Source organism: Paenibacillus naphthalenovorans (genome assembly GCF_900099895.1).
Lineage (GTDB): Bacteria > Bacillota > Bacilli > Paenibacillales > NBRC-103111 > Paenibacillus_G > Paenibacillus_G naphthalenovorans.
In genome coordinates, this window is the sequence record NZ_FNDY01000003.1 from 57672 (window position 1) to 115342 (window position 57671).

The following is a 57671-nucleotide window of genomic DNA, read 5'->3' on the forward strand; positions in this document are numbered from 1 at the left end:
GTGCATGCCCATCCTCCATTCGCCACCTCATTTGCCGTTGCAGGCATACCCTTAGACCGATATATTCTGGCCGAAGCGGTATTTGAGCTGGGGAAGGTTCCGATTGCTCCCTATGCTACGCCTTCCACGGATGAATTAACGGACTCTTTCGTCGATTTGCTTTCAGAGCATGATTGCTTTCTATTGAAAAATCATGGAGCGACAACGATGGGGATCGATCTGATGACGGCTTATTATAAGATGGAATCGTTAGAACATTTGGCAAAAATCATGAACTATGCATCGAGCCTGGGGAAGATGGATGAAATCCCGCAGGACAAGGTCCGGGTGCTTGAAGGGATGAGACAGAAGTACGGCATTCATGGCAGACAGCCCAAGTCAACCGTATAATTCGGAAATCAAACCGGGAACAGCGAAAAGCATCTTCCTTCAGCTTGACGAGGGAAGATGCTTATTGCTGTCAATGCCGTCTCAGTCACGAACCGCAGCCAAGCCGGAGATTTCCCGCAAAATTTCATCCTTGATCTGATCTATCCGGCGGAAATCCGTGGACTGGGCATAGATTTGCTCCAGTTCATCCTGAAGCGATTTGGCCTGCGCCAGGTGCTGTATGGATGCTTTCATTTGTACGGCGTACCGCGCTTTGATGCCGCTTAACGCATCCGCATGGGCTTCGTCCGTACCCGGTTGGATGCAGCGCTTATACATATCCACGATCTCGTCGGAAGCGCGGTCGGGATCATACTCATGCGGCGCCGTGCTGTCAAAAATGGCGAAGCCCAACTCCCGCACGATGACCATATCCAGACTGTTCGGGTCGAAGCCGCAGTGGTAGATTTCCACATCGAAGCCGCGTTCCATCCCTGCGGCCGCGAGCTTTTTCAGCAGGGTGGACTTACCTGAACCGGCCCGGCCTTTAATGAAGTACCTTTTCAGATTTTCGGTCAGATTCGGAACAAAATCGACCGCGCCTTTCGGAGTGGCCGCTCCCAAAAAACGGTGGTCTACCCGGCTCCGCTTCTCCAATCTCCGATCGCCGTAGAGGAGCTGTATATACTCATTCGTCAGTTCATCGGCTGCTTGAAAATTCATGTTGGCGATATAAACCGTTTCCCATTCATCATGAATGCGCAGCGCTTCCGCAAACCCGGCATATGCGCGTTCATGGGCCTGCTGAATGGTCTCATGCAGGAGTTCGATCTCCGTTTGCCGGGCGGTAAGCCGTGCCGCATCCACGGTCTCTTCCAAGTTCACGTATCGCACAACCGTCCCCGGCTCCAGGGGTTCTATTTCACGCAGGGCCGTCCCATCGATGACTCCCGCCTTTAGAGCGGGGATAATCAAACCGTCCAGCGCGTCATTGTCCGAAGGGCTATGAATCAGCCAGATATCATAGCACTCCTCAGCCAAGCGGCTTCCTATCGTCCGAATCAAACTCGATTTTCCTGTCACCGGCCCCCCTTTTAAAATAAAAAGCCGCTCCAGACCTTGTATGGATGAATCGAACAGGTTGGCAAAGCCGCGAGCGGTATTTCCGCTCGCATAGAAGTTTTCGACGATTCCACTCATCACCGTCACACCTTTCCGGGCTAATGTCATGGCGCATAGTTTATCGTATGACAACCCTGTCAAAAGGGTGCAGGAGAACTCAGCGTTATCCATGGAGCCTGAGTATCCTTTTTCAACCGGGGGAGATATAATGATAATAGAGTGATAGATTTCCAATACTACATAATACAGGAGTGGTCTAGCGTATGTATAGCGGTTTTTTGAGAGGCTTTATGCACCGGCACGAATCTCCGGTTCAATATATATTGCGGCTGGATGAAAACGAAGTTCAACTGAATGACTGGATTGGAGAGCAGCTTGAAATCCGGTTTTTACATGAAATCCGATGCATTCATTGCAGCAGAAAAATAAAAAAAACATATAATTCCGGCTACTGCTATCCATGCTTTATCGCTTTAGCCGAAAATGACCTGTGCATCGTAAAACCGCATGAATGCCACTTTGATCAAGGAACATGCAGGGATGAAGCTTTCGCCCAAACCCATTGCATGGTTCCGCACTATGTTTATCTGGCGGTAAGCAGCGGTCTCAAGGTGGGTCTGACCCGAAAGGGCAACCAAATGAAGCGCTGGACGGATCAAGGAGCCGTACAGGCGATTCCGATTGCCGAGCTGCCGACAAGAAAGCTTGCGGGAGAGCTGGAATTTGAGCTCAGCAAGCATGTGATGGACAAAACGGACTGGCGCAAAATGCTGAAGGGCGAAGTCAGCGAGATTGAACTGCTTCAAAGCAGAGATGAAATTCTCGCTCACGTTCCGGAAGCCTTTAAGCCGTATCTGCTCGACGACACGAAGGTATTTGAATTCCTCTATCCGCAATTGGAGCCGGTTCAGAAAATCAAGACGTATGACCTGGACAAATCACCGGTCATTACGGATCGTCTGATCGGCATCAAGGGCAGCTACCTCATGTTCGGGCAGGCGGTCATGAATGTAAAAAAGTTCAGCGGATACAGAGTATCCATATCGCGCGGCGTTGAGCAGGCGGCGCAGTAATGTTCCGGATACTCCCGAAAGCCAAAAGCACGATACACCTGAACCTGGTTGTATCGTGCTTTTCATTATCCTTCCTGCGCCCATTCCTTGAGGATGCGGTCACGCGGAAGGAAGAAGGTCAGCAGGCCGATCAGCGGAAGGCAGCTGACCATCTGCATGACCGCGGGAAGGTGCAGGATGTCGATCAGTCCGCCGAGCGCCACGGCTCCCAGTGCCCCGAGACCGAAGGCCAAACCCGTGATGAGTCCGGATACGGTGCCAATCTTGCCCGGGATCAGTTCCTGAGCGTAAACTACTGTGACGGAGAAGCTCGACAAGAGGATAAACCCATTGATGAGCAGAATGACGTACGCCCAGAATGCATTGGCATAAGGCAAAAGCACAGCCAGCGGCGCGGAGCCTACCATGGAGAAGAAGATCAGGTTGCGCCGTCCGAATCTATCGGACAGCGGACCGCCCATGAAGGTGCCGAGCGCGCCCGCCGCGGCGAACAGGAAGATGTAGATTTGGGCCTTTTCCAAAGGAATGCCGAACTTTTCCATCAAGTAAAACGGATAATAAATGGTCACGCCCGCATGATACCAAGACCGGGCGAACACGAGAAAAATCAATGTCACGACGGCGAAAGTGATTTGTTTTTTGCGCAGAGGACTCATCACCCGTACGCCGTTCTTTTTTGCGGCGGGCCGATGAGCCGCGATATACCCGCTGTACCAGCGGGAAATGAAGAGCTGGACAAGAATGGCCATTCCGGCTACGGCTGTGAACCAGATCGCTCCGAATTGTCCGAGCGGTACGAAGATAAGGGCAGTCATGATCGGAGCCAAGGATTGGCCTGAGTTGCCGCCGACCTGAAAGATCGATTGCGCTAGTCCGCGCCTAGAGCCCCCGGCCATGTATGCCACGCGCGAGCCTTCCGGGTGGAAAACGGCGGAGCCGAGTCCGACGAGCAGCACGGACAGCAGAACCATCCAATACGTCGGCGCCAGAGCCAATCCCAATACCCCGATGAAGGTGAACCCCATTCCCAGGGGCAGCATGTAGGGAGAAGGGCGGCGATCCGAATAAAGGCCGATGACCGGCTGCATGACCGAAGCGGTCATGTTTAACGCAAACACAATAAGACCAGACTGCATGTAGGTCAAATTCATGGAATCCTTCAAAATAGGCAGAATCGCCGGTATAATCGATTGAATCGAATCGTTGAACAAATGAACTAAACTGATGGCAAGCAGTATGCGGAATACGGTTGGTTTCACGTTGGACTCCGGGGCCTTCTGAAAGACCGGTCCTGAAGCCGCTGCTCCGGTTTGTACCTGCATGGCAGGAAGCTCCTTTCCCGATTAGGCGCTAACGGCCTAATCCTTCCGTTTCGTTGTTCCGAGCGCTTCTCCCATGGCAACCCTGCTGCCGACCTTCAAATCCTGGCGCGGGTTAAAGGTGCCCGATTCGGTCAGCAGCACGACGGTGGATCCAAATTCGAAGTAGGCTAACTCGTCGCCGCGGTTTAGCTCTGCCGGAAGCGGGGTAACGTATTGGATGCTGCTCACATTCAGCGCCCCTACCTTCACGACGGCGACTTCCCCGGTTTCATGCTGAATATACGTAATCAACCGCTCATTGCGGCTGAGAACCCGGCGCATATGCTTGAGTCCGAAATCGTTCACCGGATATACCTTGCCTGCGACATGCTCCTTCTCCAGAATCGTCCCTGTTACGGGCGAATGGATCCGGTGATAGTCGGTAGGACTCAAATACAAGACAAAATAGAATCCGTGTTTGTAATTGATCGTGCGGGGACTTTGATTAAGCAGCTCATCAATCGTATAGTCCTGGCCTTTGACATTGACGATCAACCCCTCCTGAACGCCGCCCATTCCTGTAATCAGGGCATCGACGGGACTGACCACCGTATCCGGCGTTTCATCGATCGGACGCAATCCGCTTTTTAACCTGCGGGTAAAAAAATCATTTAAAGAAGCATACTCATGAACCGCTTTTTCCGCATCCTGTTCGCGAATGCCATAAGTACGAATAAAGCGTGGAATCAATGCTTTGCTGGCTCTGGATTTGGCGAATGCTCCTGTCAGCTTTGATACGGTCTTGCGCGAAGAAAGCTCGGTCAGAAGCCGGAATAGCGAAATCTTCATAATCGAAAGGTTCACCTGTTTTCTCTTCATAATGTTAAGTAAGCGAATCTAACGCTTATCTTGACACAGAACGAAGCACAAAGCAAACATAAATCGACCCTTAAAAAGGAAGAAAAGCTCCTAAAGGAGCTCCCTTGTCAACTTATAACTACAGATTAAGCCTAATAGGCGTTTTTTTGTATTCTCCGCAGGTGAGGCAAGCGGCCAGGTTCACCTGAATCGGTTGGCATGAACCGGAGTATTTGGTGCAGTACACGGGTGTTTTGTACAGAGGGTCGGGAGAAACCATGGTGCAGTAAGAGCAGTCGGATACCATCTCTGCAGTGATCAAGCTTTCTGCTTCCCGTTCCATTGAAATCATTTCATCCATTCCTTCTCACCCTTCCGTAAAGATAGCGCTTCCAATAAAAGGCGTCTCCGAATAAAAATTTAAAACGCTAGGCAAGGATTATTGTAGCAGAAGAGGTAAGTATTGGCTATAGAGTTTTTGCGATATCTCGGTATTGACAAATATTTCAATCGTGATAATATGATGTATATCACTAGGGGAGCCGAATAGGCTGAGATTGGATCAATAGATCCTAGACCCTCTGAACCTGATCTGGGTTATACCAGCGTAGGAAAGTGGAGATCATTGGCGCACACGCCTTTATTTGTGCCTATATGGCCGCTTCCTTCATTGGGGAGCGGCCTTTTTGGCGTCATTCTCCCCAAGGCTCCCGTGAAATAATAGAAAAGGAGAGGGGATACCATGTCCAAACGATTGAAGCTGACGGATATTTTGGTCACGGTCGTCATTGCGGTTGTGTTCAGCATCATTTATCGGGTATGGACCGACATCTACAATCTGGCCAAGCTTCCGGGTATTCAGCTTGATCAATTGATGTACGGTATGTGGTTTATGGCGGCGACCGTTGCGTTCCTGATCATCCGCAAGCCCGGGGTGGCATTTCTGGCGGAAGTGGCCGCAGCCTCTGGCGAGCTGATCACCGGTTCGCCATACGGAGTCGAACTGCTTACCTACGGAGTGCTGCAGGGGATCGGCGCCGAGCTGATTTTCGCTGCATTCCTGTATCAACGCTACTCCGCGGCCGCAGCCGGTCTGGCCGGGGTTGCGGCTGGCGCAGGCGCGCTGGCGCTCGATTTTTTCAAAGGCTATCTCATCGAATTGCAAACCTGGAATCTTATTCTTTACATCGTTATGCGGTTTATCGGCGGCTATCTCTTCTGCGGGCCTCTGGCCTACCTGCTGGTGAAGGCATTGGAGAAAACCGGAGTCACCCAGCTTGTGCGCCCGGCAACCGCCGAAGATTATCAGGCTCTGGACAGGAAGAACGTGCATTGAACGGGGCGGACTGCGCTGTCGCCTGGGTTTCGCGGCTTAGGCTGAAATTTCCCGGCAGTTCCTCGCTTTTGTTCGACGATTTGACGGCGGGCGTGCCCGCAGGGCAAAAGGTGCTGCTGCTTGGCCCAAGCGGCTGCGGCAAATCCACGCTTCTGCAGGTTTGGAGCGGGCTGATCCCGGATGCGCTGGAGGTGCCGCTCAAATATGAAGACATCGGTATTCCGCATTCGTGGGGATATTTGTTCCAGGACCCCGACGCCCAGTTCTGCATGCCCTATGCAGATGAAGAGATTGCATTTGTGCTTGAGAATATCGGGGTGCCTCACGAACGGATGCCGGAGACAATCAGGCGATGCCTGGAGCAGGTCGGGCTGGTGCTGGATGATCCGCATGTGCCGATTGCTTCGCTTTCCGGGGGAATGAAGCAGCGGCTGGCTATCGCTTCGCTGCTGGCGCTCGAGCCGGACGTCTGGTTTCTCGACGAGCCAACGTCGCTGCTCGACCCGGAAGGGACGGCGGAGGTATGGCAAGCCGTGAAACAAGTCGCTCATGATAAGACGGTCATTATCGTAGAGCACAAAATTGACGAGATTGTAGATTTCGTCGACCGGGTGATCCTCTTTGACGCTCACGCGCGCATTGCGGCAGACGGAAGGCCGGAGCAGGTTTTCCGGGATTTTAAGCCGAAGCTCAAGGAATACGGAATTTGGTATCCTGGCGTGTGGGAAGACGAAGAGGACCGGTTCCCAAAAGATAACGACCGATTCATAAGCGGTACACCCGGGGAGATGGAGCCGCTGGTCCGGCTCCGCGGATTTACCGGTTACCACGGGAAGGCGCCGAAAATCGAAGCGGCCTCGGCAGCCCTGTATCCCGGGGATTGGGTTGCCGTGGTGGGGGAGAACGGCGCGGGCAAAAGCACACTGCTTCAGTCCCTAATGCAGTTGATTCCAACGCGCGGCGACTATGTGCTTGCAGGAGGGCCGGTTCGAGGCTTCGACGATGTCTCCGACATGGCGGCTTATGTTTTTCAAGACCCGGAGATGCAGTTTGTGACCCACAGCGTTTATGATGAGTTGGCCTTTAATTTCAGGCGTGACAGGGATTCCGAAGAAACGATCCGGGTGAAAACGGAGGAGCTTCTACAGCGGTTCGGCCTCGATCAGCACCGCAATCTGCATCCGTATCAGCTGTCGCTCGGGCAGAAGCGCCGACTCAGTGTAGCGGCGGCGACGGTGAAAGCCCAGCGGCTTGTCCTGCTTGACGAGCCCACCTTCGGCCAGGATGCCGCAAATACGTTCGCGCTGCTGGAGATGCTGGAATCATGGCGCCGGGAAGGGATCGCCATCGTCATGGTCACGCATGATCTGGAAATTGTAAGAAGGCTTGCCACCCGGGTATGGGAGGTACGGCAGGGTCGTCTTGCCGCCGAGCTCAGTCCCAAGGAATATGCAAGCCGATTCGCTGCGGCATGCCCGCCGCTCACCGCAGAACTAAGGAGTTGAGGGGCTTTGTCATGGTCTTACAGGGAAACGTGGCTGCACCGCGTCAACCCCGCCTTTAAGCTGATCGTCTCCGTCGGCATGTTTATGGTCGTACTGCTGACACATCATTTGAATGTTCTGATCCATGTGACCTGGATGCTTGCGCTTTTGTTCTTTGCTGCAGCCGGCCACCCGGTGCGCCGGCTGCTGCTTTTGACGCTGCCCTTCGCACTGATGTTCGTCTCCTCCGCGACGTCCATGGTATTTTTTGGCAAAGGAGAAACGACCTGGCTGCGCTGGGGTCTCATCCATATTACGGAGGAAAGCTTTTATCGCGGCATGCACATCGGGCTGAAATCAGTTAATATGGCGCTGATCGGCCTGTTGTTCGGACTGACGACAAGCCCTGTCCGGTTGTTTTATTCCCTTATGCAGCAGGTGCGGCTGCCGGCCAAGTATGCTTACAGCTTTATGGCCGCAATGCGGCTTTTGCCGATGGTGGCCAGCGAGTACCGGACGCTTCAGATGGCGCTCAAGGTCCGCGGTGTGAAGAGAGCCAAAGGGATCCGGGGCTGGATGGAATCACTGAACAGGTATGCCATACCGCTGTTGGCTCAAAGCATTCGCCGGGCCCAGAGAATCGCGGTGGCTATGGAGGCCAAGCGTTTCTCCTCGGCCAAGCGGCGGTCCTATTATTACCTGATCGGATGGTCGGCGCGGGACGGGCTTCTGGCCGGTGTAATGCTGCTGATCTGCCTCGCGGCGTTCTGGCTCGGACGGGATTTCCCGTATTTCAACATAGGGGATGTTAGAACGGGATAGGTAAGGCGGTTAACGAATCTTACGGGAGAAATGGAGAGGATTACTTATGAAATTTTCCGAACACCTTCGCCAGGCGGCAGATGCCAGCTGGCAGGCCAGCTTCGAGCATCCGTTCATTCGCGGAATCGGCGACGGTACGCTGCCGTTGGACTGCTTTCGTCATTATGTTCTGAACGACGCCTATTATTTGTCCCAGTTTGCAAGGATTCAGGCCTTAGGGGCTGCCAAGGCAAACGATTTATACACGGTGAACCGCATGGCTGTACATGCACAGGGTACATATAGTGCAGAGCTGGCGCTGCATGAAAAGTTTGCGAAGCTTCTCGGAATCACCGAAGAGGAACAAAAAGCGTTCGAGCCGGCGCCGACGTCTTATGCGTATACGTCGCATATGCTCCGGGCGGCGTACACCGGACAGCTGGGCGATATTATTGCCGCCATTCTGCCGTGCTACTGGCTCTATTACGAGATTGGAGAGAGACTTGCAGGCTGCACGCCGGAGGAGCCGATTTACCGGGAATGGATCGCCGCGTACGGCGGTGAATGGTTCCGCGAGCTGGTGGAGGAGCAAATCGCAAGAATTGATGACATCGCGGAGCAGGTGACGCCGCAGGATCGGGAGCGGATGCGCAACCATTTTGTGATCAGCAGCCGGTATGAATATATGTTCTGGGATATGGCTTACCGTAAAGAAGCCTGGCCGGTATAATACGAAACCGCAGCGGTTAGCGCTGCGGTTTTTTATCGTTTTGTCTAAACGCCCGGCTGCTGTCCGCCATCGATAACGATTTCCGTACCCGTTATCGACGGGACGCGATCGGACACCAGCAGCAGCGCCATTGCCGCGATTTCTGCGGGATTTACGACATGGCCCAGCGGAATGTTGGCGTTCTGCTCCGCGATTTGAGCATCTACCGTGATTCCCTTGGCCTTCGCATGCTGCTCCGCCATCCTGTGCATGCGTTCCGTAGCCGTGATGCCGGGCGAAATCGCGTTAATTCTGACATTGGATCGGGCCAGTTCCTTGGAGATCCCTCTTGTAAAGTTCAGCAGAGCCGCGTTGGCGGTACTGCCGGCAAGAAACGTAGGGCCCGGTGTACGTCCCGCTGCTCCGACAATGTTGACGATGCGCCCGTCACCTTGACGGATCATGTGCGGGGCGGTTTCTTTGACCATGCGGATGTAGCCGAGCAGCTTCAAATTCCACGCTTCCAGGAAGGCTTCCTCAGGCATCTCAAAAAACGATCCGGCCTTAGCCGATCCGGCATTGTTGATCAAAATATCGATGCGGCCAAAACGCTCCATCGCGGCGGACACCGTTTGCTTCACGGTCTCCGGCTCGCGTAAATCTCCCTTTACTGTGACGATGCGCGAAGCGTCCTTCTCCGGATAACCTTCAAGAATTGCGGCAACGGCTTGCTCCATGCGCTCCGGGTCCCTCGCGACCATGACAATGGAAGCGCCCTCATCAAACAACGCTTTAGAGCAGGCCCATCCGATTCCGGCGCTTGCTCCCGTAACAATGGCTATTTTCCCGCCAAGTCCTAATTCCATCCCATTCTCCTCCTTTATTGGCTGGGGCTTCTTGCTTCCTTCTATTTTACAACATATGCCTGCTTCCGGCAGTTGAAAATTTGAAAGTATGATACATCCAAAGGGCGGGGCCAGTTCTTCGCCTTATTAATCGTTCACGAATGCTTAACATCTAATGTGACTTAAATCATAGTTGGGGATGAAAAGCAAATTTTACAATGTATACATCAAATATTTCCGGGAAGAAGGAGGAAAAGACGATGACAAAGCCGCAAAACGTGACGAAGCATGAACATTACCAAATGACGCCATCTCAAGGGAAGCATAGTGAAGAATCGTTAAAAGGCACCTTTGTATCCGTGATGTTGCTCGGATTGTTCTTGGTGCTGTCTTGGGTCGGTGTGTTTCTGTTGTTCATGGCAAGACACTAGAGGAGAAGGAGTCGAACTTACATGCACATTCATCGATTGGAAAAAATTTGGCTGATATTCGGCATATCCATGCTTGGCCTGTTTTTGACCGTTGTGGGGGTTGGCGCTTTCGCGCTGGGGATGGAGCCTCCCGGCGATCATCGTCATACCGTAGATCCGGAGAAGCTCAGCACGACCGCACCGTTCGACAAGCCGGGTATAAAGCAAATCGGGGATCAGGAGTACGAAGCCAATCTCGTGGCGTTTGCCTTCGGATACTCGCCTGATCAAATGGAAATACCGCTCGGGGCGAAGGTTCATTTTCAAATCACCAGCCAGGACGTCGTACACGGATTTCAAGTCAATGGAACGAACATCAACATGATGGTGGTGCCCGGGGAAGTGAACCGGCTAACCTACACGTTCACCAAGCCCGGGGAATATTTGGTGCTTTGCAATGAATACTGCGGGGCGGCGCATGAAGTGATGATGATGAAAATCGTTGTTAAATAAGACAGCCGGCCGACATGAAGGAGTGTATACGATGATTAACGATATCAAGCGTTTTGACAGCCGGGATTCCGCGCTGGTGCTTGCTCATATTTTGTTCGCCTTTTTCGCCCTGTTTCTGGGCGGTGTAGCGGGCGTGCTTCAAGGACTGGTGCGCGGGGGAATGATCCATCTTCCGATGGAGATCGGCTACTATCAACTGCTTACGGCGCATGGTCTACTGATGGCGTTAGTGTTCACCACCTATTTCATTATCGGCTTTATGCTTGCAGGGATTGCACGGACGCTGGGAGGGCACCTGCTGCCGATTGCCCGTAAGCTGGGCTGGCTGGGCTACGGACTGATGACGTTCGGCACGATCCTGGCCACCATTCTGATTTTGTTGAATAAGGCGACCGTGCTTTACACCTTTTACGCCCCGATGAAAGCATCGCCCTGGTTCTACATCGCGCTGGTTTTCGTTGTGGTCGGCAGCTGGATGAGCGGCCTCGGCATTTTTATCAACTACCGCTATTGGAAAAAGACGCATCGCGGCCAAACGACGCCGCTGTTCGCTTATATGGCCGTCATCACGATGCTCTTGTGGATTATCGCTACGCTGGGGGTTGCCGTTGAGGTGCTGTTCCAGCTCATTCCGTGGTCGTTCGGATGGGTGGACACCGTCAATGTGGTGCTCAGCCGTACATTGTTCTGGTATTTCGGCCACCCGCTTGTTTACTTCTGGCTGCTGCCGGCATATATGTGCTGGTATTGCGTCATCCCCAAGGTCATCGGCGGCAAAATATTCAGCGATGCCTTGGCCAGACTATCCTTCATTATGTTTTTGATATTCTCTATTCCGGTCGGGTTCCACCATCAGCTGATGGAACCGGGGGTTTCTAACATCTGGAAGTTTGTGCAGGTGATTCTGACGTTTATGGTGGTTATTCCTTCCTTGATGACGGCGTTCTCGCTGTTTGCCACCTTCGAATTGCACGGACGCTCCGTCGGCGCCAAAGGGCTGTTCGGCTGGTTTAAGAAGCTGCCATGGAAGGACGTGCGCTTTTTCGCCCCGTTCATGGGCATGCTGATCTTTATTCCGGCGGGGGCCGGCGGCTTGATTAATGCAAGCCATCAGCTGAATGCGGTCATCCACAACACGCTCTGGGTTACAGGACACTTTCATTTGACGGTAGCTTCCAGCGTCGCATTGACCTTCTTCGGCATTACTTATTGGTTGATACCGGCGATTCTTGGCCGCCAGATGACACCGCTCATGCATCGTCTCGGCATCATTCAAACCGTGATTTGGGCAGTAGGCATGTTCTTCATGTCAGGCTCGATGCACTCCGTCGGTTTGCTCGGATCGCCCCGGCGTACGGCATTCACTACCTATCAGGATCATCCGGATGCCATCATGTGGATTCCTTATCATGTGGTGATGGCGATTGGTGGAACGATTTTGTTCGTCGGCGTCGTGTTGATGATCATCAACATCGTCATGCTGCTCAGCGCGCCGAAGGGGGAGACCGAATTTCCGATTGCCGAGGTCAGCGAGCAGGCGGAAAAAACACCGGCCGTCTTCGAACGCTGGGGCGTGTGGATCGGCGTGCTGGTCGTCTTGATTCTCGTGGCTTACGCGATTCCGGTAACAGAGATGATCACCAATCCCGGAGTCGGCGCCAAAGGCTTCGTCACCTGGTGATGTTCGGTATACCGAATAGCATTACTTCTAAAGCTTTCGCCCATGGCTTTTGCCCCGGCGGAGGCTTTTTTTCTGTTGAGCGGAATTAATAAAATCTTTATATCGCTTTTACACTCCGCTAATCCAATTCGATTATGATAATGATGTCTAGACACCCGCTGACCACAGCTGACGCTTCCAAGCGTTGGCTATATTAGGGGAGGATGGGATTGGTATGGGAAAGAAAAGGATCCGAAGCTGGCTGTTGGCCCTCGTCATCACGCTGGGAGTGGCGGGAAGCGCATGGCCTCCGGCCGTACAGGCGGCTTCCGCCGCCGAGCTCGCTGCACATTGGGCGCCGGAGTTTTATCAGGATGTAAACGCAACCTACGGCTATGAAGCGGACTACATCACCAATTTTAATTATGACGGGGATTGGAAGGGCAATAACAACTGGGAAAATCTTTATTCATATCCGTTGAAAGCCTATGCCTACTATTCCGTGGTGGAAACCGTAACGCATTATTTTATCGGCTACTATGTGTACCATCCCCGCGATGACGGACCGTTGACGCTGGACCGGCATGAAAACGATCTGGAAGGCGTGCTGCTGGTCATTCGCAAGGATGGCTCATCCTACGGTGCGTTTCAATTGATGGAAACCTGCGCGCACAACCAGTTTTATCAGTACACCAACGATCCTTCCATTACGACGGGTACGGATAATGTGGACGGAGGCGTGCTGTTTAACGGCTCGCATCCGAAAGTGTTTATTCAATCCAACGGGCAAAGCCCATTGGGCGGACACGGGGTTTATGCCTACGACGGGAGCTCTGCGCCCGGAGGCGACGGCATCGTATATCAACCCGGCACGACAGCGGATGTAGTAACGGATGCAACAGGCAATTATACCAACAAATACGAATATGCTCTGCTGTCCTTTAATGATTTCTGGGACCGGCGCACCGACATTGGCGACGGGAAAACGTTCGGCGCGTGGGGGAAACTGGACGGGGATACATACGGCACGGACGCCGCCGCCATGCCGTGGGTGTGGGATGATGCAGACGACGGTCCGACATTCAAAGGCGATTTTTTAAGCGACCCGGCTCATATGGTCGATACGCATGTAAACGGATTGGGGGATTTCTCCCATCAATATGTGAATCATTCTTATTATACGCACAGGCTTCAGGTCTCCAGCGTAACCAGTCAGGCTGACCGGGACCCGTTTGGGGGCAAAAGCGATATCTATGTGAAGTGGCAAGCAAACGGCAACAGTGTAAGCGATGACCGGCTATGGAAAAAGAACGATGCACCGATTGGCTCGGTTTATCAAGTGCTTTGGGGAACGGTGGATGCCGTACTCGGCGGCCAGTATAGTTCCGCTTATAACGACCGCTATGTCACCGAGCCGGCAGGTACGGAGATGAAACTGCTCGTCAACGACTCGGACGGTACGAGCGGAGACGACGAAATGGGGTTCCTGAGCGCTTTGCCCGGTGTGGGTCAAACCGTCAACTGGAACAACGCCGATACTTCAAACGGCCAGGCGAGAGTAACGGCAGAGATACAAGCGGTAAGATAAATCCAGGGAGGCCGAAAGGCTTCCTTTTTTCGTTACGGTTTGTTACGATTTAAAAAAACGAAAGCGAAGAGAAACGATATGGCACACGAGTATATCCGAATAAAGGAAGAATTGGAGAGACAAATGGAGTCCGGTGAGCTTGTCGCAGGAGAGAAACTGCCTTCGGAGCCGGAAATGGCCCGCAGATTCGGTGTAAGCCGTGAAACGTTCCGTTCCGCAGTAAAGCAGTTGGAACGGGAAGGGAAGCTTCGCGTCAGCAAGGGGATCGGCCGCTTCGTCACGCGGCCGCAGGATTCGATCCCCAGCAGCTTGGACCGTTTGAGCTCCACATCGGAGATGATCCGTTCTTCCGGTTTAGGGGAAGGCGAGTATCAGGAATCGATTCGAACGGTTCCATGCGAACCGGAGTGGGCCGGCTTTCTTCATATCGAGTCCGGCGACCCGGTTGTCGTCAGCGAGAGAATACGGACGGCCGGTGGAGAGCCGGTATCGTTCAATATCAATATTTTGCCTTACGCCATTTCAGGGGAGGCATTCAAGCGAAGGCGATTGCACGGCTCCTTAATGCGTTTTCTCGAAGAGGAGTGCGGCATTCGTATTGTCAGCGCCAATACCGAGCTGATCGTACCGGCGCCATCCGACGTCCATGCGGCCAAGCTCAGGCTAACGGAAGAAACGCCCGTACTTCTGCTGAAGCAAACGCACTACGACGAGGATTTTCTGCCTGTCTTGTTTTCGTACGATTATTTCCGCAACGACGTGTTCAAGTTTTGGATCAAGCGCACCCGGTAAGGGGCGCTTTTTTTGGTTGCGTCACAAAAGCCGTACGGTTTGGGTACTTTTACTAATTCTTCACATCCATTTGACACTCTGCTAATAATCTCTGAGCATAATGTGATTAGTGGGTGTCTAGACAACAATCCATTAAAAAAGGTCTAAGGATGGGGAAAATGAGAAAAATTCGAAGCCTATCAGTTGTATGCTTGCTCACTGCGGCCATGCTGTCCGGCTGCGGACAAACGGCGCCTGCGGCGTCGATAACCACTTCCGGTACGGAAACGAAACCGGCGGATACGCCCAAACAGGCGGAAAACAAACCGCTTCAAGTCAGCTTGGCGGTTGCGGGCGACACCGTTATGACGGATCTGATGGAAAAAGCTGTCGCCCCCGATTTCAAAAAGAAATATGAGGGAGCCGAAGTGGCGGTGGTCGGAACAGGTCCCGGAGATGCGGGATCGCAAAAAATTGTGGAAAAGCTGAAGGCGCAAAAAGACGCAGGCAAAAAAGAATGGGATATCGATGTAGCCATCGTACACCAAAACCTGATGAAGCAAATGATAGATAATGATTTGCTGGACAAATGGGTGCCGCAATCCGCCAATAAGCAGTACGTGACCTCTTCGGACAGCAAAAACAGCCTCGGTACGAATGTGGAGGGATATGTGATCCCGATGTTCCACAGCCAAGTGGCGATCGCTTACAATCCGGACAAGGTGAAGCAGCCTCCGGCCAGTTTTGAGGAATTGGCCGCATGGATCCAGGCGAATCCCAAGCGCTTCGGCTACAACGGTATCAAGAACGGCATGAGCGGAGTAGCGTTCACGACCGCTTACGTCTACTGGAAAACAGGCGATTACAAAACGTTATCCGAGGGTCCTTACAATGCGGAGCTGGAGAAAAAATGGCCGGATATCATGAAGGAGCTCAAATCGCTGCCCGCGACCATCACCAACGGCAATAACGGTACGCTGGATATGCTGAACCGGGGCGAAATCGATATGGGCCCGGTTTGGGTCGACATGTTCTATACCTGGATAGACGAAGGACGTTTGAATCCGAACCTGAGGCTTAAGGTGATTGAACCGGGTCTGCCTGGCCAGCCGATGTACGTTGTGATCACGAAGAACGCCAAAAACAAGGAAGCGGCATTGGCCTTCGCCGATTTCCTTACATCTCCCGAAATTCAGGCAAAATATATTGTGGATAAAAACAGCTGGTACCCCGGTATCGACGCGAATGCCGTCATGGCCAACGTGAGCGAGCAGGGAAAGCAAAAGCTGTTTAAAGACGTCACGGCGGAGGATCTCAGCAAACGAGGCCAATCGTTTCCGATCTCGCAGTTCTTTACGAACTTGCAGTCGGCTTACGAAAAGAATTGAGACGGAAATCAGGGGTGCAATGGATGAAACTTGAAAGCAGCACGCCATCTTGGTTTAGCCCTGCTATCATTCACCGGTTGGCGGGGGCGGCGCTTGCCGCTCCTGCCGTCGGTCTTGTAGCTGTGCTGTTCGTCTATCCTTTTGTTCTCTCCGTGGCGGCGAGCCTGAGGACGGACCAGGGGGAATGGACGACAGCCCATTATCGGGAAGCCTTCGCTTTATACACAGGAGATTTGTGGTATACGTTATGGGTCTGTGCGGTCAGCTTGCTTTTGCTCCTGCTGGTATCCGTACTTCTCGGAGGCGTATTGCGTTTGCATGCCAGTCCGTTTATCGAGTTTTTGTTCAAAATTCCGCTGTTTGTTCCCTTTGTGGTGGTGGGCCATGCAATGCGCGTTTTTCTGGCTCCGCACGGAACGCTGAATTCGATGTTCATGTCGCTCGGGTTGTTCAATCCGGATTCCCTTCCTTCCATCGCTTTCAATACCGCCGGCTTAATTCTGGCCTTAGTCTGGAAAAATATCGGGTTCTCTCTGCTGCTCGTCATGGGTGCGTTCCGTGCCGTAAATCCGAGCTATTTGGAAGCGGCCCGCAATGTAGGGGCGGGGGGCCTTCGATTGATAAAAGATATTCTGGTGCCTATGAGCACGGGCTCGATCGGCGTCGTTGCCGTTCTGACGTTCACCTCGATGATGGGCAGCTTCTCCATTCCGGCGATGATGGGCAGCGGCAGCGGCAGCCAAATGCTCATGATCGATCTTTATTATCAAATGGTATATCAGCACAACAACGGAGTAGCGAATGCGCTCGGCGTGCTGTCTTATCTTGTTTCCATGGGTGCCGCCATCTATTACGTCAGGAGAGTGGCCAAAGTATGAATTCGACTGTTCAACCCGGAGCTCTGCCGTCGTCTTCCGGCGCTTCCCGGCTCGTTTCCGGCTATGGTCTGCTGCAAATCTCTCTCAGGCTGGTCGCCTATGCAGCCGCATTGTTCGTGATATTGGGGCCGCTGACAAGCCTTCTTCTGTGGTCGTTGGCGGAAAAATGGTTTTGGCCTCATCCGCTGCCGAACCAATGGGGCCTGCTCTATTGGCGGAAAGTATTCGAAGGAAAGATGCTGCAGTCCCTTATACTCAGCTTTGAAACGGCGCTGCTCGTCACTTTGCTGTGTCTTCTGGTGTCGGTACCGCTCTCCTACATCATCGCACGCTGCCGGATTCCGGGACGAACCCTTCTTTTGCTGCTGTTTTTGCTGCCGCAGGCGTTTCCCCAGCTCCCGGTATTTACGAACACCATGGTGCTCATGTACAAATGGGATCTTGTAGGAACGCTGACGGGCGTCATATTGATTCATCTGGTAGGCGCCGTTGTCTTTTCGGTGTGGACCATGGTATCGGTGTTCCAGTCGATCTCGCCTGCTCTTGAGGAGGCGTCCATCATGCTGGGAGCGTCGCGGCTGTATACTTTTTTTCATATCGCGCTTCCGCTTTCCCTGCCGGGCATGATCGCTTCCTCCTTGCTCGTCTTCCTGTATTCGCTTGATGAATTTACGGGCAGTCTGCTGATCGGCGCGCCGTTCATGGTGACCATGCCTATATTTATGTACAATGCGGCGAACGGATACGAGATGCAGGTGGCGTCCGTGACGGCCATTCTGCTGATGCTTCCCGGCATCGTATTGCTCCTGCTGCTGCAACGATTTATGAAATCGGAATATTTGAGTGCTTTCGGGAGGGTATGACCTATGCAGATCCATATTCAGGGCTTGACCAAAAACTATGCCAAAAGCCGCGGCATCACAGGTATCGATCTGCTGCTGCCGCAGCGGGGATTGACCGCTATCGTGGGTCCGAGCGGCTGCGGCAAAACAACGCTTTTGCGCACATTGGCCGGGTTCCTTCAACCGGATAGCGGAAGCATCCATTTCGGCGAAAGGGATGTGACGAGGGCAACCCCGCAGGAGCGGGGGGCCGCGATGGTGTTTCAAAACTACGCGCTGTGGCCGCACATGTCGGTGTTCGACAACGTGGCTTACGGCTTGAAGCTGCGAAAGATTCCCCCCAAGGAGCGGGAGGAAAAGGTATTTGACGTCTTGCGCCGGGTGGAGATTGATCTGACGGAGGTCCGCAAGAGAAAGCCTCAGCAGTATTCGGGAGGGCAGCAGCAGCGGATCGCCCTGGCTCGGGCCCTCGCTGTGCAGCCGGATCTGCTGCTGATGGATGAACCGTTGTCCAATCTGGATGCGAAGGTGAGGCAGCGGCTTCGCGTGGAAATCCGCAGCATCCAACAAGCCTTCGGCATAACGGCGCTGTATGTGACGCATGATCAGGAAGAAGCGTTGTCTATGGCGGATTATGTGGTCGTGATGAATGAAGGACGGATCGAACAGGCGGGTACGCCGGAAGAGGTATACCGCAAGCCGGCGACCTATTTTACCGCTCAATTTCTGGGAGAGAGCCATACGCTTCAGGTGATGCGGGACGGGAAGCGCAGCAGGCTGGTGCTGCGTTCGGATGATGCGAAGCTGATACCGGTGAACAGCCATGAGGAACGGGGAGCAACCGGCGCTGAAGCTCATCTTCCGGCATCCGGCGGACTGCCGCAGGTCCGCCGGGAGGATGGCGGCGTATTGTTCCTCGGTGAAGTAAAGAGCCGATTGTTTGTCGGCTCCGCTTACCGGCACATGGTAACGGTTAACGGACAGACCGTATTCGTTGACGATGAAGCTGCGCAGCCGGAGGGAACCTATTGGATTCGTATACCGGACGACAAAGCCTATTGGTTTGAAGAAACAGAGGAGAGAAACGAAACGGGAGGCAAGGAGAATGCGCAGGGAGATGAGGATAAGGAGGTGCGTTCGGCATGAAGGCTGAAGTGCATTGCATCCAGGTCGGATGGGGAGATGCGCATTTCATTCGTCTGCCGTCGGGCCATTTGACCTTAGTGGACGGCGGGGACTTGCCGGAGAATGTACCTGGGGGGGATACGGCTGCCGGCTGGATGGATCGTTGCGGAGAGGAACGGCTTGATTGTATGATCCTTACGCATTTGCATGACGATCATTTGAACGGTCTGTTGGAGGTGGCCAGGCGCAAGCGCGTATTGGAAGCCGTCCTGCCCTACAAGCCTTTCGTGCTGCCGGAATCGATTTTGGCGGGCCGGGAGCGGGAAGACCAGACCGGGCTTGTCTGCCGCTTGCTGGCCCGTTACCTGGAGCTGGTCGCTTTGCTTCAGGAGAATGGAACGCGGCTGATATGGCGGGACGGATATGGTCAAAAGGACCAGGCGGCCATTTGGCATCGGGAGGGCTATACGTTTGAGCAGCTGCATCCGCGGCAGGATGACCCTCTTCCGGCTTGGGCCGCCTTGACCGAAGCTTTGCTTGCATGCCGCGATGAGATCGGCGCGGCCGGGGCAGGTTGGCTGGAACGTTTTCATCAACTGTCCAACCACGACAGCTCCGTCTATCTCTTGACGCGTGATGAAGCGTCCGGGGACGGCGGCGTTCTCTTCGGCGGGGATTTGCTGGAAGAAGGCTGGAAAAGGCTGGCACAGCGGCTGCAGCTCCGCTGCAGGGTATGGAAGGCTCCACACCACGGTGTAAACGATGCCTTCAACGCCGCAACGCTTCGCTTGACCCGTCCGGAGGTCGCCATTATTCCGATTTGTTCCGAACGCGCCCAGGCGCTTCAAGCCCAATGGACCAGCTTGGCATCGGAGGAACTGGGTCAGGATGTGCAGCTGCGGATCACGGGAGATGTACCTCCGGGGACGTCGAAGCTCATCACGGATGGGGATATTCTTGTATATATAGGTTAAACCCATCAGGGAACCTTCCTAACGGGTGGCCCTCCCATATCACAGCCCCCTTGCTGCCTCGTCCGGATGACGGAGACTGCAAGGGGGCTTATATGCCGGCAAATATCCTATGGTTCATCCTGCGGCTTCCTCACCGTTCGTTTGTCACTCAGGGCTGCCCGTTTGAAACGGTTTTACCCCGTCGTCGTCCTGGCTCTGCTGATCGGCGTCATGCTTGCGCCGCTTCGCTTCCTGCAGCCATCGCAAGCGGTAGCAGTTCATGCCTACTTGCCCGAGCTCATCCAGCAGACCATAGTTGGCCCATGCTCCTACGAAAGCGCCGATACCGGGAACCAGCTGAAGCATTTTGCGAAAGTCGAGCGTATCCCGGTACTCCTGCTGCAGCTGCCGCCAATTAATGTACTGGGCGTAGGAAGCTTCGGGGGGCAGTGATTTCACGGTCTCCGGCCATTCCAGAATCGTTCGGAAGAGGGCCGGTTTTTTATTTTGGCTGGAAAAAGCGATCTGAAACACATAAAGGATAAAGAGCCGCTCCCGGTAATCCAGCGTCGAATGTCCGTAGATATGAGCGAGCTCGAACAGAAATTTCATCTTGATGCCGATGAGGATAGGAAAATCGGCGATTCCCAGCAGGATACCGCCTGCACCGGCGCCGGCGCCTTCTGCGGCCGCCAGCTTTTTGTAAAAGGAAATCTTCTCTTCGGCCTGGTGGTCGCGCATGGCCAGAGACATGAACGACAGCGGTTCATTCTTCGGAATGTAATCCATACTGAAGAGAGCGGTTTGGACAATGCCCTTTACCGCAGTAGTGAGCGTTGTATGGACTTTTTCCGGAATGACCTGATTTACGCGCGATTGGACCGCCCTGGACGTCTTTTCCAGCATCCCCGGAGGCTTGAGCAGTTCCTTTTCCCAACGGATCAGCTGTTTTTCCATCTGTTGTTCGTAAACCGTCAACTCATGTTTCATGGCAATCCCCCGCTTGAGGTAGGAATATAGCAATACCCGTTATTAATTATACGCTATAATAGAGAAAAAAAGGAGTTGGTCATCGGATGGTTTGCCGCTGCCGCTGGGTCAATGAAGATCCGCTTTATATCCAATACCATGATGAAGAATGGGGAGTGCCTGTTCACGACGACCGGAAGCTGTTTGAAATGCTGATATTGGAAGGGATGCAGGCGGGGTTAAGCTGGTATACGGTGCTGAAAAAAAGAGAACGGTACCGCGAAGCGTTCGACGGCTTCGACCCGGCCATCGTAGCCCGCTATGATGAAGCGAAGCTGGACGAGCTGCTTGCCGACCCCGGTTTGATTCGCAACCGCCTCAAGATGCGGGCCGCCGTTACCAATGCGCAGTCGTTCCTCAAGGTGCAGGAGGAATTCGGCAGCTTCGACCGTTATATTTGGAGCTTGGTCGGCGGAAAGACGATACGCAACGCTTGGCGTTCGCTTCAGGAGGTGCCCGCCAGCACGCCCGAATCCGATGCGATGAGCAAGGATTTGAAGAAGCGGGGCTTTACTTTTGTAGGGTCGACGATTTGTTATGCGTTCATGCAGGCTGTCGGCATGGTGATGGATCATACGACGGACTGCTTCCGTTATGAAGAGGGGGAGCGGGGCGTGTAGCTTGGTTTCTTGCAGCCCCGGGCTTCTTCGGCAAGAAAAGCCCAGGGCTTTCTCTCTCCGTCGGTCAGACAGTGCTCGTCTGCGCGCATTTCCTGTATAGTTGCCTATTTTTAACAGTTTGTATGACGTCCTTCTAGGTGAATGCATATGTTAGCAATGACTAATTGCGAAGGTTTCATCGTAGCATGAAAGGTCATTACGGAATATAGGAGGACACATATGAAAAAAGTGAGCCGCCGGAGTTCCGGCAAAGTCAGGCCGACACAAGGAAAACGGGTTGATGCGCTTACGAATGAATTGAGCTGGTTGGATTCGGGAGAAACGGCACGGAAGGAAGAAGCCGGCTTGAGCTCTTCTGCACCCGGACGCGTCAGGGAATCGGAGTCCGCTCAACCGAAAACGTTGCCGCCCGTCTCGAGGCGCCCTTCCTTGAAGCTTTCATCCCCGCTATCATCAGGCGCTATCATTTATACGGACGATCTGGCCGACGAGTCGGTAACATCGGAAAAAATAGCCCGCTATGCCGTGGACGGATCCAAAATTAAACGCGGCAGCATTGCAAAGGACCATATTTCAGATTATGCGGTAGACGGTACGAAATTGTCTAATGGCAGTGTAACCCAACAAAAGCTGGCCCCCGGAGCGGTAACAGAAGAGCATCTGGCGGCCGGCGCGGTTACCTCGGATAAGATCCAGGACCGTGCGATCAGCGGTTCGAAGCTTCAAAATAACAGCATCACGTCAGACAAATTGGCGGATAAAACGATCGATGCCATGAAGATCGCCGAGCATTCGATACACACCAAGCACTTGGCGGACGAAGTCATAACGGAAGAGCTGATTCAGAATCAATCCATCACATCCGATAAAATCAAAAGCGGCGCGATTCAAACGATTCATATGGCCAACGGGGCCATCAATGTATCCAAATTGGCTGATGAGGCGGTGACCACAGAAAAGCTGAGGGACCAGTCCGTGACGTCCGCCAAGCTGGTGGACGGGGAAATCACCTCCAGCAAGCTGGCGGAGGGGGCGGTGACGGAGGAGAAATTAGCGCCATGGAGCGTTTCGTCCGAGCATTTGAAGATGCACTCGATTGTTAACGAGCATTTGACGGCAGGGCTTGTTCGAAGCGAACACATTGCCGATAAGCAGATTCAACCCAATCACATTTCGGACGGAGCGGTGCAAAGCGTCCATCTCAAGGACGGTGGGGTGACTTCCGCGAAGCTGTCCAAAGGGACTGTACAAGGAATTCATCTGCAGGAGGCGGTCATTGAGGCTAAGCATATCCAGCAAGGGGTGATTGAGAACCGGCATTTGTCTCCGCGTGTGGTCACCGGTGATAAATTGGCAGCCTCCAGTGTCGGCGTATCCCAACTGATCGACGGGGCCGTGACTGCCGAGAAGCTTGCCGAGCAATCGGTCAACTCCCGTAAACTGGCGAAGGCTTCGGTAAAAGGCGAGCATTTGACGCCCGGGACGGTAGGGTCGGCGCATATTGCCGATAAAGCGGTGATTTCGGGGCATCTGGCGGAAAAAACCGTCGCAGCGGAACACCTTCAGGACCGTGCTGTGACAACGGAGAAGCTGCACGACCGCTCCATCACTTCCGAGAAGCTGAGCAACGGTGCGGTGCAGCAGCAGCATTTGCAAGAGGGAGCCGTTCATACCGGACATCTCTCGAATCATAGCGTAACGACCTCCAAAATATCCAGCGAATCGGTATCCACGGATAAGCTTACGAATCTGGCAGTCACAACGGCAAAGCTGGCGCATGCCAGTGTGACTTCGGAAAAGCTTGCCAAGGAAGCGGTGCAGGCGGATCATCTGTCCCCCGGATCGGTTCAGCATGTGCACCTTGGGACAGGATCCGTGAAGGCGCAGCACTTGGAGGATGGCGCGGTGAGGACGGAGAAGCTGGCCGAAGGCGCCGTGACGGGACTTCAAATCGCAGATGGAGCCGTGAGCGCCTCACATCTGGCCGAAGGCGCCGTCGACGGCCGGAGAATCGCTGCAGGCGCTGTGACATCGGAACATCTGGCTGAACGCTCCGTAGGACCGGAACATCTCACTGCCGAGGCCGTAGGTGAAGAGCATTTGATGTCCAATGCGGTAACGACGGAAAAGCTGGCATACGGCGCAGTAAACGGCAGTCGTCTGGCTTGGGGAGCTGTTGCAAGGGAGCACCTGACCCCGGGGGCTGTCGGCCCAACACAGCTCGAGCCTGAGTCGGTAGGTGAAGATCAGCTGAGTCCGAAGGCGGTGACCAGGGAGAAGCTGGCGCCGGGAGCGGTGGACGGGAGCCGTCTGGCCGCGGGTGCCGTCGGATCGGAGCATCTGGCTTCCGGTGCCGTCGGATCGGTCCAGCTTGCCGCCGGAGCGGTAGGCCAAGCGCAGTTGGAGGCAGAAGCGGTGACGACGGAGAAGCTGGCGCCGGGAGCGGTGGACGGAAGCCGTCTGGCTGCGGGAGCCGTTGTATCGGAGCATCTGTCCCCCGGTGCCGTCGGATCGCTTCAGCTCGCCGAAGGGTCGGTAGGCGAAGAACAGCTGCAACTGCAGGCGGTGACGACGGAGAAGCTGGCGCCGGGAGCGGTGGACGGAAGCCGTCTGGCCGCGGGAGCCGTTTCCTCGGAGCATCTGACCTCGTATTCCGTCGGCTCGGAGCACCTTACTTTCTATGCTGTCGGTGAGGTGCATTTGATGCCGGAGGCCGTGACCTTGGAGAAGCTGGCGCCCGGTGCGGTGGACGGGAGCCGTCTGGCTGAGGGTTCGGTCGGTTCTCAACACCTGACACCCGGAAGCGTCGGTCCCCTGCACCTCGCTTCGGAGTCGGTAGGAGAAGAGCAGCTTCAGCCGCAGGCCGTAACGGCGGAGAAGCTGGCGCCGGGAGCGGTGGTCGGCAGTCGTCTTGCCGCGGGCTCGGTAACATCCGAGCATCTGACCCCGGGCGCCGTTGCTTTGAAGCATCTCGCCGTCGATGCGGTTGGCGAAGCGCAGATAAGGCCGTATGCCGTGACCACGGAGAAGCTGGCGCATGGCGCGGTGGTCGGCAGCCGGTTGGCCGAAGGCTCGATCACGGCGAAGCATCTGACCCTGGGCTCTGTCGGTCCGGAGCACCTGGCCGAAGAAGCGGTCGGTGCAGCCCAGCTGGGTGCGGAGGCGGTGACGACGGAGAAGCTGGCGCCCGGCGCGGTGGACGGCAGCCGGTTGGCTGAAGGCTCCGTTGGTCCGGAGCATTTGGCCTTGGGCTCTGTCGGTCCGGAGCACCTGGCTCCTGAAGCGGTCGGCGAAGCACAAATCGGACCACAGGCCGTCACCGCGGAGAAGCTGGCGCCCGGGTCGGTCGTCGGCAGCCGGTTGGCTGCGGGCTCTGTCGGTTCGGAGCACCTGGCTCCTGAAGCGGTCGGCGAAGCACAAATCGGACCGCAGGCCGTCACCTTGGAGAAGCTGGCGCCTGGCGCGGTGGACGGCAGCCGGCTGGCTGAAGGCTCCGTCAGTTTCAAGCATTTGACGTCGGGCTCTGTCGGCTCGGAGCACCTGACCGAAGAAGCGGTCGGTGCAGCCCAGCTGGGTGCGGAGGCGGTGACGACGGAGAAGCTGGCACCCGGCGCGGTAGACGGCAGCCGGTTGGCTGAAGGCTCCGTTGGTCCGGAGCATTTGACCTTGGAGTGCGTCAGATTGGAGCACCTGGCTGCAGGAGCGGTCGGTGCAGCCCAACTGGGTGCGGAGGCGGTGACGACGGAGAAGCTGGCGCCGGGAGCGGTGAACGGCAGCCGGCTGGCTGAGGGCTCTGTCGGCTCGGAGCATCTGACGTCCGGTTCCGTTAAATCGAAGCATCTGACGTCCGGTTCGGTTAAATCGAAGCATCTGGCAGTCGATGCCGTGGGTGAAGCCAATTTGAGGCCGTATGCGGTGACGATGGAGAAGATCGCGCTGGGCGCGGTGGACAGCAGCCGGCTGGCCGACGGGGCCGTCACGTCGAAGCATTTGGGTGATGAAACGGTGGATGGATTCCATATTAAGCAGGAAACTATATCCGGATATCATCTGATCCCGGGAACGATCTCTCTGCTTCATTTGGAACCTAAGCTTCAAACGCTGCTGAACGGACTTTCCGTTAGAGAAGGAAAGCGGGAGACGAAGGGGCTTGCGGATAAGAAGCCTGCTGCTGAAATTCGTCCGGAGGAGGAACGTTTGGCCCCGAATCCGGCCGAGAACAAAGCGGAGGCTCCGGCAAAGGAATCAAACGAAAAGTCCGAAAAGGCGCATACCAAAGAGCCTGCGGCAGAAGGAACGGAAAAGCCGAAGAGCGACAAAATATATTTGCATGCGATCGATATAGAGACGGAGAACGATAAGGAAAATACGATCCTGGACGATAAGAACGAACGGCAGCATCCGTTGTTTTTCCCCGCACCGGAAAGAAAGCTGCTGACCACTTCGCAGCAGTTCGGTCTGAGCAGCTTCTCTTTCTCCAGTGAAACGGAAAGTGCGGCCATTCCCGTCATTTTTGATCGGCCGTACGCTGACGATAACTATGTTCTTGTCGGAACAACGAGCCACCCCGGCTGCTACGCCGTGATCCAGAGCAAACAGGATAGCGGTGCGGTTATCGAAGTCGTACGATGCAATGTTTCCGGCGAGTTCCAAGGGGTTGTCAACTGGATTGCCATCGGAAGCGTGTATGAATAAATCAATACAGGCTTGTTCCCGGCAGGAGCAAGCCTTTTATACGTCTCGTGCCTCCCGGCCTCTGGGTGGAATTCCGCTTGTTCCGGCATTTCGCTAAACTCAGTCAACGATCCGCTTTGCCGGCGTGAGGGCGATCGACTTCCTTGCCGGAGGTAAGAAGATGTTTGGCGAAAGCCATCGGATTCTCGTAGGAGGCTTTCCACTCTTTCAGCATACCGGCGTTAAGGAAGCTGTATCGCTGGTCCTTCCCGTTGCATTCAATGAACATAGGGACACCGTCTGTGGTCAAACCGATATCCAGTCCCAGGTCGGCCATGCAGGGGAGGCTTTGTCCCAGCTGATCAGCCACGCTTAGGGCCAAATGATGGATACTCCTTATCACTTCTTCGTGTGTCAGGTGGGGATATTCCTGCTGCAAAATCTCCTCCAACCGGTGAATCGTGCTGCCCTGGGATACATTGGTCAAAAATATCCGGTCTGAAGCCACTTTGGCGACGATTCCTGTAATTTTCCATTCGCCCGCAGCTCCTCGCTGGACGGCAACCCTGAGGTCGAACGGACGTTTCTTATAGGTTGCCAGGGCGACACACTGCTGAACGATATATTTTCCGTTTTGCAATCTGCGGCGCAGGACGGGGGGCAGTTTGAGGCCGTTGAATACAATCGAATGCCATTTGGTATTGCGCACATGAAGTGTGGACGGATAAAGCAATTTCCACTTTTTTTGCGTGCGGGATAATTTCATGACTCCGCGTCCCTTGCTGCTTCGGTCAGGTTTAATAATGATGGAATCAAATTGTTTCATCATCGATTTTACATTGGCGGGGGTGGCTTTGCGGGTCCGCGGCAAGTAGGGCTGCAAGCCGGGGTTTTTCATCAGCACATTGTGAATGAAGAGCTTGCCGTAACGGTTCCAAGAGTTAAAGAGCACCCTTCCTTCATCGGACCAGCTTCGAAGTGTGCGGAATTCCTTTATACCGTTATAAATGGCGCGATTATGAATGACTTGAGGCATAGGGACGACAGCCAATTCAAATTTGTCGTCGTCCGTTTGTACATAAGCTTTAATCCAAGCCTTTCCTGCCTTATAATCACGGATTCGAAAAAAGCATGGCGTAATCCCGAATTTCTTGCCCGCCTCTAGGTAATAATCGATCCTCTCGTATTTGGTTTTTCCTAAAGGTATTCCAGCGTACATCACATCGTTGACGAGGATGCCTACGTAGGGAGGCAGCATGGCTATCACTCCTTTGTCCCCGGATTCGGAGTAATACTTGACCATACAGCATATGTGACCGGGGGAAAGGGGGTTTGGACAGGTATCGTAGGCATTTAATGGGATCGTACATTGAGCATGCGGATTGACGTGAAGTAAAGTACAGAGAGGCAATAAAAAAACTATTCCTTCGCAGAAATAGTTTGAGGACGGTAATGAACCAGCGTTTGGTTGATCCACGGTTTTTGAGGGATTCCGCTGGTTTTTTTTCGTATTTTGATTCCAATCATTTTGACTGCAATCTGCCTTTGGTACTTGCTGAGCGCTTCCATTTGCTCAACAAGCCTCTCACCGGCCGGCTCCGTTTTTTCCGCAACGTCCGCTACGCTTTCCAAAATTCTGGACAGCGCACGCTGACTTCGGGCAAGCGAAATTAGAATATGAAGCTTTGTTCGCGCTTCTTCCTCATGCCAGTTCACTTTGAATTTCCTCCGAACGATATTGGATTGATCAACCTGTGATCCCCGGATCATTGGCGCCGCCTCCCTCTTGGTCCCCTAAAAGAGCCTGAAGATTCTTCGAAAGCGCCAGCTCCATTTTGGTTAAACCGTCAATGACTTCCAGCAGATGATCGTGGATTTCCACGGTTTTTGCAACCTGCTCACCTTGATTTTCAAATTGCATGGAGGATATGTGATGGCAAAGCCATTGGCTTGAACGGGAGGCTTCGATAGCTTTTGCTTCAAGAATTAGCGATATATTGAACTGTAATCGGGAAACGGATTGCAAGATTCTGTAATAAGAGTCCTCTCTGCTCATGGTTACCCTCTTTCCATTATCAACATACGTTATTCTTCCCCGTCGGAGCTTCGCTGTTCTTTCATGATCAAATTCAAATTATCCCCAATGGCGTCGGACAGATCGGCAAGGCTGTTCAGATAGGCCGCAACGTTTTTGGTGACAAGCAGAGAACCTTCCATCAATGCCGGAATATCATCAAAAGTCGGGTTATACTCGGGAATTTCATGAACGAGCTCGGCCATCCGTACGGCGACATGCCTCTCCGACTCCAGAATTTTCGACATTTCCCAATGCGAGGAGGCCATATGTTCGATAATGCTGGTTGCTTGCTGATGCATCATTCATCCTCCCTTATAAACAAAATTATGCCATAATATATGCTGCTCCGGTAAACGGGAACATTGGCATTGGCCCAGCGGAATCGCAGCTTTCGTCCATTTTGTAAAGGAGAATGTTCCAAATGAAGGTCCCTTCGCGGGGAAGGGACGCTATTTGTATAACATATGCCAGTGTTTATCTTTTGCTCAACGGTTCCTTCCATTTCAGGAGCAAACCTCCATGTACAAAACCTCCTCCGAAGCCGTACATAAGCACCTTGTCGCCTTCTTTCAGCAAGCCCTGCTTGATCCCCTGATGTAAAGCGAGAGGGATGGTCGCGGCCGAGGTGTTGCCAAAATACTCGATGGTATGCAGAGTTTTTTCCAACGGAATCCCCGTTCTCTCGCATACGGACTCGATGATCCGGAGATTGGCGCTGTGAGGGATAAACCAATCCACACTGCCGCTGGACAGACCGGCTTGTTTAAGCAGTTCGGCTACACCTTTGGGCACAGTCTGTACGGCGAACTTATATACCTCCCGGCCGTTCTGCACCAGCTTGCCGCCGGCGTTTACGGGTACCCCGTTCAAGGAGGAGGCGATGCCGGTCCGGTACAGGTGCACGCCCCCGGTGCCGTCGGAGCCGAAGGTAGACGCGAGCCAACTCGCTTCCGCCCCTTCGGCATCCCGTTCCAGCAGCACGGCTCCTGCTCCGTCGCCGAACAAAATGCATGTCGTGCGGTCCGTGTAATCCGTTATTTTGGATAAGGCGTCGGCGCCGATCACGAGCGCCTTGCGGTGCAGCCCTGACGCGAGCATGCTTCTTGCCGTATGCAGGCTGTAGATGAACCCGGCGCACGCGGCGCTGAGATCGAACGCGAGTGTCTGCGGAATGCCGAAGTGGGCTTGGACCAGGCTGGCGGTCGAAGGGAAAGTGAAGTCCGGGGTGCTGGTCGAAACGATGAGCAGATCCACGTCATCCAATGCGGCTCCGTACCGGTTCACGAGATCCTTGACCGCTTCAATGCACAAGTGGCTGGTATACTCTTCGGGCGCCGATATGCGTCTTTCGCGGATGCCCGTTCGCTGAACGATCCATTCGTCGTCGGTTTCCACCATACGCTCCAGATCCGCATTCGTCAGCCGGCGTTCGGGCGTGTAGCTGCCAACCGCCGTTATTCTTGGAACGAATTGATTCATGATCACATCACCTCAGTTTATTATATTCACGCTCAAAAAAAATTATAACCTGATATTAGTACTTGGTACCAAAAATGATACATGGGCTTTTGCATTCTGTCAATGCGTTTAATACGATAAGGAGTTACAGCTTGTTTTATTATGTTAGAATAGGGGTATCATTCGTTCGTCGATATCATACCGGCAAAATTCAGAGGGCCATACGGCTGTGTCTTAGAGAAGGGACGCCCGATTTCTATGCAGGTTCGTATATCCGTATAGAATGGAATCCAATCCATGCGCGAGCTGTGAGGTGAAGCAGATGAATATGTCCATGAGAAGCTATAAAATATTGACGATTTTACTGCCGCCGCTTATCATTGGAGGCTTTGAGTACATCCGGCATGATTTTTTGGGGTATTCGGATTTAATAGTGGAAAAGGGCTTATAGTTCGCCCTTCTCCAATTTCTCAATTAAGGTGGAAATGTCGACACCAAGAAGCTCGCCACGCTCACGTTCACGAACAACGCCAACGGGGAACATTTTCTCGAACATCGGATAGTTGTAGTCTCGAAGTTCGTAGTCATCCAAACGTTTCTGATACTTGGGTTTACGTTCCTTTTGAAGTCCTTCTGTAAAGAGTATTTTGGCTCGTAAAGCTTCGAAGGAGTAGCCCCTTCCTAAACGGTTTGTGACACGTATAAGGCTGTTCAGAGACTCCGTATAGGCGTTTGTAATGCGATGGTCGAAGTAGTTGAATATCTCTTCTTCCCAATTCGCCATAGCCTTTGTAAGAGGCTCAAAAGCGGATTGCAGTTCCTTTGGTATCTTGGCTTTCCAATCGTGGTATCTGAGGTACGCTTTCTGTCTGCTGTCGGTATCCCAAATATCGAAAAATGATTCCTTCAAGTCATAAGCAATACCGAGAGAGGGGTGATTCTTCGTCCATAGGTCAAGCGTTATCTTATCCATTTCCGTAAGCTCTTTATGGCGTTTCAAGAGGATAAAGCGGTCGTGCATAAGCCCGCGCCGTTCCTTCGGTGATAAGCCTTCTCTAAGCTGTTTGCGGATGGATTCTAAGGCTTGATTCGCCATACGGACAACGTGAAACTTATCGACGATGATAGTCGCCTTGGGCAGTACAGCTTTCACAGCGTCCTTATACGGTCGCCACATATCCATTGTGACGTATTGTATTCGTCCTCTGTTTGGAAGGCGTGAGAGGTAGCTTACAACCGTTTCCTTATTGCGATTGGGTAGAACGTCTAACAAGGTACGTTCCTCGATGTTGGTTAAAACGCATCTTGGCTTGATAATGTGAATTTCGTCTATTCCAAGCCAATTAGGTGTTTCAAATCGAAGCGTCTCTTCCAGGCGATTGATGTAATCACGAAAGATGTTCCGTATCGTCTTTTCGTTCAGCCCGACATCTTCTGAAATACTGACAAACGTGCGTTTAAGACTTTGCTTCTCGACGTAAGACAATAACCGTTTGGTGCAGTTTCGCTTCTCGTCTATGGTGTGTTCTAATCGTTCCCAAAAAGTTTGATTACATTCACGGCATTTATATCGCTGACGCTTTACAAGAAGCCCTACACGTTTTCCATGAATAGGCAGATCCATACAAAGATGGTCTCTGTTATCATGCTTATACAGATTTGCCACGCATCCACAATGTGGACAAAAAGAAGGTGGAGAGGCTGTCTCCACCTGGATCAGAAAGTCATGTTCATTTTCAGCAAATTGTTTGATATTGAAGTGGGGGAGGTTTAGAATCTCCATTGTGTCACCTTCTACATCTAGTAAGTTAGCTCTTTAAATACTAATCGTTTCTCGTATAACAGATTTTAAACTAATTGAATAATCGTTCTATTCATCTAGGAAACAACCGTTTGATTGAGGGCTTTACTTTTTGATAACGGTAAATCTTGCGTATAAGGCATATCGTAGGCAAGAGCTGTTTCAGCTTTCGCCAATTCTTTCCCCAGATATGCTGCGTGATCCAAACGAGAAAGCAAACCGCGCTTGATTGCTGTATTTGCAATATCACTGGCTAGTTTTCCTTCAATAACTTCATTCAGAGTCCCATCCAGGATGTAATGTTCACACCTAATTGATTTCTTATTTCGATCAAGAATAACTAGGAAAAATCCCTCTGGGTCATGAACCCACTCATCATTTTTAAGACGTTCTGCTTTCACTATTTTGGGTTCTTGAATTATCGGAAGAAGCATTACTGGGTCCCCATTTGGCTTGCCCTCATAAGCACGAACTACCTGATGCAATCGTTCGACATCTCGTGTTCCAATTTCATCAACGATTTTCACTCGTTGGCGAAAAATTTCGATCTCTTTCAAGGTAATATTCTTGAGCACCGGGCGAGGTCCAACTGCGCCTATAATCCGATACTTATCGTCTATCCCATTTTCTTTTAATGACAAAATGGCTTGCCCTGCTTGATGACCACGAGAGTCGCGCCCACATAGTATTAAGTGTGAAATATTGGGATTCGCGGTAACATTTCGAATCAAGCGTTCTATTCCTAGATTTTCTGTCGATAAGGTACCAACAATAGATATATGATTTAGTAATCCGGAACCTTGTATTTCGGACGGGAGATCTGTATCGGCTAAAGTACATATTGCAACAAAAGATGTATCATTTCCGACTAGATAATTTCCTTCTGCTATTGGCCATTTTTGTTCCTGCTGGGTCGAGGGGGAGGCCACATTGCTATCGTTGGGATCCACTGTTCCACAAACGGATTGTTTCTGAACTTCGGTTTTAAGTTCACAGCTGCAATTTGAGGGGTGCGTATTCTTCGATTTATTTTCATCACAACCACATGCTGTATTATTTACTTGTGGTTCACCTTCGCACGAATCGTCATCACACCCACACGCAGTACTGTTTACTTGGGGTTGACTTCCGCATGCATTGTCATTACAGCCACATGCAGCTCCATTGATTTCAATTTCATTCGATCCATTAATCAATGAACTAAAATGATTGTACGGCTTAATTGGGAAACAAACTTCACACCCAAGACAGTTATGTCTAACTTTGTTCCCTTCGTCAACCCACTGTTTTAAATCCAGTTGAACTTCTTTTGCAATCGGTTTATCTATATCTTCTAGATCTTGCTCAACGGCTGTCATCACGTCAAGTACACATTCACATCCTACACATTTAGGGATCTTTCGTATTGTGTCTAATTGTTTATGAATGCTTTTAATGCCTTCTGTTATGCCCATCATCAACTCTCCTTGTATGCTAATCAATTATTTTTGATTAGAATGCCAATCCATAGGTAAATCCTCACCAATGATAAAAAATTTCATCACTCGTTACCTATGGCATTGGCTTTATTCATCTGATACTTCCGGAGAACCATCGCATTTGCAATAACAACCAAGGCGCTTCCTTCGTTAAGAAGCAAACCTGTAGTCAGGCTCATCACTCCGGTCAAGGCTGTAACAATAAGGAGGGCTACAAGAGCTAATGAAAACCCGATATTTTGATGTATTTTCGCAACGGTCTTACGGCTAAGTTTGATCAGATAAACCAGTTGATCCAAATTATCCTGCATCAATGCGATATCAGCCGTTTCCAAAGCAACGTCTGTCCCTTGGACTCCCATCGCGATCCCCACATCGGCCTGAGCCAGTGCAGGCGCATCGTTTACACCGTCACCCACCATCGCAACAAGACCGTACTTCTTTTGCAGTTCTTTAATCGCTGTAATTTTATCTTCCGGCAGTAATTCTGCCCGTACCTCATCCACGCCAAGTTCCCGGCCAATGGCTTCACCAGTAAGCCGGTTATCGCCCGTAAGCATGACGATTCGTTTTACACCGGTAGTTTTCAGACGTTGAATCGCTTGTTTTGCGTTTTCTTTCGGTCGATCCGCTATCGCGATTAATCCAAGTACAAGATCAGCAGTTCCCAAAAGCGTGACGGTCTTTCCTTGTCCTTGAAGTGTTTCAATTTGTTTTAATTGATCTTGATTCAGTTTTACATTCAATTCGCTGAACAACCGGGGACTGCCGATATAGTATGTGGTTCTATTTATGCTGCCTTTAGCTCCCCGTCCGGTTAATGTGTCGAACTCTTCAACACCTGGAAGATTTATGTTTCTTTTTGAAGCTTCTTGAAGAATTGCCTCAGCCAAAGGGTGTTCAGAAAGTTTTTCAAGCGCACCGGCAATTCCCAGCAGTTTTTCTTTTGATAAATCGGAGACAGATACAATATCCGTTACCGAAGGCTTTCCGACGGTTAATGTACCCGTTTTATCAAATGCGACCACTTGGATGTGACTGGCCGTTTCCATATAGCTGCCGCCTTTTACCATAACCCCGTTTCGCGCCGCATTTCCTACACCAGTTACGACAGCTACTGGAACTGAAAGCACTAGAGAACAGGAGCATGAAACAACCAATACGATTAACGCTCTATATAGCCACGTGTCAAACGGTTGGCCAAAGAAAAGGGTTGGTATAACAACCATTAAAACGGCGATCACGAACATGATCGGCGTGTAGACTTCACCAAAGCGTTCACTGAAACGTTGTGCTTTTCCTTTATCTCCTTGTGCATTTGCCACTAATTCAATGATTTTTGACAAGGTGGTATCCTGCGCCAATTTCGTCACTTCAATTTCCAAAGCACCGCGGCCATTCATTGTGGAAGCATATACTTCATCGCCTGATATTTTTGCAACCGGAATGGATTCTCCTGTGATTGTCGATTGATCCGCTGTAGACGTACCGCTTACAACAACCCCATCTACTGGTATTTTCTCCCCTGGTCGGACCAGAACCCGATCGCCAATCTCGACTTCATCGGCTAGTATGCGAACTTCGCGGCCTTCCCGTAAAACGGTTGCTTCCCGGGGTGCCAGTTCCACAAGCGCTCGGACGGAATCCCTGGCTTTATTTACTGCATAAGCTTCCAACACTTCACCTAAGGAGAAGATGACCACAAGACCTGCGGCTTCTTCCCACAATCCCAGATAGATGGCCCCGATAACTCCGACAATAAGCAGAGTATTTATGGAAAGTTTTCTCCTTCTCAAGTCCATCCATGCACTCTTGGCTGGGTAAATACCCCCAATAATAATTGCAACACCATACAATGCAACAGCCCATATTTCCGGTAAACCTAGGAAAAGTTCTGAGATTAATGTAAAGACTGTTGTGATCCCTGAAATAATCAGCAATACCGTTCTTGGTTGTTTCCACCATTTTGACTTACTCATGTTGAGCCCTCCCTTTATCATTGTCTAATTTCAAGTCAAATCACTATTCATCAATTTTTTTGATTAGGAATTTATGTTTAATCAACTTTCCCTTTCTCCTAGGAAAATAAGCTTTCAATTATAACTGCAAGCCAAGTTTTTGATTACGCCAGGTAATCGCATATATATTAGGATCTCGGATCAATTTATTATTTAACGACTGGATGTCCGATTTTCTTTAAATTTTCCTCGATTTTTTCACGGGGCAATTGAGAATCATCATATGTGACGGTTAATTTCTCAGCAATAAAGTTTACCTCTGCTTTCTCAACCCCGTTTAGCTTCGCTACCGTTTTTTCGATATCCTTTGCACAGGAAGGACAATCCATACCACTTACTCGAAGAACTTCTTTCTTCATTTATTCCATTCCTCCTTAATTAAAGGTGTTTATCAACTTTTTTTGATTTGAATAACATAAGTAATTCCAATTTCATTCTAAAAGGCAAAAGATTACCTGGCATAACCAAAAACTTAATAATGCAGTAACAGTTGAACGGGTTTCATGAGTAACCGGGACATCGTAAGTTGTTAATCTAAGAATCCCCAATACAAGTCAGAGTATTATGACATCAAAAAAAATTGATGTGAATCTTAAAATAAAAAGCCAGCACCGAAACACTCGCTTTTTATCATTGGGACAAGGCATGAACCTGTTCCAATATTTTAGGATTTCGAAGGCTGTAATGACTCCATGAACCGTGGATTTCGCGATCGATAACTCCAGCGTCAAGCAATATTTTAAGGTGATACGATACTTTGGACTGGCTCAGGTCCAATAATTCTTCAAACTCACAGGTGCACAAATCAGATTGCTTTGAAAGCAAGTAAACCATTTTTAAACGAATTGGATCACTAAAAGCCTTTGTCACAGAAGCTATTCTTTGAATTGCCTCTTCTTGTGGAAGGGGCACATCACCTCGACGGACTCTTGGAATATCCGTTATGCATTGATCCAAGGCCCACACCCCCTAATCAATTTTTTTTGATATGTTTATGAATCCATAATACTCCTGTCGAAAACATAAGTCAACTCCGTCCTTGACCTCTAGTATATTCTTTATGCTTGCTGCATATAGAGGAAACCATCCGAAATGGAGATGTAAAATAATCACAGTTACTAATTGCAGTAACACAATCTAGCGCAAAAAAAAGTACGTTGATTTCAACTATTTAATCCGATTTTATACTTTAATATCTGTGCTTAACTTTTCACCATAAAATCCGAATAGCCATTTTTTGTTAGATGTGCTTTCTATGGAAGCAGGCAACTTCTATATGACCCTGCTCACGCTTTTGCTTTCTTATTTGTTCGGAACATGGATGTTCGGACGCATTCAAAGCATGAACGTGAAGCTGGCGGAAGAACAGGCCAAACGGGCGGTATATGAGGAGCGGGAAAGGCTGGCGCAGGAGCTGCACGACAACATTGCGCAGATTCTGTTTTTTATGAACGTGCAGTTAAAAAAAGGGCAGCTGGATGAGGCCCGCTCCGCCATATCGGAGATCGATCATCATTTGCGGCAAGCGATCTTTAATTTGAGAACGGCGCCGGAAGAAGGGGCGAGCTTTACTGCCAGACTGCAGACATGGCTGGAGGAGTGGAGCGGCATGAGCGGCATTGCCGTCGATCAGCATATCAGCGTGCCTGAGGATCGCATTCCGCCGTCTGCGGAGGTGCCTCTGTTCTCGATCATCCGCGAGGCGTTTACGAACATCCGCAAGCATTCCCGGGCAGACCATGCTTACATTGAGTTTGTCCTGCAGGAGGACGGGGCAAACTGGAGCTTGAGGATTGGAGATAACGGTAAAGGAACGGATCGTGAAGCGCCGGAGCAGCCTCAACGTTACGGGATTTCCATCATGCGAAAGCGGGCGAAGGAACTGGGGGCAAAGCTGGAAATCAGAACAGCGCCGGGTCAAGGAATGGAACTGCTGGTTACCGGGCCGCTGCGTGAGGAACTGGGAGGGAGAACGTCATGAATTACCGCGTACTGATCGCGGACGACCATCCGCTTGCGCGGAAGGCCGTCCGTACCCTGATCGAGGGCGAGAGCGGCTTCGAGTGGATCGGTGAAGCGCGCAACGGGCAGGAAGCCGTCGAGCTTTGCGGCGAGCTGCTGCCGGATCTCGTACTGATGGATATTCAAATGCCGGTGATGGGGGGGCTGGAAGCAACCAAACGGATTAAACAGCTCTATCCCCATATCCGCGTGGTCATGCTTACGGTATCCGATGACGTGGCGGATTTGTTCACCGCCATCCGCTATGGCGCACAAGGATATCTGCTCAAAAATATGGATCCGGACGATTGGATCGCCTACCTGCACGGGCTGCTTGATGATGACAGCGAAATCTCCCGCGGTATGGCGGATCGGCTGTTCCATTCGTTTCGTTCAGCGGACGCGAATGTGAGCGATGTACAGCCCGGTGTGCTGTCTCAGCGGGAGTGTGAAATTTTAAGCTGCGTGGCCAGCGGCCAAAGCAACCGGCAAATTGCAGAAACGCTCGTCATCACGGAAAATACGGTGAAAAATCATATCAAGAACATTTTGGCCAAGCTGTCCCTTGACAACCGGGTGCAGCTGACAGCGTATGCCGTACGGCACGGTTTGACACAGATCGGACAAAAAAACGGGCGAAAATAGCCCAATCGAGTCATTCTTTCAAGCGGCGGTTTGTTATACATTACACATGGATATACTGATCGCTAAGAAAGAAGGGATTCCATATGATGAAAAAATGGCATATTACGCTGGTATTGAGCCTGTTCTTATCGCTTATGACCGGAGGACTGGCCAGCGCGCACGTCACCGTGCTGCCAAAAGAAACGACGCAAGGATCTTACGAGAAATTTGCCGTCCGGGTCCCGACGGAGAAAGATGTGCCGACAGTGAAGGTGGAAGTGAAATTTCCGCTGGATGCCGTCTCCATCTCCCGTTTCGAGCCGAAGCCGGGTTGGAGCTATGAACTGACCAAAGACGACAACGGAAAAATTACCGGTGTGATTTGGACCGCAACGGGAGAAGGTCTCGGTCCTACAGAGTTCGGAGAATTTTATATGCAGGGTAAAGTAGCCGACAACGCTACAGCGATCCAATGGAAGGCTTATCAAACCTACAAGGACGGCAGTGTCGTCGAGTGGGTAGGCGCGGAAGGCTCGGACAAGCCGGCTTCCGTAACCAAGGTCAATGCCAAACCGGCAGGGGCAGCCACAGACAGCCACGGCCATACCGCTCCTGCCGCAGATGCCGGCAAAGCCGATTCTGCCGCAGCGCCTTCAGCGTCCGGGGAACCGGCGGCCGGAGCACCGGCAGCCTCCGGAGCGCCGCTGTACTTATCCATTGCCGCCCTCATTCTTGGTGCGTTATCTTTCGTCGTGTCCTTGTCGCGAAGAAAACGCTGATATCGTATGAACCGGTCCGTTTCCAGCATGGGAAACGGGCTTTTTTGTGTTGTAGCGCAGGTCTTTTACATATAGAGGAATTCTTATCTGCAAACCAAATCATAAAAATGCGGCCGGAAGGGGATGCTGGTTGTAGACTTGATTATTTAACCAGTTCAGGGGGGATTTGCGAAGATGCTGCAGCGTTGGCGCAACAAGAAAAACGCTTTGATATGGCTCGTCTGCCTGTTCATGAGCCTGACCATCGCAGGCAAGGTTCTTGCGTTCGGCGAAGGTGCACAAGGTCCGGACGTTTATGCGGTTCAAGGGATGTTAAAATCGCTTGGCTATTTTCAGGGTCAGATCAACGGTTATTACGGACCCGATACAGCCAACGGCGTCAGGGTGTTTCAGAAGGCTAACGGACTTCCCCCTACAGGGGCGGTGGATGACCAAACCTTGCAAGCAATCCTCTGGGCATACGGAAACCTGAAAATTCCGAAGAAACCCGCTCCCGCCCCGGGTCCGATGCCGCCCAAGCCGGGTCCGCCGCCTCAGGAGAAGCCGCCCGGGCTTATGCCTGAGGAGCAGCAGATGATCGACCTGATCAACAAGGCCCGGTCCGAAGCCGGGTTGTCTCCGCTTGCCGTCGATTTGGAGCTGTCCAAAGTGGCACGGCTGAAAAGTCAGGATATGACGGACAAAGATTATTTTTCCCACGATTCTCCTACGTATGGCTCGCCTTTCGACATGATGAAACGATTCGGAATCCGGTACCGGACGGCGGGGGAGAATATTGCCTGCAATCAAAATGCGGAGTCAGCCCATCAAGCGCTGATGAATTCCGAAGGACACCGTGCCAATATACTAAGCAGGGACTTCACTCATATCGGCATCGGTATCGTGGAGGGAGGCCCTTGCGGCAAGATGTTTACTCAGCAGTTTACAGCCAAATAACGCCGGCAAGCCCAACCGTCCTGAAGCGTGCAATGCTTCAGGACGGTTTTGTTAGACTGACACAAGCCGCATCATTCGGTTCGAATTATTCTGTAATGCAAGAGGTGATGAATTTTGCATGGAGGCATTTCCATAAAGAGGTTGATTAGTGTAAAATAGGATGATAAACCGAATTTGGAGAAGAGAGGTTGTTCTGTTTTGGCATCAAGGCTGCTGAAGGAATTCAAGGAATTCGCCATCAAAGGAAATATGATCGAGCTGGCCATCGGGGTCATTATCGGCGCGGCTTTTGGCAAGGTCGTCACATCGATCGTCAATGACGTGATCATGCCTCCGATCGGATTGCTGCTTGGCCGGGTCAATTTTTCAGATTTATTCATCAGTCTGGACAGAGTGTCGTATACATCGCTCAAGCAGGCTCAAGAAGCAGGCGCGCCTACGCTGAATTACGGACTATTTATCAACAATCTGCTTGACTTTTTGATTGTTGCTTTTGTGATCTTTATAGCCGTGAAGCAGCTCAATCGTTTGCGCAGAAAGGAAGAGAGCAAGCCGGAACCTGAAGCAAACACCAAGGAATGTCCGGAATGCCTCTCCGACATTCCCTTGAAAGCAGTTCGCTGCAAATATTGTACTGCAATCCTTGAAGGGGAAAATGAATTGAAACCGTCCAACTAAGAATGGCAGTCTAAGGATTTCCATGAGGTGGGGGCAAGGAGTAATTTGCATCTTAAGAAATTATTCAGAAAATCCTTCACATGTTCTAAAGGTGTTTTCGTTAGCCTAGTGTTATCTGTGCAGGGAGGGTTTCGTGCAAATGAATCTCGGTTCGATCGTTCTGGAAAAATTCTTATTTCTAAACAAGTTTATTCAATCTCCCAAAGAGGTAGGGAGCGTGACCCCGAGCTCCGGGTTTCTGGCTAAGGCGATGACCAGGCCGGTGGCTTGGGACAAAATCGAAAGCGTGGCGGAACTGGGGGCGGGGACGGGAGCGCTGACCAAATATATTGAGCAGGCTGCCTCAGGCCGGGTCAAAGTGCTGCTGTTCGAGAAAGAGCCGGTGCTGCGCTATAAGCTGGCGCAAAAATACCCTGCGTTCGCTTGCTATGCGGATGCCTGCGGCATTCAAAAGGCGGTGCGCCGCGAAAAACTGGACGGTTTGGACGTTGTCATCAGCGGGCTGCCGTTCTTTAATTTCCCGCGAGAAGTACGCGATCGATTGATCAAACAAATTATCTCGTCCTTGAAACCGGGCGGAAGCTTCATTGCTTTTCAATATTCACTGCAAATGAAGCCGCAATTAAGGCGCTATTTTGATATCGAAACCATCCGGTTCGTACCTTTCAACCTTCCGCCTGCATTCGTATATGTGTGCCGAAAGAAAGCGGATCCGACTTCATGACATACGATACATTGCTTGATTTGATCGGACAATACGGATATGCAGCCTTATTCTTTGCCTTATGGCTGGGAATTGTGGGAATGCCGATTCCCGATGAGGTCATTGTGATGACCGGCGGTGCGGTAACGGCGGGAGGCCTGCTGCACACCATTCCAGCCTTCGTCCTGACTTATCTCGGAGTCGTTTCCGGTCTTACCTTGGGCTATGTTCTGGGGCGCTATATCGGGACACCCGTACTGGATAAACTCAGACGAAAGAAAAACATGAATCAATATATCGAAATGTCTCAACGGTGGAGCAGCAAGTATGGTAGTCTGGCGCTTGTGATCAGCTATTTTTTTCCTGTCATCCGGCACGTGATGCCTTACATTGTAGGACTGAACAAAATGCCGTTTAGCAGGTATGCTCTGTTTTCTTATACGACAGGGCTTTTGTGGACCTTGATTTTTTTCACGGCGGGACGTTTAACGGTCGACCATGCCGCTGAAGTGGGAATGACGATTTACCGGTACGGATTGAATCTGTTGTGGGTGCCTTTTGCGGCCTGTTTTATCTATGTCGTCTTCCGGCTGTTCCTTCGCAAAAAACGAGAGAGTGGCAGCACGATGGTAGAGAAAGAATAAAAAATGGAAACGCACGGAGAACCCATCCCTTTTTATGGATAGACCAAACTGTCCATGAAAAGGGATTTTTTTGTTTTGATTATAAAAAATGGATTAAAAGTCGTGTTGAAACATGTCGAATAAATACGATATTTCTCCAATTGGTACGATGAAAGTGCTAAGAAAGTTCTATGAAAGTGCATTCAACACCATCAGGATGCGAGAGGTTTCATGTAAACGCTATATGAAAGCGTTGCATGTAAGCGATACCTTATCAAGGAGGGATGACATGGGGAAGTAAACCATGGGAAACGACCTGATCACTTCTGAATCATTAAGGGGAGGGTAAACCAGATGCCTAAAATAAAGTATGCCTATAACGTACTGGTCTATGCAGGAGAAGAAATCGAACAGAGCATAAAAAGAATCGCGGGTTTTGGGTATGACGCGGTTGAGTTCGTCGGAGAGCCGGAAAATGTAAACGGTTCAGAGATTAAAAGCTTGCTTGAGAAGTACAATGTCGAGGCTTCCTCTATTTGCGCCATTTATACACCGGAGAGAGATTTGGTTTCAAGCAACGAATCAATCAGGAAAAACGCGGTGAATTATGTAAAAGAGTGTGTTGACTATGCCAAATTGATCGGGGCTAAAGGTATTTCTGTTACCCCGACGGCCAATATGAAAATCCACGCTGAAGCGGATATCGAAACCGAGCTGAAATGGGCGGCTGAAAGCATCAGAGAAGCGGGACTGTATGCCGGCGAGCATGGAATTCGTCTGACGGTCGAGCCTTGGAACCGTTATGAAACTTATCTGATTAACCGTTTGGAGCAATCCCTGGCTTTGGTGAACGAAGTGAACCTGCCTAACGTAGGCTGCATGGGCGATACGTATCACATGAACATCGAGGAAGTGAATATCGCTGATGCCTTCCGTCAAGTTGGCGATAAATTATTCTATGTTCATTTTGCCGACAGCAACAGGGCGGCCCCGGGCAGAGGACACATCGATTTCAAGCCGATTGCGCAAGCTCTGGTAGACATCGGATATGAAGGCTACATTTCGATGGAGCTGCTTCCGCCTTTTGCCGATCCGTTCAGCGGCATCCGCTGCGAGGAATTTTACGATCAATATACCAAAGAATCGATTGATTATTTGAAAAAACTGTTTAGCTCGATTGATTAAAGGAGGACTAGAACATGAAAAAGACAATGCAGGCTGCTGTGCTCCATCAGCCGCAAGACATGAGAATTGAAGAAGTGCCTGTACCTGAGATTGCAGACCACGAAGTATTGATTGCGACAAAGCGCTGCGGGATTTGTGGTACGGACCCTCATATTTTCCGTGGTCACTTCCCGGTGCCGACCCCGCTGATCCAGGGACATGAATTTTCGGGTGAAGTAGTACAAGTAGGCTCCGCCGTAAAAAACGTCAAGGTTGGCGATCGCGTGACAGCGGATATTAACATCAGCTGCGGAACCTGCTTTTTCTGCAGGGCCGGCCAAAAACTATTTTGCAATGAAATTGTGCAGCTTGGCGTGCATACCAACGGTGCTTTCGCCGAATATGTGAAGGCGCCTGCATCCAACGTCTATCTCATTCCTGACAGCATGACCTGGGAAGAAGCCGCATACATCGAGCCGTTGGCGTGCGCCATCCGGGGCCAGGAACAGGCGAAAATTACAATGGGCAGCACGGTGGCGATTATCGGTGCGGGGCCGATGGGATTGGTACACTCGCAGCTGGCCAAATTGAACGGAGCAACGAAGGTCATCATCAGTGAAATGAACCCGACCCGGATCGAAAAAGCGAAGCAGCTGGGTGCCGATCATGTCATCGACGCTTCCAAGCAGGACCCGGTTCAAGCGGTGTTTGATTTGACGGAAGGCCGGGGAGCGGATTTTGTTATTGAAGCCGTAGGTGCTATTCCGACCTATCAGCAAGCGTTTCAAATGGTTCGCCGTGGCGGCGTACTGGTTGTGTACGGTGCAGCTCCTGCACATGCGACGATGGAAATTAAACCGTTTGAAATTTACAGCAAGGAGCTTACGATTGTAGCATCCTATGCGGGAACATACAACACATGGACCAAAGCGATCAACATGATCTCCAGCAAACGCTTCAACCCGAACGATATTATTTCCAAAACGATTCCTCTGGAGCAAGTCGTCGACGGCATCCAGGAAGCGGCAAACAATAAAGACACCATTAAAATTATCGTCGAAATCTCGAAATAATATTCCATATCATAGACAGGAGAATGAGGATATGAAATTGAAGTCTAAGCCACTGGCGCTTGCGATGCTTTCCGGTGCTCTGCTGCTTTCCGCATGCTCTTCCAATTCCGGCGATCAAGCCGGACAGGCTTCCGGCAGCAATGGCAGTGACGGCAAGCAAGTCACATTAAATACGGTATTTCTCGGCTCTTCCTGGGGACAAGCCACTCAAGAATTGGCTAAAGAATACGAAAAAGAAACGGGTGTTAAAGTCAACGTCGAATTGGTAGGCCGGGATGTCATTTATCAGAAGCTGGCGCTGTCCATCGCCGGTCAAGCCAATTATGATTTGTTTAACGTCGATTATAACTGGATTCCGGAATTTGCTTCGACAGGAAGCCTGCTGCCTTTGGATGACTATCTGAAAAAGAATAACGTGGACACTTCGAAATACCTGCCGAGAGCTTTGGCTTTATCGCAGTGGAATGACAAAAACGGATCCTTTGGCGAAGGAGGAACGATCTATGGACTGCCGCAATCGATCCATCCTCAATTGCTGTGGTATCGTTCCGATTTATTCAATGACCCGCAAATAAAAGAGGAATTTAAAGCGAAATACGGTTACGACCTGGTACCTCCAAAGGATATGAAGCAGTTCAGGGATGCGGCTGAATTCTTTAACGGTAAAGAATATAACGGGCAAAAATTGTACGGATGGGCCGCCCAGGCAAGTAAAGGATTCGGGAATGTGCATACCTGGCTGACCTTTATGTACTCGAACGGTGCGGACGTGATTGATTGGAATACGATGACTTCGTCCTTATCCACTCCTCAGGCGATTGAAGCAACCAAAACGTGGGTAGATTTACTGCAGTACTCGCCTCCGGGAATTAACGACTATACCTTTGCCGAAGTAGCGACGGATGCGGCTCAAGGGAAATTGGCTATGGCGATTCACTGGTCCTGGAGCGCTTTTGAAGTAGACAATCCCCAAACGTCCAAAACGGTCGGCAAATGGGATTTCGTGCAAGTGCCGGCTATGAAAAGCTCTACGCCGCATATCGGCGGATGGTCGATCGTAGCTCCGAAATCAACGAAAAATCCGGATGAAGCGGTTAAATTTATGATTTGGCTCGAGAATAAGCAGAATGATGTGCGTCAGGCGACCATGGGTGGAGGAGACCCGGTTCGAGAAGAATCTTATTCCGACCCGGCGTTAACCAACGAACTGATCGAAGGTACCGATGTGAAGAAGTACCGCCGTTATGAAGCGCTTCAAGAAGCGATGAAAACGGCCAAGGCCCGTCCGTTCTTCCCGCAGGAAGAAAAGTGGGAGAGTTTTGTTTCCGAATATTTGAGCGCCGCACAATTGAAAACCATGTCTGTAGAAGATGCATTGAAAAAGGCTGATGAAGCCGTTAACAAAATGCTGAAAAAATAGTCGCTTGATCTAGATGAAGGAGGGGGACTCTCCCCCTCAATTATGCAATCGGGAGAGTTGGAGATGAACAAATTTAAGTTAAGCCGGAGCGGTCCTTATTTGGTCATGGCCCCCGGAATGATACTCCTGCTGTTATTTGCTATATATCCTACAATTTTCCTGTTTAAGATCAGTTTTCAGGAATATAGTCCGATCAGTATAGAGAAACCATTCGTCGGGCTGAGTAATTATATCCAAGTGTTTCAGGATCAAAGTTTCTGGAATTCTCTGAAAATTACAATTATTTTTGTTCTTAGTACGGTTTCACTGGAGTTTTTTATTGGTTTGTTTTTGTCCATCGTTTTGCACCAGCTTGGCAAAGGGCAGAAGATATTTCAATCGCTGATCTTGCTTCCCATCGCTATGGCGCCTACGATTGTAGGGCTCATGTTCCGTTTTATGATGAACGATCAGTATGGCGTATTTAATTATTTTGCTGAAAGTCTTGGTTTTTCAAGGATATCCTGGCTTTCCGATCCCCAGCTGGCTTTACCGGCTTTGATCTTGACGGATGTCTGGCAGTGGACGCCATTTATGATGATTATCCTGCTTGCCGGACTTAAAGGTATACCGAGTGATCCTTATGAAGCGGCTAAAATAGACGGGGCAACGGCATCGCAAACCTTCTTCTATGTCACCATTCCGCTGTTGTCCAAGATTATATATATAGCACTGTTGTTAAGAACGATTGATGCATTCCGGATTTACGATACCATTTATATGATGACCAAAGGCGGACCGATCAATGTAACTTCAACCTTAAGCTGGATTGTGTACGACAAGGGCTTTAAATTCCTCGATTTTGGTTATGGCGCGGCACTATCCGTGGTCATGCTGATCCTGGTCGTGACCCTGCTGATGTTGTTCTTGCGGAAGGTTGATTTGTTTAATGTGGAGGGCAAGTCATGAGCGAATCCAAAAGTAAATCGTTTACGTTACTGCTATATCTCATAGTCATTATTGCTACGATTGTTTTTATATTTCCTATCGCTTGGATGTTTCTCACTTCTTTAAAAAGCCAAAACGATGCATTTACGGCGATTCCGAAATGGATTTTTACCGTTACTTATGATAATTACCAAACTGTTTTATTTGAAAGGGATTTTCAAAAGTACCTTTGGAACAGTTTGTATGTTTCGGTTTTCTCCACCGTGTTGGCGGTCATCCTGGGAAGCGGCATTGCCTACCCGTTCGCAAGGTATAACATCAAGGGAGCCAAAGACATCTTAACGTGGATTTTGACTTTAAGAATCGTTCCCCCGATTGTATCGGTACTGCCTATCTATTTGTTGTTTTCCAACATGAATATGCTAGATACGTATACGGCATTGATCTTAATGTATACATTTATGAATCTTCCGCTCGTGACTTGGCTGCTGTACGGCTTTTTCAAGGACGTGCCGGGAGAAATCGAAGAATCTGCGCTGGTGGATGGCTGTAACCGATTTACTGCATTTTTCAGAGTCATTTTCCCTATTATCGGCCCTGGGCTTGTATCGGCTGGATTGTTGTCGTTTATCTTTGCCTGGAACGAATTTTTGTTCGCCAATATTTTGTCAGGCCCGAATGTTCGTACGGCCCCTGTAGGACTCAATGAATATGCAACGCCGGTAAGTGTATTATGGGGACAAATTGCGGCAGCGGGAACGATGATTATTGTCCCTATCGCCATCATCACGTTAGTCTTGCAGCGTAAAATGGTCAGCGGACTTACTATGGGAGCTGTAAAAGGGTAATGGTTACGACAATAAGCAGATAGATATTAAGCGCGTTTTGGAGGGTAAGATGGAGAGAATAAAAGTAGGAATCATAGGGACGGGCTTTTCTGCGATGGCTCATATCGAAGCATTAAGAAGAATTCCTTTTGTGGAGGTTATCGCCATATCTTCCAGTTCAAAGGAAAAAAGTATAGAGTTCTCCAAAAAAATGTGCATACCCAAGGCATATGGAGATGCGGACGAGTTGATTCGGGATCCGGAGGTACAAGCCGTTCATAATTGCACCCCCAATTCCTTGCATTTTGAAATCAATAAAAAGGTGCTCCTTGCCGGCAAACATCTCTTATCGGAAAAGCCGCTGGCCGTAAACAGCGAACAATCTGGAGAATTGCTGAGGCTTGCCGGGGAAAGCGGAGTGGTTAGCGGGGTTTCGTTCAATTACAGACATTATCCTATGGTTTCTCAAGTCAAAGAGATGCTGGAATCCGGAAGCAACGGAAAACCGAATCTCGTTTACGGCGGCTATATTCAAGATTGGTTAAGCAACGATACGGATTACAGCTGGAGGCTTGAGGAAGATAAAAACGGTCCTTCCCGTGCGATCGCGGATATCGGTTCCCATTGGTGCGACACCGTTCAATATGTATTAAACAAAAAAATTACCGAAGTCTTTGCCGACCTGAAGATCGTGCATCCGATCCGGAAAAAACCGAAAGGGAAAGTTAATACATTCGAATCGTCCAATGATGTGGAAAGAGAAGAAGTGAAAATCACGACAGAGGATTACGGAAGCGTGCTAGTTCACTTTGAAGATGGCGTTCAGGGCGTATTTACGGTATCCCAGGTGACGGCAGGAAGAAAAAACCGATTGTATTTTGAAATTTCCGCGGAACGGTCTTCGTTTGCATGGGATCAGGAGAACCCCAACCGGCTGTGGGTAGGAAAACGCGACCATTCCAACGAAGAATGGCTCAGGGATCCGGATTTATTATCACCCAAATCCGTATCATTAGCCCATTATCCGGGAGGCCATCAAGAAGGCTGGCCCGACGGTTTGAAAAATCTGTGCATCGATTTTTATCAAAAAGTGCGAAACCGGGATCATGAAAGTTCATTTGCCACCTTCTCCGATGGACACCGGATCATGAGATTAATCGATGCCATATTGAAAAGTCATAGAGAAAAAAGATGGGTAAGTTTGGCGGAATAGTCAAAAAGATTGAAGTCATGCCTTCTCATCGTCCCGGGGGTGTTATATTATGGACTAGATAAGGTTATTTATTTTAGAGAAAGTGGTGTAATCCATGAAATTGCTCTCGATGACCGCCCATGTACTGCAAATCATAAGAAGAGCTAAGCAGCCTTTGTCCAAAACGGATATTGCGGCGGCTACCGGTTTATCCGTTTCCGCAGTATCTGAACATGTCGAACGGTTGATGAATGAAAAATTAATTCAAATTTCAAATATTGGCAATTCCAGCGGCGGCAGAAAGCCCAAGCTGTACTCTATCAATCAACATGCCGGATATATCATATCCATTGAACTAGGCACAAGTGCCGTACGTGTGGGGATTACTGATTTTGACTGCAATATTCTCGTCTCTCATGGCGCCCCGGTAGATATCGGCGAGGGTCCGGAGAAAGTTCTATCCTATATTCACAGCATCGTCAGCGAGATTCTGGACAAGGCTAAAATCGGAAAAAGCGAAATCAAAGGCATCGGCATCGGAATACCGGGACCGGTCGAGTTTGCCTCTGGTCTTCCTGTCTCTCCGCCGATTATGCCGGGATGGGATCGATACCCGATCAGAGATTTCTGGTCCCGGCATTTTGATTGCCCTTGCTATGTTGACAATGATGTGAACATCATGGCCGTTGGGGAATATGCCAAAGGCTTGCAGTTTGAAGTAGACAATTTGATTTACATTAAAATAGGGACAGGGATCGGCGCCGGAATCATTTATGACGGCAAGCTTTATCGTGGCGTAAGCGGCAGTGCGGGCGATATCGGCCATATCGATGTCGGCAAAGATGTCGTCTGCTGGTGCGGCAACCGCGGCTGTCTGGAGGCCCTGGCGGGCGGTAAGGCCATTGCCGCCAAAGCCAAGGATATGGCTTTGGCCGGCAAAAGCGAGTTTTTGTTGGAAAGATTGAAATCCAATGGCGAGATCACCATCAAGGATGTACGCATGGGAATTCACAGCTTTGACTCCGCGTCTGTTGAATTGATTCGCGAGAGCGGCGCCCTGATAGGCCAAGTGATCTCTTCTCTGGTTAACTTTGCGAACCCTTCCCTGATTTCGATTGGCGGGGGAGTTGCGGAGATCGGCGATATTTTGCTGGCCGCGATCAGACAAGGAGTTTATCAGCGATCCCTGCCTCTGTCTACGCGCAATTTGTTAATTAACAAGTCTAATTTGGGAAAGGCCGCAGGACTCGTAGGCGGCGCATTTATGACGATCGATCAGCTGATCATCAACAGCATTGAAAAATCGGATACCCTTCTTGATTTGAGGATGAAAAGCTGGTAGTGACTACTAAATTTATGCTGTTCGGGAGGAAAGCGTATGTTTCGTTATAGCGCTACGCAATGGATTTTTGGAGATGAAGGAATCGAAGCCAGCCTGAAAAGGCTGCAAAAATACGGATACGATGGTGTAGAACTTGCCGGAGAACCTTATTCCATCGATATCGAGCATACCAAACGGCTGCTGAAGCAGTACGGTCTGATCTGTACTTCCATTTGCGGCATTTATACGGCGGAGCGCGACCTTTCGTCTTCCAGACCGGAAGTCCGCCAAAAAGCGGTTCAATATGTGAAGGATTGCGTAGACATGGCCAGCAGCCTGGGAGCTGCCCATGTCATCGTCGTACCGTCCCCGGTAGGCAAGAGCCGTCCGGAGACGACGAGCAGCGAGGAATGGGCCAATGCGGTAAACAGCCTGAAAGAAGCGGGCGAGTATGCTGCCTCCAAACAAATCAATCTGGCGATTGAAGCATTGAACCGGTTTGAAACCTATCTTGTGAATAACCTGGAAACAGCGTTAGCCTTAGCCAAGGAAGTTAACGTGGACAGCGTGAAGATCATGGCCGATTTGTTCCATATGAATATTGAGGAACGCAGCCATGTTCAAGCCTTGAAGACCATCGCTCCGTACCTCGTTCATGTTCATATCGCCGATAATACCCGTGAAGCCGCAGGCATGGGACAGACCGATTTCGAGCCTGTGATAAGAACATTGATTGAGCTGAACTACCAAGGACCGATTACAATGGAATTTTTGCCGCCGGTCGCTAATCCGTATTTAGCGGCATCGAAGACCGGTTCCAGCGAAGTGTTCGATTTGTATACCGAACGTTCCATTCAAGAGATGAAACGTATAGTCCAAAAAATTACGGGAACGGCGTCTGCATAATCGGCCGTATCGGATCATCAGCCCCAAAATCCATGGATCGCCGCCATGGATTTTTTTTGCCTCGGCGCAGCGAAAGCCGTTAAGAGCCCATTTTTCCCCAGCCAATCACCACGCTATGCTGTCCTACATAAACTGAATTTGACTGTATCCCTAGACCTTGTAATGATACCAAAACCCGGGCAAGGAGGGGTGACATTGAAGGGCAACGACAATAATAAAAGTAAATTTTTGCTAACCAATCGCGAACGAGAAGTGTTTGAACTACTGGTGCAGGATAAAACGACGAAAGATATCGCGCAGCAACTGTTTATCAGTGAGAAGACCGTGCGCAACCATATCTCGAATGTGATGTGGTTTGAAATTCATACAAAGCCGCTTTCTGGAGGGGGACGGCGGCGAGGGTTCAAGCCCCTCCGACCGCATGCTGGGACAACCGTGCATAGCCGGGATCGGATCACCGGGAGCTTCTCAGGCATGTAATATTGTATTCTTCAATTTTTCTGTACAAGGTCGTTCTTCCTATTTTCAAAAGGGCCGCAGCCTTGCTTAAATTCCAGCCCGTTGCATGCAGCGCCTTTTTGATGGCCTCGATTTCCGCCTCTTGAAGCGACGGGACGGCATCATCGGCAGCCTGAGCCTCCGGTCCGCTTTGACAATCGTCTGCAATCTGCAGATGTTCGGGAAGTATGGGCCCTCCCTCGGCCAGAAAAGCGGCTTGCATAAGGGCGCTGTTTAATTCGCGGATGTTTCCGGGCCAGGCATGCCGCAGGAGCAAGTTTTCCGCTGCTTCCGACAAATAAGCGTTCGGATAGTTATGGCTTTGCAGCAAATGTTTGGCAAGCTCGACGATATCGCTTCTTTCACGAAGGGAAGGCAATGTAATTTGAATGCCTTTCAAGCGGTAATAAAGATCGGCGCGAAACCGTCCTTCCTTGATTTCATTTTGTAAGTTTCGATGGGTTGCCGCGATGATTCTTATATCGATGGACTTGCTTCTGGCGCTTCCGACGGGGGTGATGGTCCGTTCCTGCAAAACCCTGAGCAGAGCCGCCTGTGCGCGCAGAGACATGTCGCCGATTTCATCCAAAAAAATCGTTCCCTTATGAGCCGCCTCGAATTTCCCCGTATTTCCTTCCCGATTGGCCCCCGTAAAAGCGCCCCGCTCATAACCGAACAATTCGCTTTCCACCAGGTTGTCGGGTATTGCGCTGCAATTCACGGCTATGAAGGGTTGATTCGAACGTAAGCTGGCCGTATGAATGGATTGCGCAAACAATTCTTTCCCAGTGCCGCTTTCTCCCAGCAGCAGAACCGGAAAGTCGGTGAGAGCCGCTTTGTAGGCCAGTTCTTTTTTCTGTATGATGCTGGGGCACGATCCGGCGATATCGGAGAATGTATACAAGCGAGTTACACCGATCACTTTTTTTTGAATCGCTATGGAACGCCAAACCTTTTGATGATGATCGTGGATTGTTTCGATGGAAAAGCCCTCGATGCCCGAGAATTCCTTGCCGATGGCATCCTTGCCTATAATCTGGAGAGCGGCTTGGTTGGCACGAATAATTCTGTTGTCGTTATCCAGCGACAGAAGCGGAAGCGGATTATTTTTCATCGAGAATTCCAGTTCCTTTAAAGTGATGAGATGCTCCTTCTTGGAATCTTCGATGAGAAGCCGGTTCTGCAGCGAATCCGCGGCCATCGTGGCGAGAGCCAGGCTGTGGGCATTGTAATTTTCCTGTTTGCTGCTGAAATTGATGACGCCCAACAATTCCCCGGTCGGACTGAACACAGGCGACGATGCGCAGGTGAGGAAATGATTCAACTGATAGTAATGCTCATCGGCATGGATGCGGACAGGGAGCCGTTCCGTAATGGCTACCCCGATGGCATTGGTTCCCTTTCTGTTTTCCGCCCAATTGGCCCCTACCTGGAGTTGAACCGCTGCCGCGCGTTTGGAGAAATCGGGGTCGCCGACCGAATAAATGATATTGCCTTGAGCATCGATTAGAAGGGCCGCCTGTTTCGCTTGTTTGATGAAGCGCTCCATTTTCCCGAATATATGCGAGACGTGCTTGAGCAGAACTCCATTCTGATGAAGGATTTCATGAATTTGCCTGCCTGTCATCAACTGGTCGTCCACAAGATCCGTCCGTTTCAATCCATATTGCTGACAGCGCTTCCAAGAGGTTGCTACAACTTCGGAATGTTTCCTTGCTTCCAGAGACGGCAACGTAAACACCTCCACAAACCACTTGTGAGATATTGATTGTAGTATAACATACTTGAAATTCAGATGTGCTCTTTTGAACAAGAATGTTTCAAAATGTTACAGCTTAACGCAAAAGAGATATAATTGAATCCGTAGTCGGAAAAAAACACCATTACGCATTGGATCCGAGCGGAATGGTGATTCCGCTAAAGCCAATAACGTAACGGTGTTTGTGTGGCTCTGGCACCATGGACTCGTCGGCAAGCGCTTACATTATTTGAATGTCAAGACGATCCGTCCATTAATGTTTCCTTTTTCCATACGTTCAAAAATTTCATTGATCTTTTCCAGAGGCTGTGTTTCGATGATCGCTTTCACTTTGCCGCGGGCGGCGAAATCCAAAGCTTCCTGCATGTCTTTTCTTGTGCCGACAATCGAACCTTTTACTGTAACGCCATTGAGAACCGTATCGAAAATCGGGATCGGCAGCTCGCCGCTCGGAAGACCGACGACCACCAGTGTACCGCCGCGTCTTACGGAACGGTATGCTTGCTCAAACGCTTTTGGAGTGACGGCCACGCTCACGGCGGCATGAGCGCCTCCGACTTTGTTCTCGATTTCTTCTACAGGATTTACAGACTTGCCGTTAATGGTAAGATCGGCTCCCAACTGCTTGGCAAGTTCCAATTTATCGTCGCTGATATCGACGGCAATGACGTTAAATCCCATCGCCTTCGCATATTGGAGCGCAATATGTCCGAGACCTCCAATGCCATAGATCGCCACCCATTCTCCCGGTTTTGCATCGGTAACCTTCAGGGCTTTATATGTGGTTACGCCTGCGCATAGGATCGGGGCAATTTCTTCATCCGATACGCCGTCCGGGATTCTCGCGACATAGGCGGCGGGTGCGACGCAATATTCCGCGTATCCTCCATCGGCCGAATAGCCGCCGTTTAACTGGCTTTTGCATAGCGTTTCCCAACCGGTCAAGCAGTACTCGCATTCGCCGCAGGCGGAGAACAGCCACGGAATTCCAACCCTGTCCCCGATGTTGAGGGAGCTTACTCCCGGACCGACTTTTTCCACATAGCCAACGCCTTCATGACCGGGGATCAAAGGCAGCTTAGGTTTCACGGGCCAATCCCCATGAGCGGCATGCAGGTCGGTATGGCAAACTCCGCAAGCCGTGATTCTTACCAGTACTTCCCCTTGTCCGACCTCCGGTGTCGGCACTTCCTTGATTTCCAGCTTTTGATGAAATTGATTTACAATAGCAGCTTTCATTTGTATCCTCCTTTAAGATGAACGTTATAGGGTTGCATGCAACACTTTCATACAAACGCAAAACCCGTGCCAATCCTAAAAAACGCGGAAACGTTATGTTTTTTTGCATTGAAATGACGAAAATTCGGCCGTCAAGCCGAAAAAACGGCTATCCTATCAATTTTTCGGCTTTTTATAAAATATTTACCAAAAAGTAAATTACACAGTACAATAGCAATGAAGGAGGAATAGCCATGGGTATTTTCAAATTCATGACACCGGAAATTATTTTCGGCACGAATGCTCTGAGTCAAATCGGGGAAAGCCTGCTTCGACTGGGAGCGAAAAAGGTTTTTGTTGTCTCCGATAAAGGCGTTCTGAATTCCGGTTGGGTGGAACTTGCCGTCCGCTATTTGAAAGATTGCAAACTGGACTACTGCTTATGGACGGAACTCACCTCCAACCCCAAGGATTATGAAGTGGAAAAAGGCGTTCGAACCTATGTTGAGAGCGGTTGCAATTCGGTTGTCGGGATCGGGGGAGGAAGTGCAATTGACGCTGCCAAATCCGTTGCCTTACTTGCAACCAACAGCGGAACGATCCAACAATATGAAGGAGTCGATCTGGTAACCAGGCCGCTTCCGCCAATGGTCATGGTGCCGACGACGGCAGGGTCGGGATCGGAAGTTTCCCAGTTCTCCATTATCCGCAATTCCAAACATAAGGTGAAAATGACCATTATTTCCAAATCGCTGATTCCCGATATTGCTATCATTGACCCGCAGACCCTGATGACGAAAGATGCGCGATTAACGGCACATACGGGTATGGACGTTTTATCGCATGCCATTGAATCTTATATCTCTCTGGCGGCTACCCCGATGACGGAAGGGTATTCATTGCAAGCGATTCGCTTGGTTGCCAATTACCTTCGGCCCTCCGTGGCAAGCCAGCACAATCGCGAAGCGAAAGAAGCGATGGCCATGGCCAGCCTTCAGGCAGGGATCGCTTTTTCCAACTCGATTTTGGGAGCGGTTCATGCCATGTCACATCAATTAGGCGGTTTGCTGGATCTGCCGCACGGGGAGGTCAATTCGATTTTGCTGCCTTATGTATTGGAGTATAATTTGATCTCTTGTCCCGAGAAATTCAAAAACATTTCCGAGGCTTTCGGTGAAAACGTCGAAGGCCTCAGCCTGACTGCGGCCGCCAGAAAGGCGATTGGAGCCGTTAAGGAATTGGCCGGCGATCTCGGCATCTCCGATTCTTTGTCCGGTTTGAACCTGAAGGAAGAACAGATCGATTTTATGAGCCATAATGCGGTTCATGATGCCTGCATGACGACGAACCCGCGGGATATGAAGGTGTCGGATGTGAAAATGCTGTTCCGCCATGCTTTGGGGAGTGACTTCTGATGTCGGGCAAACAAGAGTTGATCGACAAGTTAACAGGGATTAAATCTTCAAGAAAAAGTTATTACAGCGAACTAAACGCTATCGTTGAAGAAATGAAGAAAAAGAACAAGCAGCTGGAAGTCATTAACCGGTTAACACAGATCCATGTGGACAAATCATGGGAGGAAGTCAGCAGCTATCTGGCCGCCCAATTATCACAAATTCTTTCTTTCGACCGGTTTGTCCTGACGCTTCTCGACCATTCCGATCTGCTGTTTTATATTTCGGAGCCGGAAGCGGCGGGCTGGTCCTGCCGTTTTGTCAAAAGGCGAATGGTGACGAAGACGGCCACGTCGATTGAAGAATTCAAAAAGCTGCTTAAAAAGGAAATACCGGATCATCATGGCACGTCCGTTTGTTTGCAATATCAAGCCGGAAACATCTACGGATTTCTTACTCTCTTGAATCGGGAGAAAGTGGAGTATCCCCGGGAAGAGCTTGAGCTTTACAGGCGTATGGGAGAGCATGTACGGATCTCCATTGAAAACATCCTCCTGTTTAAAGACGTGAGCGAGAAAGTCCACATTGAAGCGCAGCTGATCCAGTCTGCAAAAATGGCCGCTTTGGGAGAGATGGCTGCGGGAATCGCCCATGAATTGAACAGTCCGTTAACCGCCATTCTCGGGAATGTCCAGCTGCTGATGCGCGACATGAAAGACGGGCGTCCGGGCAAAATGCTGGAGGATATTTACCAGTGCGGCCTGCGCAGCAAAAAAATCATACAAAATTTATTGACATTCTCAAGACAGGAAGAATATCAGCTGGAAACCATGCACCTCTCCGGCTTGATCGATGACGTATTAGGGCTGGTGGGATATCAGCTGGCTGTTTCCGGTATTTCCATACAGAAGGAAATCGATCCGACACTCCCGGCCGTCAGAGGGAGCCGCAATCAAATCGAACAGGTGCTGATTAACCTTTTTCTGAATGCGAGAGACGCGGTGCAAGGAAAAAGCAACCCGGAAGTGATCATTGGAACATGCCTCGTCGATTTGGAGGACCGGCAATTCGTTTCGATCTATGTGCGCGACAACGGAGTCGGCATTGAAGAAGATAACGTCTCTCAAATATTCAATCCTTTTTTCACAACGAAGGAAAGCATGAAGGGTACCGGTCTGGGACTTTCCGTAAGTCTGGGCATTGCCGAGTCCCATGGAGGAAAGCTTCTGGTAGACAGCAGGGTCAACGAATACACCCAGTTTTCCCTTCTGCTGCCGATTCAAGAAAATGAAGGAGGGGAATCCTTTGAGTAGGGTGCTCGTCATTGATGATGAAATGGAAGTGACCTCTTTTTTTCGATATTTTCTGGAAGATAAAGGCTGTGACGTGACGATTGCGAATTCAGGAAGGGAGGTCGATGAGCTGCTTCACCGGCATCCGTCTCCGTTTCATCTGGCTCTTGTGGATCTGAAGCTGCCTGATGCCAATGGATTGGATTTGTTGGCCAAAATTAAAACCAGGTACCCCGACTGCGAAGTCATGATCATGACCGGTTACAGCACCGTCAAATCAGCTGTGCTGGCCTTACAAGCGGGGGCCAAAGACTATTTGGAAAAGCCGTTTGATGACCTGGAAAGCCTGGAAAACATCATCAATTCCGTATTGCTGAACCCGGTCGGCAATACGGAAAAACTGAACATGGAAGCTGCGCAATACGGAATTATTTTTTCAAATTCAAGTCCGCTGCAGAAGGTCATAGCCGTAGCGGAAAAGCTGGCCAAGAAAGCCATCAACATTTTGATCGAGGGAGAGACGGGGACCGGCAAGGAATTGTTGGCCCGATTCATTCACGGCTCCAGTCTGAGAGCCCCCTATCCGTTTGTCGGCATCAATTGCGGGGCCGTGCCGGAAAGTCTGCTGGAGAGTGAATTGTTCGGTCATGAAAAAGGGGCGTTTTCCGGAGCGATCAGGACCAGAAAAGGGTATTTCGAGCTTGCTAATAACGGAACGCTCTTCCTGGATGAGATTGGAGAGGCGCCGACTTCGATTCAGGTAAAATTGCTGCGTGTGCTAGAGACGGGAGAGTTCATGAGGGTGGGCAGTGAGGAGATCCAAAAGAGCAATGTGCGGTTCATCTCGGCCACCAATCGAAATTTGGAAACCGAGGTCCAAAACAAACAATTTCGCGCTGACCTCTTATACCGGCTGGAGGGAGTGAAATTGTCGATACCTCCGTTGCGGGAAAGACCCGGGGATATTCCGTTGATAGCGCAGTCCTATCTGGACAAAAAATATGGAGGCGAGTGCCGGCTTGATCCGGATGCAGCGGAGATGTTAAAAATGTACGATTGGCCCGGGAACGTGAGACAGCTCCTCAATGTGCTCAATCAGACGCATGCCATTCACGAATGCAAGTGTTTAAAGCCAGACCATCTTCCGCCATATTT

General features: G+C 50.7%; 55 protein-coding genes and 1 riboswitch (2 of these 56 cut by a window edge). Of the genes, 37 read left to right on the top strand and 18 right to left on the bottom strand.

Features of this window, described 5'->3' with window-relative positions; genetic code table 11:
- Window positions 1-390, top strand: partial view of a class II aldolase/adducin family protein gene (locus BLT35_RS04215; RefSeq protein WP_062409321.1) — the 3' portion only. The gene continues 276 nt to the left of window position 1, outside the view; 390 of the gene's 666 nt are visible here — the last part of the coding sequence; its start codon lies beyond the left edge, outside the window; its stop codon occupies window positions 388-390.
- 81 nt (window positions 391-471) lie between these two features.
- Here BLT35_RS04215 and BLT35_RS04220 read toward each other — a convergent pair whose 3' ends face one another.
- Window positions 472-1569, bottom strand: a complete 1098-nt coding sequence (locus BLT35_RS04220) for a PRK06851 family protein (protein ID WP_074727091.1) — start codon at window positions 1567-1569, stop codon at window positions 472-474.
- Window positions 1570-1754: 185 nt separating this feature from the next.
- Between BLT35_RS04220 and BLT35_RS04225 the strand changes: the two genes are divergently transcribed.
- On the top strand, window positions 1755-2564 hold the full coding sequence (locus BLT35_RS04225; protein WP_062409319.1) for a DUF2797 domain-containing protein: 810 nt from the start codon (window positions 1755-1757) through the stop codon (window positions 2562-2564).
- A gap of 65 nt (window positions 2565-2629) precedes the next feature.
- Here the strand turns inward: BLT35_RS04225 and BLT35_RS04230 are convergent, their stop codons facing one another.
- The 3 genes from BLT35_RS04230 to BLT35_RS04240 form a co-directional block, all read right to left on the bottom strand.
- On the bottom strand, window positions 2630-3886 hold the full coding sequence (locus BLT35_RS04230) for an MFS transporter (RefSeq protein ID WP_074727092.1): 1257 nt from the start codon (window positions 3884-3886) through the stop codon (window positions 2630-2632).
- 36 nt (window positions 3887-3922) lie between these two features.
- A complete protein-coding gene (asd, locus tag BLT35_RS04235; RefSeq protein WP_062409317.1) occupies window positions 3923-4714 on the bottom strand; it encodes an archaetidylserine decarboxylase in 792 nt (263 codons plus the stop codon).
- Between the two features lie 148 nt (window positions 4715-4862).
- Window positions 4863-5084, bottom strand: a complete 222-nt coding sequence (locus BLT35_RS04240) for a hypothetical protein (protein ID WP_074727093.1) — start codon at window positions 5082-5084, stop codon at window positions 4863-4865.
- Between the two features lie 164 nt (window positions 5085-5248).
- A riboswitch (TPP riboswitch) is annotated at window positions 5249-5354 on the top strand.
- 111 nt (window positions 5355-5465) lie between these two features.
- Between BLT35_RS04240 and BLT35_RS04245 the strand changes: the two genes are divergently transcribed.
- From BLT35_RS04245 to tenA, 4 genes are read left to right on the top strand one after another with little or no spacing between them, the layout of a single operon-like run.
- Window positions 5466-6059, top strand: coding sequence for an ECF transporter S component (locus BLT35_RS04245; RefSeq protein WP_074727094.1), 594 nt, complete (start codon window positions 5466-5468; stop codon window positions 6057-6059).
- Window positions 6056-7564 carry an ABC transporter ATP-binding protein gene (locus tag BLT35_RS04250; protein WP_074727095.1) on the top strand — a complete coding sequence of 503 codons (1509 nt, stop codon included), beginning with the start codon at window positions 6056-6058 and terminating at the stop codon, window positions 7562-7564. Before BLT35_RS04245 ends, BLT35_RS04250 begins: the two co-directional genes overlap by 4 nt.
- A 6-nt stretch (window positions 7565-7570) precedes the next feature.
- Window positions 7571-8365 (top strand): energy-coupling factor transporter transmembrane component T family protein, encoded by a 795-nt coding sequence (locus tag BLT35_RS04255; protein WP_074727096.1) that lies wholly within the window; start codon window positions 7571-7573, stop codon window positions 8363-8365.
- 46 nt (window positions 8366-8411) lie between these two features.
- On the top strand, window positions 8412-9074 hold the full coding sequence (tenA, locus tag BLT35_RS04260; protein WP_074727097.1) for a thiaminase II: 663 nt from the start codon (window positions 8412-8414) through the stop codon (window positions 9072-9074).
- 44 nt (window positions 9075-9118) lie between these two features.
- On the opposite strand, the gene BLT35_RS04265 is transcribed toward tenA, so the two are convergent.
- Entirely contained in the window at window positions 9119-9919 is an 801-nt protein-coding gene (locus tag BLT35_RS04265; protein ID WP_074727098.1) for an SDR family oxidoreductase, read from the bottom strand.
- A 239-nt stretch (window positions 9920-10158) separates the two neighbouring features.
- On the opposite strand from BLT35_RS04265, the gene BLT35_RS04270 reads away from it, so the two are divergent.
- From BLT35_RS04270 to BLT35_RS04315, 10 genes are all read left to right on the top strand, one after another.
- Window positions 10159-10329 (top strand): cytochrome c oxidase subunit 2A, encoded by a 171-nt coding sequence (locus tag BLT35_RS04270; protein ID WP_375256439.1) that lies wholly within the window; start codon window positions 10159-10161, stop codon window positions 10327-10329.
- 21 nt (window positions 10330-10350) lie between these two features.
- Window positions 10351-10821 (top strand): cytochrome c oxidase subunit II, encoded by a 471-nt coding sequence (locus tag BLT35_RS04275; protein ID WP_074727099.1) that lies wholly within the window; start codon window positions 10351-10353, stop codon window positions 10819-10821.
- A gap of 31 nt (window positions 10822-10852) precedes the next feature.
- Complete coding sequence (locus BLT35_RS04280; protein WP_062409310.1) at window positions 10853-12502, top strand: b(o/a)3-type cytochrome-c oxidase subunit 1; 1650 nt, start codon at window positions 10853-10855, stop codon at window positions 12500-12502.
- A 214-nt stretch (window positions 12503-12716) separates the two neighbouring features.
- A complete protein-coding gene (locus BLT35_RS04285) occupies window positions 12717-14069 on the top strand; it encodes a hypothetical protein (protein ID WP_054819522.1) in 1353 nt (450 codons plus the stop codon).
- 78 nt (window positions 14070-14147) lie between these two features.
- The gene (locus BLT35_RS04290; protein WP_074727100.1) at window positions 14148-14861 is read left to right on the top strand and encodes a GntR family transcriptional regulator; all 714 of its coding nucleotides are present in this window, start codon (window positions 14148-14150) and stop codon (window positions 14859-14861) included.
- Between the two features lie 158 nt (window positions 14862-15019).
- Window positions 15020-16228, top strand: coding sequence for an extracellular solute-binding protein (locus BLT35_RS04295; RefSeq protein ID WP_212741253.1), 1209 nt, complete (start codon window positions 15020-15022; stop codon window positions 16226-16228).
- 23 nt (window positions 16229-16251) lie between these two features.
- Window positions 16252-17106 carry an ABC transporter permease gene (locus tag BLT35_RS04300; RefSeq protein WP_074727101.1) on the top strand — a complete coding sequence of 285 codons (855 nt, stop codon included), beginning with the start codon at window positions 16252-16254 and terminating at the stop codon, window positions 17104-17106.
- Window positions 17103-17969 (top strand): ABC transporter permease, encoded by an 867-nt coding sequence (locus BLT35_RS04305; protein ID WP_054819520.1) that lies wholly within the window; start codon window positions 17103-17105, stop codon window positions 17967-17969. Before BLT35_RS04300 ends, BLT35_RS04305 begins: the two co-directional genes overlap by 4 nt.
- 3 nt (window positions 17970-17972) lie before the next feature.
- A complete protein-coding gene (locus tag BLT35_RS04310; RefSeq protein ID WP_074727102.1) occupies window positions 17973-19094 on the top strand; it encodes an ABC transporter ATP-binding protein in 1122 nt (373 codons plus the stop codon).
- Window positions 19091-20047: a ComEC/Rec2 family competence protein gene (locus BLT35_RS04315; RefSeq protein ID WP_062409306.1), complete on the top strand. Its 957-nt coding sequence runs from the start codon at window positions 19091-19093 to the stop codon at window positions 20045-20047. The genes BLT35_RS04310 and BLT35_RS04315 overlap by 4 nt, the downstream gene beginning before the upstream one ends.
- A gap of 144 nt (window positions 20048-20191) precedes the next feature.
- Here the strand turns inward: BLT35_RS04315 and BLT35_RS04320 are convergent, their stop codons facing one another.
- On the bottom strand, window positions 20192-21016 hold the full coding sequence (locus tag BLT35_RS04320) for an EcsC family protein (protein ID WP_082660820.1): 825 nt from the start codon (window positions 21014-21016) through the stop codon (window positions 20192-20194).
- 86 nt (window positions 21017-21102) lie between these two features.
- On the opposite strand from BLT35_RS04320, the gene BLT35_RS04325 reads away from it, so the two are divergent.
- Window positions 21103-21675 carry a DNA-3-methyladenine glycosylase I gene (locus BLT35_RS04325; RefSeq protein ID WP_054819515.1) on the top strand — a complete coding sequence of 191 codons (573 nt, stop codon included), beginning with the start codon at window positions 21103-21105 and terminating at the stop codon, window positions 21673-21675.
- A gap of 219 nt (window positions 21676-21894) precedes the next feature.
- Entirely contained in the window at window positions 21895-26370 is a 4476-nt protein-coding gene (locus BLT35_RS04330; RefSeq protein WP_074727103.1) for a WIAG-tail domain, read from the top strand.
- Between the two features lie 103 nt (window positions 26371-26473).
- Here BLT35_RS04330 and BLT35_RS04335 read toward each other — a convergent pair whose 3' ends face one another.
- From BLT35_RS04335 to BLT35_RS04380, 10 genes are all read right to left on the bottom strand, one after another.
- Window positions 26474-27652: a YheC/YheD family endospore coat-associated protein gene (locus BLT35_RS04335; RefSeq protein WP_083351181.1), complete on the bottom strand. Its 1179-nt coding sequence runs from the start codon at window positions 27650-27652 to the stop codon at window positions 26474-26476.
- 116 nt (window positions 27653-27768) lie between these two features.
- A complete protein-coding gene (locus tag BLT35_RS04340; protein ID WP_217437276.1) occupies window positions 27769-28119 on the bottom strand; it encodes a hypothetical protein in 351 nt (116 codons plus the stop codon).
- Complete coding sequence (locus BLT35_RS04345; protein ID WP_054818968.1) at window positions 28097-28405, bottom strand: alpha-helical endospore appendage domain-containing protein; 309 nt, start codon at window positions 28403-28405, stop codon at window positions 28097-28099. The genes BLT35_RS04340 and BLT35_RS04345 overlap by 23 nt, the downstream gene beginning before the upstream one ends.
- A gap of 29 nt (window positions 28406-28434) precedes the next feature.
- Entirely contained in the window at window positions 28435-28728 is a 294-nt protein-coding gene (locus BLT35_RS04350) for a nucleoside-diphosphate sugar epimerase (RefSeq protein WP_235594136.1), read from the bottom strand.
- Between the two features lie 172 nt (window positions 28729-28900).
- Window positions 28901-29905, bottom strand: a complete 1005-nt coding sequence (locus BLT35_RS04355) for a ketoacyl-ACP synthase III (RefSeq protein WP_074727105.1) — start codon at window positions 29903-29905, stop codon at window positions 28901-28903.
- A 424-nt stretch (window positions 29906-30329) separates the two neighbouring features.
- Window positions 30330-31667 (bottom strand): ISL3 family transposase, encoded by a 1338-nt coding sequence (locus BLT35_RS04360; RefSeq protein WP_029594550.1) that lies wholly within the window; start codon window positions 31665-31667, stop codon window positions 30330-30332.
- A 95-nt stretch (window positions 31668-31762) separates the two neighbouring features.
- On the bottom strand, window positions 31763-33142 hold the full coding sequence (locus BLT35_RS04365) for a DUF4346 domain-containing protein (protein WP_082707470.1): 1380 nt from the start codon (window positions 33140-33142) through the stop codon (window positions 31763-31765).
- Between the two features lie 83 nt (window positions 33143-33225).
- Window positions 33226-35142 carry a heavy metal translocating P-type ATPase gene (locus BLT35_RS04370; RefSeq protein WP_074727106.1) on the bottom strand — a complete coding sequence of 639 codons (1917 nt, stop codon included), beginning with the start codon at window positions 35140-35142 and terminating at the stop codon, window positions 33226-33228.
- A 188-nt stretch (window positions 35143-35330) separates the two neighbouring features.
- Window positions 35331-35540: a heavy-metal-associated domain-containing protein gene (locus tag BLT35_RS04375; protein WP_029594547.1), complete on the bottom strand. Its 210-nt coding sequence runs from the start codon at window positions 35538-35540 to the stop codon at window positions 35331-35333.
- A 271-nt stretch (window positions 35541-35811) separates the two neighbouring features.
- Entirely contained in the window at window positions 35812-36138 is a 327-nt protein-coding gene (locus BLT35_RS04380; protein ID WP_051627660.1) for an ArsR/SmtB family transcription factor, read from the bottom strand.
- A 298-nt stretch (window positions 36139-36436) separates the two neighbouring features.
- Between BLT35_RS04380 and BLT35_RS04385 the strand changes: the two genes are divergently transcribed.
- From BLT35_RS04385 to BLT35_RS27480, 16 genes are all read left to right on the top strand, one after another.
- On the top strand, window positions 36437-37162 hold the full coding sequence (locus tag BLT35_RS04385; RefSeq protein WP_083351182.1) for a sensor histidine kinase: 726 nt from the start codon (window positions 36437-36439) through the stop codon (window positions 37160-37162).
- Window positions 37159-37827, top strand: coding sequence for a response regulator (locus BLT35_RS04390; RefSeq protein ID WP_062409301.1), 669 nt, complete (start codon window positions 37159-37161; stop codon window positions 37825-37827). The genes BLT35_RS04385 and BLT35_RS04390 overlap by 4 nt, the downstream gene beginning before the upstream one ends.
- A gap of 86 nt (window positions 37828-37913) precedes the next feature.
- Complete coding sequence (locus tag BLT35_RS04395) at window positions 37914-38585, top strand: YcnI family copper-binding membrane protein (protein WP_074727210.1); 672 nt, start codon at window positions 37914-37916, stop codon at window positions 38583-38585.
- A gap of 174 nt (window positions 38586-38759) precedes the next feature.
- On the top strand, window positions 38760-39521 hold the full coding sequence (locus BLT35_RS04400; RefSeq protein ID WP_054818970.1) for a CAP domain-containing protein: 762 nt from the start codon (window positions 38760-38762) through the stop codon (window positions 39519-39521).
- Window positions 39522-39731: 210 nt separating this feature from the next.
- Complete coding sequence (gene mscL, locus BLT35_RS04405; RefSeq protein ID WP_074727211.1) at window positions 39732-40199, top strand: large conductance mechanosensitive channel protein MscL; 468 nt, start codon at window positions 39732-39734, stop codon at window positions 40197-40199.
- 139 nt (window positions 40200-40338) lie between these two features.
- Window positions 40339-40923, top strand: a complete 585-nt coding sequence (locus BLT35_RS04410; protein WP_054818971.1) for a class I SAM-dependent methyltransferase — start codon at window positions 40339-40341, stop codon at window positions 40921-40923.
- Window positions 40920-41546: a DedA family protein gene (locus BLT35_RS04415; protein WP_074727107.1), complete on the top strand. Its 627-nt coding sequence runs from the start codon at window positions 40920-40922 to the stop codon at window positions 41544-41546. Before BLT35_RS04410 ends, BLT35_RS04415 begins: the two co-directional genes overlap by 4 nt.
- 333 nt (window positions 41547-41879) lie before the next feature.
- Complete coding sequence (locus BLT35_RS04420) at window positions 41880-42710, top strand: sugar phosphate isomerase/epimerase family protein (RefSeq protein ID WP_062409298.1); 831 nt, start codon at window positions 41880-41882, stop codon at window positions 42708-42710.
- Between the two features lie 14 nt (window positions 42711-42724).
- Window positions 42725-43762: a zinc-dependent alcohol dehydrogenase family protein gene (locus BLT35_RS04425; RefSeq protein ID WP_062409297.1), complete on the top strand. Its 1038-nt coding sequence runs from the start codon at window positions 42725-42727 to the stop codon at window positions 43760-43762.
- A gap of 31 nt (window positions 43763-43793) precedes the next feature.
- A complete protein-coding gene (locus tag BLT35_RS04430) occupies window positions 43794-45182 on the top strand; it encodes an ABC transporter substrate-binding protein (RefSeq protein ID WP_062409296.1) in 1389 nt (462 codons plus the stop codon).
- Window positions 45183-45245: 63 nt separating this feature from the next.
- A complete protein-coding gene (locus BLT35_RS04435; protein ID WP_054818997.1) occupies window positions 45246-46130 on the top strand; it encodes a carbohydrate ABC transporter permease in 885 nt (294 codons plus the stop codon).
- Window positions 46127-46957: a carbohydrate ABC transporter permease gene (locus BLT35_RS04440; protein ID WP_074727108.1), complete on the top strand. Its 831-nt coding sequence runs from the start codon at window positions 46127-46129 to the stop codon at window positions 46955-46957. The genes BLT35_RS04435 and BLT35_RS04440 overlap by 4 nt, the downstream gene beginning before the upstream one ends.
- A 49-nt stretch (window positions 46958-47006) precedes the next feature.
- Entirely contained in the window at window positions 47007-48149 is a 1143-nt protein-coding gene (locus BLT35_RS04445; RefSeq protein WP_074727109.1) for a Gfo/Idh/MocA family protein, read from the top strand.
- A gap of 94 nt (window positions 48150-48243) precedes the next feature.
- Complete coding sequence (locus BLT35_RS04450; protein ID WP_074727110.1) at window positions 48244-49470, top strand: ROK family transcriptional regulator; 1227 nt, start codon at window positions 48244-48246, stop codon at window positions 49468-49470.
- Between the two features lie 36 nt (window positions 49471-49506).
- Window positions 49507-50355 carry a sugar phosphate isomerase/epimerase family protein gene (locus tag BLT35_RS04455; RefSeq protein ID WP_054818981.1) on the top strand — a complete coding sequence of 283 codons (849 nt, stop codon included), beginning with the start codon at window positions 49507-49509 and terminating at the stop codon, window positions 50353-50355.
- Window positions 50356-50517: 162 nt separating this feature from the next.
- The gene (locus tag BLT35_RS27480; RefSeq protein WP_235594349.1) at window positions 50518-50835 is read left to right on the top strand and encodes a helix-turn-helix domain-containing protein; all 318 of its coding nucleotides are present in this window, start codon (window positions 50518-50520) and stop codon (window positions 50833-50835) included.
- Here BLT35_RS27480 and BLT35_RS04465 read toward each other — a convergent pair.
- Together BLT35_RS04465 and adhP are read right to left on the bottom strand one after the other, a co-directional pair.
- On the bottom strand, window positions 50810-52513 hold the full coding sequence (locus BLT35_RS04465; RefSeq protein WP_254777507.1) for a sigma-54-dependent Fis family transcriptional regulator: 1704 nt from the start codon (window positions 52511-52513) through the stop codon (window positions 50810-50812). The genes BLT35_RS27480 and BLT35_RS04465 overlap by 26 nt on opposite strands.
- A gap of 324 nt (window positions 52514-52837) precedes the next feature.
- A complete protein-coding gene (gene adhP / locus BLT35_RS04470; protein WP_062409292.1) occupies window positions 52838-53851 on the bottom strand; it encodes an alcohol dehydrogenase AdhP in 1014 nt (337 codons plus the stop codon).
- Window positions 53852-54084: 233 nt separating this feature from the next.
- On the opposite strand from adhP, the gene BLT35_RS04475 reads away from it, so the two are divergent.
- The 3 genes in view from BLT35_RS04475 to BLT35_RS04485 are tightly spaced (each overlapping or abutting the next) and all read left to right on the top strand, a layout consistent with a single transcriptional unit that may run on beyond the window.
- Entirely contained in the window at window positions 54085-55245 is a 1161-nt protein-coding gene (locus BLT35_RS04475) for an iron-containing alcohol dehydrogenase (protein ID WP_074727111.1), read from the top strand.
- A complete protein-coding gene (locus BLT35_RS04480; RefSeq protein WP_074727112.1) occupies window positions 55245-56537 on the top strand; it encodes a sensor histidine kinase in 1293 nt (430 codons plus the stop codon). Before BLT35_RS04475 ends, BLT35_RS04480 begins: the two co-directional genes overlap by 1 nt.
- A protein-coding gene (locus BLT35_RS04485; RefSeq protein WP_074727113.1) for a sigma-54-dependent transcriptional regulator crosses the window boundary here: on the top strand, window positions 56512-57671 show its 5' portion. 289 nt of this gene lie beyond the right edge of the window; 1160 of the gene's 1449 nt are visible here — the first part of the coding sequence; the start codon lies at window positions 56512-56514; its stop codon lies beyond the right edge, outside the window. Before BLT35_RS04480 ends, BLT35_RS04485 begins: the two co-directional genes overlap by 26 nt.

Coding starts and splice junctions, on each gene's coding strand:
- BLT35_RS04220 (WP_074727091.1), bottom strand. CDS start 1,569: ATGAGTGGAATCGTCGAAAACTTCTATGCGAGCGGAAATACCGCTCGC.
- BLT35_RS04225 (WP_062409319.1), top strand. CDS start 1,755: ATGTATAGCGGTTTTTTGAGAGGCTTTATGCACCGGCACGAATCTCCG.
- BLT35_RS04230 (WP_074727092.1), bottom strand. CDS start 3,886: ATGCAGGTACAAACCGGAGCAGCGGCTTCAGGACCGGTCTTTCAGAAG.
- asd (WP_062409317.1), bottom strand. CDS start 4,714: ATGAAGATTTCGCTATTCCGGCTTCTGACCGAGCTTTCTTCGCGCAAG.
- BLT35_RS04240 (WP_074727093.1), bottom strand. CDS start 5,084: ATGGATGAAATGATTTCAATGGAACGGGAAGCAGAAAGCTTGATCACT.
- BLT35_RS04245 (WP_074727094.1), top strand. CDS start 5,466: ATGTCCAAACGATTGAAGCTGACGGATATTTTGGTCACGGTCGTCATT.
- tenA (WP_074727097.1), top strand. CDS start 8,412: ATGAAATTTTCCGAACACCTTCGCCAGGCGGCAGATGCCAGCTGGCAG.
- BLT35_RS04265 (WP_074727098.1), bottom strand. CDS start 9,919: ATGGAATTAGGACTTGGCGGGAAAATAGCCATTGTTACGGGAGCAAGC.
- BLT35_RS04270 (WP_375256439.1), top strand. CDS start 10,159: ATGACAAAGCCGCAAAACGTGACGAAGCATGAACATTACCAAATGACG.
- BLT35_RS04275 (WP_074727099.1), top strand. CDS start 10,351: ATGCACATTCATCGATTGGAAAAAATTTGGCTGATATTCGGCATATCC.
- BLT35_RS04280 (WP_062409310.1), top strand. CDS start 10,853: ATGATTAACGATATCAAGCGTTTTGACAGCCGGGATTCCGCGCTGGTG.
- BLT35_RS04285 (WP_054819522.1), top strand. CDS start 12,717: ATGGGAAAGAAAAGGATCCGAAGCTGGCTGTTGGCCCTCGTCATCACG.
- BLT35_RS04290 (WP_074727100.1), top strand. CDS start 14,148: ATGGCACACGAGTATATCCGAATAAAGGAAGAATTGGAGAGACAAATG.
- BLT35_RS04295 (WP_212741253.1), top strand. CDS start 15,020: ATGAGAAAAATTCGAAGCCTATCAGTTGTATGCTTGCTCACTGCGGCC.
- BLT35_RS04300 (WP_074727101.1), top strand. CDS start 16,252: ATGAAACTTGAAAGCAGCACGCCATCTTGGTTTAGCCCTGCTATCATT.
- BLT35_RS04305 (WP_054819520.1), top strand. CDS start 17,103: ATGAATTCGACTGTTCAACCCGGAGCTCTGCCGTCGTCTTCCGGCGCT.
- BLT35_RS04310 (WP_074727102.1), top strand. CDS start 17,973: ATGCAGATCCATATTCAGGGCTTGACCAAAAACTATGCCAAAAGCCGC.
- BLT35_RS04315 (WP_062409306.1), top strand. CDS start 19,091: ATGAAGGCTGAAGTGCATTGCATCCAGGTCGGATGGGGAGATGCGCAT.
- BLT35_RS04320 (WP_082660820.1), bottom strand. CDS start 21,016: ATGAAACATGAGTTGACGGTTTACGAACAACAGATGGAAAAACAGCTG.
- BLT35_RS04325 (WP_054819515.1), top strand. CDS start 21,103: ATGGTTTGCCGCTGCCGCTGGGTCAATGAAGATCCGCTTTATATCCAA.
- BLT35_RS04330 (WP_074727103.1), top strand. CDS start 21,895: ATGAAAAAAGTGAGCCGCCGGAGTTCCGGCAAAGTCAGGCCGACACAA.
- BLT35_RS04335 (WP_083351181.1), bottom strand. CDS start 27,652: ATGGTCAAGTATTACTCCGAATCCGGGGACAAAGGAGTGATAGCCATG.
- BLT35_RS04340 (WP_217437276.1), bottom strand. CDS start 28,119: ATGATCCGGGGATCACAGGTTGATCAATCCAATATCGTTCGGAGGAAA.
- BLT35_RS04345 (WP_054818968.1), bottom strand. CDS start 28,405: ATGAGCAGAGAGGACTCTTATTACAGAATCTTGCAATCCGTTTCCCGA.
- BLT35_RS04350 (WP_235594136.1), bottom strand. CDS start 28,728: ATGATGCATCAGCAAGCAACCAGCATTATCGAACATATGGCCTCCTCG.
- BLT35_RS04355 (WP_074727105.1), bottom strand. CDS start 29,905: ATGAATCAATTCGTTCCAAGAATAACGGCGGTTGGCAGCTACACGCCC.
- BLT35_RS04360 (WP_029594550.1), bottom strand. CDS start 31,667: ATGGAGATTCTAAACCTCCCCCACTTCAATATCAAACAATTTGCTGAA.
- BLT35_RS04365 (WP_082707470.1), bottom strand. CDS start 33,142: ATGATGGGCATAACAGAAGGCATTAAAAGCATTCATAAACAATTAGAC.
- BLT35_RS04370 (WP_074727106.1), bottom strand. CDS start 35,142: ATGAGTAAGTCAAAATGGTGGAAACAACCAAGAACGGTATTGCTGATT.
- BLT35_RS04375 (WP_029594547.1), bottom strand. CDS start 35,540: ATGAAGAAAGAAGTTCTTCGAGTAAGTGGTATGGATTGTCCTTCCTGT.
- BLT35_RS04385 (WP_083351182.1), top strand. CDS start 36,437: ATGGAAGCAGGCAACTTCTATATGACCCTGCTCACGCTTTTGCTTTCT.
- BLT35_RS04390 (WP_062409301.1), top strand. CDS start 37,159: ATGAATTACCGCGTACTGATCGCGGACGACCATCCGCTTGCGCGGAAG.
- BLT35_RS04395 (WP_074727210.1), top strand. CDS start 37,914: ATGAAAAAATGGCATATTACGCTGGTATTGAGCCTGTTCTTATCGCTT.
- BLT35_RS04400 (WP_054818970.1), top strand. CDS start 38,760: ATGCTGCAGCGTTGGCGCAACAAGAAAAACGCTTTGATATGGCTCGTC.
- BLT35_RS04410 (WP_054818971.1), top strand. CDS start 40,339: ATGAATCTCGGTTCGATCGTTCTGGAAAAATTCTTATTTCTAAACAAG.
- BLT35_RS04415 (WP_074727107.1), top strand. CDS start 40,920: ATGACATACGATACATTGCTTGATTTGATCGGACAATACGGATATGCA.
- BLT35_RS04420 (WP_062409298.1), top strand. CDS start 41,880: ATGCCTAAAATAAAGTATGCCTATAACGTACTGGTCTATGCAGGAGAA.
- BLT35_RS04425 (WP_062409297.1), top strand. CDS start 42,725: ATGAAAAAGACAATGCAGGCTGCTGTGCTCCATCAGCCGCAAGACATG.
- BLT35_RS04430 (WP_062409296.1), top strand. CDS start 43,794: ATGAAATTGAAGTCTAAGCCACTGGCGCTTGCGATGCTTTCCGGTGCT.
- BLT35_RS04435 (WP_054818997.1), top strand. CDS start 45,246: ATGAACAAATTTAAGTTAAGCCGGAGCGGTCCTTATTTGGTCATGGCC.
- BLT35_RS04440 (WP_074727108.1), top strand. CDS start 46,127: ATGAGCGAATCCAAAAGTAAATCGTTTACGTTACTGCTATATCTCATA.
- BLT35_RS04445 (WP_074727109.1), top strand. CDS start 47,007: ATGGAGAGAATAAAAGTAGGAATCATAGGGACGGGCTTTTCTGCGATG.
- BLT35_RS04450 (WP_074727110.1), top strand. CDS start 48,244: ATGAAATTGCTCTCGATGACCGCCCATGTACTGCAAATCATAAGAAGA.
- BLT35_RS04455 (WP_054818981.1), top strand. CDS start 49,507: ATGTTTCGTTATAGCGCTACGCAATGGATTTTTGGAGATGAAGGAATC.
- BLT35_RS27480 (WP_235594349.1), top strand. CDS start 50,518: ATGATACCAAAACCCGGGCAAGGAGGGGTGACATTGAAGGGCAACGAC.
- adhP (WP_062409292.1), bottom strand. CDS start 53,851: ATGAAAGCTGCTATTGTAAATCAATTTCATCAAAAGCTGGAAATCAAG.
- BLT35_RS04475 (WP_074727111.1), top strand. CDS start 54,085: ATGGGTATTTTCAAATTCATGACACCGGAAATTATTTTCGGCACGAAT.
- BLT35_RS04480 (WP_074727112.1), top strand. CDS start 55,245: ATGTCGGGCAAACAAGAGTTGATCGACAAGTTAACAGGGATTAAATCT.